The following is a 50,813-nucleotide window of genomic DNA, read 5'->3' on the forward strand; positions in this document are numbered from 1 at the left end:
AAATAAAGATATAGTATTAATATCAAATATAAATGATAAATCCCAGTTTTCTAAGTTCGAAAACTGGGATTCTATTTAATCAATTATTCTTTTTTTATATGAAGCATTTGCCAACAATCCTATCAATAAGCCAATTGCTGAAATAACAACATTAAAAATAAGCATCGTTGATATGCCCCATTTTTCAATCATCCATCCGCCAGCCAATGAGCCCGCAACCATAGCTGCCGGCGACATGCTCGCCATTAGAGACTGACCTGTTGTTTGTTCTTCTTTACTTACCATTCTTCCTGTGTAATATACTGATGCTGCAACTAAAATCGCAAAACTAAATATTTGGAATGTTTGTGCAAAATAGACCATTGAAACACTTGTTGATATTGCATACATCACCGCTTTTACCACATATCCTACAGAAGAAATAACCATTAAAGATGATACTTTAACTTTTTTCATTATATAAGTAAACGCAAATAACATTGGAATTTCAACGATTGCTTGTATTGCTAATGCAGTACCTAAATGGCCACTATTTCCTTCCAACGATTGAATCAATTGCAGTAAATATATTCCAATAAGATTGTGTGAAAAATACATAAAAAATACACTAATTAACATTAAAGAAAAAGTAGGGTATTTTTTAATAAAATTAAATAAATTAACTTTTGTTGTAGGAATGTTTGCTGAACTATCATCTTCCACATTTTCAAAATAAGGTAGCCATAAAACTGTAAAGAAATATAAAATTGCAGTAATCAAACCGGTATATGGTATAGTAATGATTCCAAATTTATTAGCAAAATTACCGATTATCAAGGCACCAACAGCAAAGGTACCAGAACCCATTCCTCTGGCAACTCCAAAATCAATCTTTTCTCCTATACTTTCATAATAGTAATGGGCACTATTTATAAAAGGAACGGCTAAACTACCAGTTATAAAAAATATACCTAGAAGCACCGCTTTAAGACCATTGTCATCAACCCATATCATCAAGATATTTACAATAATAATGATAATACTAAAATATGTAAGCATTCTTTTCCAAGTAAAGAATTTAACTCTATCACTAATATTACCCATTATAGGTTGCATAGCGGCAGTTATCGTTGAAAATACCGCTACACTAACACCTATCTGTGATTCACTAAAACCAATACCCTGTAAAAATAGAGATATAAAACCAGCCGCCGCACAAAATAGCAAGAAAAACGCACCTTGCATTATAATATATCTAACATTAATAGAAACTTTTCTCATCATAACCTCTTCATTTCAAAATCTAAGTCATAATAATATTACTAATTTTCTATTTAGATAACAAGTTTTTTGATTTTAGATATTCAACTGCAACCTCATTTGCTGATTTTCCTTCTACATCCACTTTATAATTCATTTCTAGCATTTCTTCTGTTGTAATCTTATTTGAAATTTGTTCTAAAATTTCTTTTAGTTCAGGGTATTTCTGTAAAGTTTCTTCTCTCAATAAAGGCGCACCTTGATATGGCGGGAATAGCCCTTTGTCATCTTCTAAGATAACTAAATCCCTCGAAATTATTTCAGTATCGGTAGAGTATATTTCCAAAATATTTATATCTCCCTTTTCTAAAGCTTGATATCTCAATTTTGGCTCCATAGTAGCAACATTCAGATTTAAGCCATACAATTTCTTAAGCCCTTTATTTCCATCTTCCCTATCATTAAACTCTAAAGTAAATCCAGCTTTCGCCTTATTTTCTACTTTCTTTAAATCAGATATCTTCTTCAATCCATTTTCTTTTGCATATTGTTTCTTAACCGCAATAGCATAAGTATTTTGATATATCATTGGCTCTAATAACACTAATTTATCCTGTTTATAAATATTGTCACGTGCAGCCTCATAAACTTCTCTCTCGTCATTTGAAAGTCCTTTAACTTTTTCTTTTAATAGAGAAGAGGTAATAGTTCCTGTAAATTCAGGATATACATCTATTGAACCCTTCTTTAATGCTTCAAATAAAAATGTTGTCTTACCAAAGCTTGGCTTCACTTCAACACTAATATCTGTCTTATCTTCAATCAATTCTTTATACATATTGATCAAGATTTCAGGCTCGGAGCCTAGTTTACCCGCAGCAACAATCTTTTTATTTGACATTGTGCCAAAATTAAACATTGACACAAGCAATATACTCAAACTTACAACAAAAGAAATCAGTATTGTCTTAACTTTTTTATTCTCTAATTTCTTTATTAAATAGTTAAATATGACCGCTAAAATTGCGGATGAAATAGCTCCAATCAATATTAAAGAAGAATTATTTCTATCGATACCTAAAAGTATGAAAGAGCCCAAACCTCCTGCACCTACCAACGCAGCAAGAGTCGCTGTACCGATTAGCATTACAGAAGATGTCCTAATCCCCCCTATAATTGAAGGCATTGCCAATGGAATCTCATATTTCTTCAACTTTTCCATTCTATTCATACCAAAAGCAGTAGCCGCCTCTTGTAAGACAGGATTTATCCCTATCAGTCCTGTAATTGTATTTTGTAGTATTGGGAAAATTCCATAAATTACCAAAGCAACTATGGCTGGCAATCTACCTATTCCTAAAAATGGAATAAATAATCCTAAAAGTGCTAAAGATGGCACGGTCTGCAATACTCCGGCAATTTGAAGTGAAATTTCTGATAATTTTCTATTTTTTGAAATAAGAATAGCAAATGGCACAGCAATAATAATAGCAATAAATAGAGCCAACATCGATATTTGATGATGCTCTACTAAAGCTTTTGTCCAATCGCTATATCTCTCAACAAAAGTTTTCGCTAAATTATTTAACATCATCTACCTCACTATCATCAACATCACTGAAGAATTTCTCCACAAATTCATTCTTCGGATTATTTTTAATTTCTTGTACACTATCAACCTGCACAACTTCTCCTTTACTCATAATACAAATCCTGTCCGCCAGTTTTGCCGCTTCCTTTATATCATGAGTAACGAAAACCGTAGTAATTTTCACTTCATTATGAATGCTCTTTATTAAATCCTGCAATTGACTCCTGATAATAGGGTCTAAAGCACTAAATGGCTCATCCATCAATAATAATTTTGGATTAGAAACTATAGCTCTCAATATGCCGACTCTTTGCTGTTCTCCACCTGATAACTCATGTGGAAAGCGGTTCAAATAGTCTTCAGGATTTAATCCTACTTTATGCATATATTCAGTAATAGTCTTTTTTCTTTTCTCTTTATTCCACTTTTTCATCTCTGGAATAATCTCTATATTCTCATATACTGTTAAATTTGGAAATAAAGCCCCTTCCTGCAACACATAACCAGTATCAAGTCGAAGCTGTCTCAAGTTGTAATTTTCAATATCCTTACCATCAACTTCAATCACACCCGTTGTTGGCTCATACAATCTATTAATCATCTTTAAGGTTGTAGTCTTACCACTTCCACTAGTACCAACAATTACAAAAAATTCACCATCATTTATTTGTAAATTAATATTCGACAGTACATTTTTCTCTCCAAATTTCTTACTTACATTTTTAAACTTTATCATAACTCTTCTTTCCTTACGTAATTTTCCCACTTCATCAACTTCAATATAAAATTTGAAAGCATTCTTTGCTAAGATTATAAATATATGTTTAATATTTATACCCTAGTTTCTAAATTTCATTTTTAATTTTTTTATTTACTTAGACCTAAGATTTATTAAATTTATTCACTCATATTTTATTTTTTTTTAGTTGTTTTCGATAAAAAGAAAACATAATCATAAATAGGATTTGTATGTCCTTTGATAGTTACAAGATTAATTTATTGTTTACTAAAAAATAAATCGCTATTGTTACACAACTATCAATGTTAATTATTTATTGATTTTACAACATTTTTATATCCTATTATTTTAACTTTAAATTTCAACTTTTCGAGTTAATAGCTTTTAGTATATATTAATTAATTACAATTTTTTATATATTTTCTACTACGAAAATTATATTATGTAATCGATTGCTAAAATATATCTTCTGTGTTATTATTTACTCAGATAAAAATGAAAGGAGTGAATGTTATGACATTTGCAGAAAAATTAGAGAGTAAATTATTACCAATTGCTTCAAAAATTTCAGGCAATAAATATTTGATGTCAATGAGAGATGGTATCCTTTTAGGTATGCCATTAATCATCGTTGGATCAGCAATGATGATTATAGCAAGTTTCCCGATTGAAGCTTTTACTAAATATTTAGAAGAAATCGGTGCTGCCGCATATCTTTGGAAAGGCGTAAATTCAAGTTTTGGTATAGTTGCACTAACCGCAGCATTTGGTATAGCGCAAAGCTTGTCAAATAGACTTTCTGTAGACGGTACACCTGCCGGTATTATCTCGCTAGCATCCTTTATCACCGTTACACCATTCATAAGCGGTGAAGATATAGGTAGCGGAATCCCTACACAATGGATTGGATCAAAAGGTCTATTTGTTGCGATAATTCTAGGATTATTAACAGGAAAAATTTATGCATGGTTTGTTAAGAAAAATATAGTAATTACATTACCAGAAAGCGTACCACCAGCAGTTTCACGAAGCTTCACAGCTTTGATACCTGCAGCGGCCATTCTTACTGGTAGTATCTTACTTTCAGCCTTAGTTGATAAAATCAATTTAGGAAATATACACGAAATTTTAGCAAATGTATTAGGTAAACCACTTGGTGTGTTTGGCGGTAATCTATTTGGTTCTATAGTTATGATTTCATTAAACTCAATATTTTGGTTTATGGGTGTACATGGTGGTACAATTGTTGGATCCGTTATGGGACCGATATGGTTAATGTTAACAGATCAAAATAGATTGGCGTTTGAAGCAGGAAAAGAATTACCAAATATCATAACCTCTCCATTCCTGGACCTATTTGTCTGGATTGGTGGTGGAGGTGCAACAATCGGTCTTGCTATAGCTATTCTATTCATCGCGAAAAATAGAAAATCAAGTCAACTAACAAGAGCTTTGGCACCAATTACTTCAACCCCATCATTTTTCAATATCAATGAACCATTGATGTTTGGGGTACCTATAGTAATGAACGTATCTCTACTAGTTCCATTTATCATAACTCCAGTTATGAATGCAATAATCTCATACTTTGCAATGGCAAGCGGAATTGTCGCTAAAACTACTGGAGCAAATGTACCGTGGACGATGCCGCCGATCATTTCAGGATTCCTTGCGACGAGGGACTGGAAAGCAAGTGTGCTTCAATTGATTCTCATCATTCTAGATACCGCTATATACTATGTGTTCTTTAGAGCGGTAGAAAAAGGATTTAGACAAATGGAAAGTTCAGCCGAGATTGAAAATAAATAGAAAAGAAAGGATTTAAACATGAAAAGATTAATAAGTGCGAATGCATCAGATATTTTAAATATGACACCTCAAGAAATTAAACAGAGCATAAAAGCAAGTGAAGGCAGAGTTGTCTTAACCGAAATAGTTGCTCAAGTGAACGCATATATCGGAGACATTACTAGCGCGGAAATTGCTTCTGCCTTTGGCTCTGACATGATTCTACTAAATGGTGTGGACGTGTTCAACCCTGTCATAAAAGGACTAAAAGAAGAAGAACAAGATGATTTTGTTAAACACTTAAAAAATTACACCGGAAAATTAATTGGTGTTAATTTGGAACCTGTCGACACGTCAACAGAAATGCTTGAAAGTAGAAACGAAATCGCCATTGGTAGACAAGCAAATATTGAAACATTCGAAAAAGCCAACGAATTAGGAATGGACTTCATTTGTCTAACAGGGAATCCTGGAGTCGGAGTTACAAATAAGACTATCGTTGAAAACATTAAAATAGCAAAAGAACATTTCAACGGACTAATAATCGCTGGCAAAATGCATGGTGCAGGCGTTAATGAACCAGTGCTTACAGAAGGAGTTGCAGAAGAAATCATCTCCGCTGGTGCCGACATCTTACTTATTCCATCAATTGGTACCGTACCTGGAGTCCCAGGAATCAGACCACATGATATTTATAAAATTGTGGACCACGCACATTCAAAAGGCGCCTTAGTAATGTCCGCTATCGGCACAAGCCAAGAATCCAGCGATTCAGACACAATAAAGAGAATGGCTATTGAAAACAAAATTGCCGGCGTTGATATCCAACATATCGGAGATGCCGGTTATCATGGAATGGCCATTCCAGAAAACATATACGAACTAAGCGTTGCAATCAGAGGTAAGAGACACACCATCTCCAGAATCGCACGTTCAATAAATAGATAGAAGGAGTTTCATATGAAAAATATAATATTAGCATGTGCAGCAGGCATGTCAACAAGCCTACTAGTAACAAAAATGAAAAAAGCTGCCGAAGCAAAAAACATTGATGTAAAAATCGAAGCCTACCCTGTTCAAGAAGCCAAGAAAATAATCACTTCTGAAAAAGTCGACTGCGTACTATTAGGGCCACAAGTCCGCTTCATGCTAAACCAATTCAAAGAAGAATTCCCTAACGAAAACATCTCCGTAATCGATATGAGAGACTACGGCCTTATGAATGGTGAAAATGTCCTAAATACTGCTTTGAAGGCTATGGGAGAATAGGAATAGTGAACCTACTTAGTAGGAGATTAAATCCTGAAAGTATTGATAAAAAAAGTAAAGAGGAAGAGCCGCCACTTGCGTGGCGGTTTTTTGATGGTAAGGGTGCATCCGTTATTTTTTTTACTAAATTGTATATAGCTTTTACTTAAGATATAATATAAAGAATCGATGCTTATAAAATGTTGACAGTTTATTATTCTAAATTTTTGATATAATGGAGATAAAGATGAAAAAATATGATATCAAACCTTTTACAAAATGGGTTGGCGGAAAAAGACAATTACTTAATGAAATAGTAAAATTAATGCCCCATTCTTATAATACTTATCACGAACCTTTTGTTGGTGGCGGTGCACTTTTTTTCTATTTACAACCTAAAAATGCAGTAATAAATGATATGAATTCTGATTTAATATTATCCTATAGGGCAATAAAGGATGATTTAAATAATCTTATTGAAGAATTAGAATACCATAAACAGCATAACTCAAAAGAATATTTTCTAGATTTAAGGAGTTATGATAGAAATGAAAGAATAAATTCTCTGTCAAACACACAAAAAGCTGCAAGAATAATGTATATGCTTAGAGTTTGCTTTAATGGAATGTATCGTGTAAATTCAAAAAATCAATTCAATGTACCTTATGGTCGATATAAAAATCCTAAAATTGTAGATAAAGTACTTCTAAAAAATATAAGTGATTATCTAAACTCATCAAATATATTAATTCTTAATGAAGATTTTGAAGTTTCAATAAAAGAATGTAAAGCCGGTGATTTCGTTTACTTTGACCCACCATATATTCCAATTAGTGAAACTAGTTCCTTTACATCATATACTAATGAAGGATTTTCTTATGAAGATCAAGTTAGACTAAGAAATATTTTTTCAGAACTTACAAGAAAAAATGTTTATTGTATGTTATCTAATTCTAATTCACCAAAAACTTTAGAACTGTATGAACAATTTAATATACATCAAGTAAAAGCAAAAAGAAGTATTAATTCTATCAGCTCTAAACGAGGTGAAATATCAGAAGTTATTATTACAAATTATTAACGATTTTTTCATTTTATTATTTATACTAGGAGGACTTAAAATTAACTACTATACAGAAAAAAATGTTCGCTTAATTTTAGGCGACAGTTTTGAAATAATGAAAAAATTACCCAAAGAAAGCTTCGATATGATTTTCGCAGATCCCCCTTATTTTTTAAGCAATGGCGGAATATCTAATAGCGGCGGAAAAGTTGTTTCTGTAAATAAAGGTGATTGGGACAAAATTGATAGTCTAGAAGATAAACATAAATTTAATAGAGAATGGATAAAACTTGCAAAAAATCTATTAAAACCAAATGGAACAATTTGGATATCCGGAACACTACATAATATATATTCTGTAGGTATGGCTCTAGAACAAGAAGGCTTCAAAATTCTCAACAATATTACTTGGAAAAAATTAAATCCACCCCCAAATCTTTCATGTAGATACTTTACTCATTCTACAGAAACTATTCTATGGGCTAGAAAAAATGACAAAAAAGCCCGACATTATTATAACTATGACTTAATGAAAAAATATAATGGTGGAAAACAAATGAAAGATGTTTGGGAGGGCTCATTAACACCTCAAATAGAAAAAATTTATGGTAAACATCCTACACAAAAACCAGAATATCTACTTCATAGAATCGTTGAATCTTCCACTAAACAAGGAGATTTAATACTCGATCCTTTTTTAGGTTCTGGAACAACCGGAGTCGTTTCTAAAAAATTAAATAGAAAATTTATTGGGATAGAAAACTGTGAAGATTACCTAGAAATTGCAAAAAAAAGAATAAACAGTTTAGGAGTAAAATATGAGTTATAGAAATAAACTAGAATATTTCATTAATACTTTATCCATGTCAAATAAGACACCTAATTATTTTATTAATTGGGAAAAAGTAGTAAAAAATACAAATGAATTTGAGTTAGAATTAAATACATTAAATTATTTAGTTGGAAAAGAAGATATTATAAATGAAACAAAAAAACTTTTTAAAAATCAGCCTAATCTAATAAAAGCAATTCCTTCATTAATCGCTGAACGAAATAAAGAAATTGTTATGAGTTACAAAAAAACTAAACTTTAAAAATATTGATGAAGATAATACTGATCTATATGTAGATTTCTGTGAAAATATAGGTTTATTAGATTTCATAAAAAATCACACAAATAAATCACTTGTAGACTATGTATATGGTGTTGAAGCAGGTTTAGATAGCAACGGAAGAAAGAACAGAAGTGGAACTAATATGGAAACCATTGTTGAAGATTATGTTTCAAGTATTGCACAAGAACATAATCTTGAATATCTTCCTCAAGCTAAAGCTTCACAAATCCTATCCAAATGGGGTAAAGATGTTCCAACTGATAAAGCAAATAGAAGTTTTGATTTAGCAATTTATAACAAAAGCAATGATAAACTATTTTTACTTGAAACAAATTACTATAACGGTGGAGGTAGTAAATTGAAATCTGTTTGCGGTGAATTTATGAATTTAAATAGATTAATAGGTGAAGATAAAAATATAAGTTTCATTTGGGTAACAGACGGACAAGGATGGAAAACGGCTTTAAATCCTATCACTGAAGCTATGGCAGAAATAAATAATATATTAAATCTTCACATGATTTTTAGCGATGGATTATTAAAAGAAATTCTAAGTAATTAGAATTAAATATAACTTAGTTATAAATAGTATTGTAAATTAATTATTTCTATGGTCCATATATACCCGCAGGGGGTATTTCTTAGACCATGTAGTAAAATTTATGGTCCCCATATACCCCCGGAGGGTATAAATGGGACATGGATTTTGCCTATACATTCAAAATATTAAATAAAAAAGATCCCAATTATACAATAATGGTATTAGAATACTATATATCTAGAGAAGACACTTAAAAACATGGTCTTAAATATACCGGGGCAGGGTATTTTGGCACCATAAAATTAATTATAATATTACAAATAATTTATAAAATATGCAATCATTACTTCTAAACACCTTTAATAGCCAAAAATACCCTATTTCCCAAATATTTCTATTTATACCTGACATACATTCCTAAATATTCCCCCACACAAAAATCTATATCAAAAAACACCTACCGAATCCTTTCCTCAGCAGGCGTTTTTTAATATTATGGTTACTCAATATCGGTTAGAGGGATCACCCCCAACATATTGATCTACCTATTCTTTTTTATTTTCTTCTTCTACTTTAATAAATTCATAGCCGGTTATTTCTTTCAACTTATCGAATGTTAAGTACCTTAGGTTTGGAGTGGTGAAATAATACACTTCTCCATCTACTAGATAGTAGTTTGTAGGTCTTCCATTATCTGGATGTTTTGGGTTTTTGGAAAAGATTTTGTCATTAAATTTATCGTTGAATTGATATTTTTTATTGTCTTTTCCAATAAATGAATAGGAGTTTCTGGTTCCTTCGAGGCCTTCAAATTCTGTTCTTTTTAATACTTCAAATAGTACTCTGTAATGTAGAATGTCAGGTTTTGCGGTTATTAAATCATCCCATTCATAGGTTTTGCCATTGGCTTTTACTGCAAATTTGCTATGATTTTTATCTACGTGTGTTTCATTTTTTATTAAATCTAATGGGTAGTCATCATTAGGCAATAGTAAAATTCTTGATTGAATGGCATATTGTTGAAATGCGGACTTTTCTATTTCGTTGATTTTCTTTTTTATATTGTTTTTTATGTTCATTTGATTATCAAATGTTTTTTTGGAAAATGTTCTTGATATAGGAGATGGGTTTTTCTGATCCGCACCATTATCGACGGTTTTTAAATCGAAGATGGCATTTACATTTAGGTCCATCTTTTCCTCTTTATCAAATAGATAGAGTAGAAAATCATTTAGGCTTTGTATTTTTTCTTCAAGTGTTTTTTTATCTGTGTAATAAAAGTCTAAGTTTATTTTACCTAGGTTGAATTTTTCTCCAAGGCGGATGTCAAAAATGTTTGCTTTATCTCCGAAGTTATTTTTGATGACTTTTAATTTTTCTCCGAGATAGTCTGTTTCATAATTTTGAATTATTCCAAACCCTGCATTTTCTCTGACAACACTATAAATGTTAAAAGTGAAGTTATTTTCTAGGTCTTTGGCTTTTATATTTGCAGCGTAATCACCAAATTTTGAAGCATCTTTGTTTTCTGATTCTTCTAATATTTCATATATTACATTAGGAAATTGTTTTTGAAAATCATTTTTTATGTCTGATATATTTTTTGTTATACCGCACGAGGTTAATAAAAGCGAAGAAAAAATAATTAATAGTATTTTTATTTTATCTTTCATTTCTCATCTTATCTTGATATTTTTTGTTAATGTAGCCTTCTGATGCCATTCTAGGTCTTGAATGCGCTCTTTCGTCCGCTTCAAACATTAGCATTTTTTGATGACCTAACATTCCGGCAACAAGTGAAGTTGGGAAATTTGCAATAGCTAGATTGTAGCTTGCAACGTTATTGTTGAATACCCTTCTTGCTGCATTGATATTTGTTTCGATTGCTGTAGTTCTTTGCGCTGTGTATAGGGCTTGTTCCATTGATTTTAATTCTGGATAATTTTCAATGTGGAACCCTCTTAAAAATGAACTACTTTCATTGTATGCAGAAATCATTTCATTTGGAGCGCTGGAGCTTTTAGCTTGACCGACCATTGACCTTAGACGAGAAACTTCCTTAAACATTGATGATTCTTCATCTATTGCTGTTAATACTTGAGAATATAAGGATTCCATTTCATCTAATCTTTGTTGAACATAAGTGTCAATGTTTGACCATGCTCTCTCAACATTTATTCTTTTGCTGTTTAGTGTGTTTGACATGATTATAAAAATCACGATAAGGGCAACAGCTCCAATAATTACATATTTCATTGTTTCATTCATTTTGGGCCTCCTAGAATTTCAAGCTTCTTTGTTCTAATAGATCATCTAATGAAAGATGTAATTTATCAGCTTGTTCTTGAAGTGTTAAACTATCAAATTCTTCTACTGTCATACTCGCTTGAGCTGCTTGTTTTTTTCTAGCTTCTAATTCCCTTGCAGATCTTTCTTTTACTTCCTTAGCTGAATTGAATATATTATTATTTTGATATTTTTTTGCATCTTCTTCAATTTTCTTTTGATATTGTTCTACAGTTAAACCATATTTTTCTGCGACTTGCTCCATTGAAAGGCCTTTTAATTCTCTTGAGCTAATTCCTAGTTCTTGAGCTTGTTTTTCGTTGGACATTTTTTGTACTTGTGCTAGGTAGTCAGCACTTGAGGAAACCGCATTAGTAACTCTGCCTAAAACTGATGAAAATATATCTGATTTTTTTCCGCTAACTGCATCACCTACACCATTTCTTACATTTCTACCAACTTCATTCATATGTTTATTTGCTTGATCAAAAACTTCTTCTTTGATTTGATCCATTTTTCTAAGTAATTTATCGAACATGCTTCCCTCCTAATATTTGCCTTTATATAATTCTTGCATTTCATCGATATCTAAATTGTTATATTCTTCAATAACATAATCTAAAGTTCTTCTTGATTCTTCTAATTTTTTGTTATCTACTTGAGAATGATCCATGAAGAAATAATATGTCATAGCTTCCATTATTTTATTTAAATAAATTTTATATAAATATGGAATGGCAAATCGTGGTGATGATTTTCCTTCTTTTAGCTCTGCTTTCGGATTTGTCCCCCAAATAGAGTTATAAAATCTGTCATTTAATTTTCCGTACTGAGCACTATTATATTTAGCTGCTCTCTTAGGTTGAAATATAAAGAAATATCCATCTTGAATGGTTAAGTGTAGTTCCCCATATTTTACAACTAACGCTTTAAGCACTGATTCAAAATATGGTGTAATAATCTTTGTCCACAGGAATTTTTCATCCTCATTTGTATTGATTAAGTCTTTCAGTCCACCAACACTTACTTCATACCAATCAGCCAATTCTGTATCAGTTAGTGATAAATTTCTTTTGTCGTTAAAACTTACGCCTAAAGATTCTAGTAAATCAAATTTATCAGTTTCGAAATAGAAGAATGCTTGATTATTTTTAACTAATGAATTATTTGGCAGAACATATAAATTACCTTGTTCATAGGTTGTTTTATCAATTTCTTTTTCTTTACCGTCTTCAACTTTTTTAAATGTTCTTGTAATTCTAATTTTTAAAGATTGACCAAATTTTCCTAAATCCTCAGTTTTTTCTTTCCATATACCTATTAAATTTGGTAAACCTCTTACAAATCCCACAGGAATATAGTCAACATCACATCTTTGATTTAAGTAGTCATTACCAAATATGAATCTGTTCAGTCCATCATTAAAAAGTCTTTGAGCTTCATATATAACGTGATCTTCTTTAGATAGAACATATAAAAAGTAAATCCCTGGTATAATAAAAACTAAACCTAAAAATGTTTTAAATACTATCCAAACTAAAATAGCAGCAATAACTCCACCCAGCAAAGATAAATAAGCCCTATTCTTAAACGGCTTAACTTGCTCAATTGCAGCCCTTAGATTAGAAAGTAATTCGCTTCCCTTTTCAGAATCTAAAAATAATAGATAGTCTGAAGGTGTGTTTCCTCTTTCCATGTTTTCTCCTTATTTTGCATAATGCTATTTTATTATATTTATACAAGAATATTATATCTTTTTATAAATATTTTGACAAGAAAACCTATTTTATATTTAGTTGTTACTTTACATATATTTTACTATATTATAAGCGATAATTAGCTATTTACAGGCGTTGTGTAAAATCTGTTTATACATATTAATAAAAACTTTACACAGTTTTTACATAATTTTTACATAGATTTTTCATAATTTATGAAATATGTTACATATAATAAATTTTCATCACATTTTCTATAGATAAAACTAAACTTTTTTGCCACAGTGGTACATTCACACAAAAAAATATCCTCCAGAGATTTAACCCCAACAGATATTTGTAAATTATAAAATCTCGTCATGTGTTTTTAGATAAGATCTTTTCACATATGAAATTAATACTAAATATCATAGGATTATTATAATCAGTATGCCGAAATAAAGTAGTGGAAGAGGCTCAAATTCAAATATTCTTCCTATACTTGTATCCGGAATCAATAGCACGAAAAATATTCCTAATAAGTTCAAAGTAAGTAGTTCCTTTGAAGGCCAGCTTTCTTTGAATGGAACTTTTGATGTCCTTAACATATGAATTACCAATGTTTGTGACAACATGGATTCAATAAACCATCCTGTATGGAATGCTGCAATATACAGCTCTTGCATTGCTGGATCTGTCAAATTATGAAATAATACACCATTTGTTAGCATCGGACAAATTATGAAATATAGAGCTAAATATGTCACTATATCAAAAATCGAGCTTATCGGTCCAAATTTCATCATAAAGCCTGGAATTGTTTCCGATTCCCATCTTCTTGGCTCTTTTATAAAACTTTCGTCAACATTATCCCATGGGAATGAAATACAAGATATATCATAAATCATATTTAACATCAGTAAATGCATAGGATGTATCGGTAGGAATGGTAAAAATATTGTTTTTCCTAACAACTTCTTCTAGCTCTTTATCACTTAATCCTTCTATGTCCTCGCCGGTAAATATTTTATCACTTTTAATATTTAGGCTCTTACACATATTTTCAGTAACTTCTTTATTGTCACCCGTTAATACTTTAACCTCTACACCATGATCCATCAATGATTCAATCGCTTTAGCAGAGGATTGTTTTGGTGGATCTAAAAATGCCAAAAATCCGATTAAAGTCATATCACTCTCTTCTTTTACTTCAAATTCAGTAATATTTTCAGTAAATTTCTTCCTAGCAACCGCAATAACTCGCATACCTTGTGAGTTCAAATCTTTAACTTGTTGATATACTTTATATAATAATTCTTCATCAAATTCTAAGACTTCGTTATTTATTTCAACGTCTTTACATATCGAAATAACTTCTTCCACTGCCCCCTTAGTAATTATTACAATTTGATCACTTTTACCTTTTACAACCACACTCATTCTTCTACGGTTAAAATCAAAAGGTATTTCGTCAATCTTTTCATATTTTGTAATGGCTTGTTCTAAGTTAGGGTCAACATTTTGCAATTCCATAGTTTTATTGATAATTTCTTTATCCATCAAATTTTTCAGACCTGTTTGATAGTAACTATTCAAAAAACCATATCTAAGACCCTTGTATTATCTTCGCCATTGATATCCAAATGATATTGCAATACAATTTTATCTTCTGTTAATGTACCTGTCTTATCTGTACATAACACATTCATCGCACCTAAACTTTGAATGGAATTCAAATTTTTAATAATAACTTTTTTCTTCGCCATTTCCATAGAAACGACAGATAAACAGGAAGTTATAATCATTGGAAGCATTTCTGGAGTCAATCCTACCGCTATAGAAATAGCAAATATCAACGAATCGAACCAATGTCCTTTAGTAAATCCAGTAATCACAAATACTATAGGAACCATAATTAACATAAATCTTATCAATATCATTGACACAGAATTTATACCTGTTTCAAAACTTGTATTTTCCTTTTCTGTATTTAATGAATTCGCAATTGATCCGAAAATGGTATCCATTCCTGTGGCAACTACAATCGCAACGGCAGTCCCACTTATAATATTTGTCCCCATAAACGCTAAATTAGTTAAATCTAATGGAGCATTGCTCTCTACCGTATTATCCTTAAACTTTTCAACTGTCATTGATTCACCAGTTAATGCAGACTGGGAAACAAACAAGTCTTTTGACTCCAATATCCTCAAATCAGCAGGAATCATATCACCAGCTGAAAGCAAAACAATATCTCCAACCACAATTTCATCTATTGGTATTTCAGTCACTTGTCCATTATCTTTTCTAATAGTACAAGTGGTCTCAATCATTTCCAATAACTTTTCAGAAACTTGTCCAGATTTGGTCTCTTGAATCAACCTCAATCCTCCAGACATCAAAACCATAATTATAATAATAATTGAAGTGATAGGATTTTTATCACCTTCCTCTGCAAAAATCACTCCTGTAAATAAAGAAATAATTGATAAACTTATCAAAATTAAAGTAAAAGGATCTCCAAAAGCACTAGCAATACGTTCAAATATAGACTTTCGCTTATTTGTCTGTATCTTATTTTCTCCAAAGTTTTCCCTGGATTCTTCTCTATATTCTTCTGTTATGCCCGAAATACTTGAATTATACTTTTCAAATAATTCTTGTGGGGAAAGTGAAATTTTGAATTTTGGTAATGAGAACAGCACATCTTGAAGATATTGGTAAAATGTGTTGAATGTGGGTTAGACGAGACAACACATTTAACTTTTATTATTTATATATTAAATTAAAACCGTAATAAACAGCATAAATAATAGATTCCATAAAATTTACTGAATGTAAACTTTTACCCTCAGCCTATTTTGCGAGTTTCCTATTTTACACTGAAGGTTTTTCACTAAAAAACAGCATAGATTATAAATTTTTCGAATCACACTGAATTTAAATTTTATTTTTCAGAATATTTCAGTACATATTATAGCTTCTTGGTTTTATACTGAGGTTTTTCCTAAAATGTTCAGTATAATTTTGATTTTTCAAATTTTTACTGAGGAATTTTTTTCAGACTCAGTATAATTTCATAAACTTGATTTTTATACTGAGGATTTAGCCGTCAACTTTCAAATCAATCAGTATAAATTCATAAATTTAACTTTTATACTGAAGATTTAATCACCAACTTTTATTTCAATCAGTATAAATTAATAAATTCTAAGTTTATACTGCCTATACCAATTTTTATATCAAACTCTTTACATAGAAGTAGTCTTTATCATGTTTTATACCTCGTAACTCTTCTTGAAGTCTATATCCATATTTCTCATAAAGCCCTTTGTGTCGGCTAACTAAGTAGACCTGATTATATCCTTGATCCTTTGCTTGTTTTTCTAAATATGTGACCATTTTCTCTGATAGTCTTTGCCCTCTGGATTTTGGATCCTCATATATGAAAGCAATCCATGGCTTTAGCTCTGGTTTAGGTAAATAGTCTTGTTCTACTAATGCACCAAAAGCTAGTGGTTCATCTTTTTCTATATAAAAGAAGAGCTGCGCTTGGTCTCCATATTTTTCATAAAAGTCATTTTCTTTTATTAACTTTGCTAAATAGGGACCAGCAGGCCATTTTGCCTCTTCTAAGAAATTTAATAACTTTTGTTTGTTTTTACTATTTTTAAAGGATATAAACGTCATAATTCCTCTTTCATAAACTTAAATTATTTGAAATATCTTTTTAATGCTTTATTTAACTCTTCAGCCATGGCAGTTTTTCTTGGATACTTTTCAATTAATTTATTTACTATTTCTCTAGCTCTAATTTCCCCACCTGAAATTTCAGCTAAATTTCCCAATTCTCTAGCGTTATCATTATACATACGTCTAGTATTCGCTCTTTCCATATATTGGAGAATTGATTCCTCATATCTTTCAAGATATAAATCGGGATATTTTTCTTTTAAGAAATTCCAAACATAATTAACATTTTTTACAAGATAAGTTGGTTGTTCTAATAAATCTTCAATTCTGTTTTCTTCATATAATATTTTTATATATTTTTCATCTTTAGGTAAACTTTCAATAAAACGATTCTTTAGAGTATCCCATTTTTCTGATTTGTGGTCTTTTACAAAAATATAATCTTCATACACGACTATATTAGTCTTCTCTTGTTCTTCTATAATTTTATTATATAAGGCTTCATCATTACCTGTTTTCTTATAAATTTCTTTTATCTCTTTAGTTATCTTCCTTCTTTTGAAAGTATCTTCAATTAAATTTTCACCTTCATATAGAAGTTCTAAAGCAGCATCTACTTCATCTTTTTCATATAAATATCGTGCGTAAATGATTCTTATTTCTTCGAATTTTTTCCATTTATCTAATAAATCAATCAACTCTTTTTCTAAATTATTTTCTTTATAGATTATATATAATTCTTTAATTGCAATTTTTAAACTATATTCAAACCCATTTTTAGCTTCTTCATCAATACGTTTTTTAAAGAACTCAATTTTTTTAGGAACAAATTTATCCTCATTAAAATATCTTAAAACATCAATAAAAAAATCTTCTGTCATTCCTACATTTTGTTCTATTTTAGAGAGCTTTTCTAGTCTATTAAAATATTTAGACTTTTCTTCTAATGTAGAATTATCTAAAATATCTTTTAATGTTTCTTCACATAAGGAACTAATCATTGAATGTTCCCCATTAGAACCGTCCATTTCAACCTTTTCGAGCATATACATTGTTTGATAAACCATTTCAAATGCCAAATCATTTTTATTATGTTTTAACAAATCTTCTATTTCTGAATCAAAATAATCATTAAGTTCATCTACAAGATCACCACCCGCATACCAATCTATAAATCCTTTGCGCATATTTCCATAATATATATCTTTTACGGTTTCTTTATAAGTTTTAGCATCACCATAATCGTAGTCATCACTAATATATCTATCAAGCTTATCCCTAAAATTCCCATTATCTATTTCTTTCATTAAAAAATCGATAATCTTTTCCTTTGGAGCTTGCTCAAGATTGTGCTTTATCCTTAATTTCGACTTTTCTATTTCATCTTGTATTTTTTCATACTCTCTTCTCACACCACACCTCGCATTATTTCTTCATTTCCCAAGATTTACCCATATCTTTTGATTCAAAATAAATACCTTTTTCTACATCCCTATTTTCTTTTACCAAAATTTTTAATGTATCGTTTTTATATACCGGCATTGATAGATATGTGTACTTTTCAGCAGGAATGTCTAGATTTGGTATTTCCGCAATTTTTTCTAAAGGTAAAACGATTTCTTCAAATTTTTTTCCACCGTCTTTTGTAATATATATTTTGGAAACATCTCCGCTCGCACCGCCCATGCCGATAAATCCAATTTTATCGTTTATAAATTCAATACCTTCAGCTACTCCCGATTTGTCATTAAATGGATTATCATTTAACTCTTCCCAATTTTTCCCTTCATCGTCGGAATGGTAAAGCTTATAGAAATATGAGCCTAATGCTGCATCAGATATCTCTAATTTATACCATTTATTTGAGTCTTTGTTGAAATGGTAAACGGAGCCATTATTGTTGTCTGTATACCATATTTCTTTATTTTCTTTTATATATTCCAGCACTTCATCAGTACGATTTTGTTTAACTTCTTCCGCTTCAATATATTCAGGATTTGTTATGTAATAATCCTCACTATTTACCAAAACAGAATAAGCCTTTATTAGACCACCATTTGAAAGTTTCTCAAGCACCTGTTCATCAGATTTTTTTTCATCAGCATTATTTGATATTAAAGTCAAATCATATGCAGAACTAAACTCTTTTTTACCCATATAAGTTAATGTGATACTTTCTTGATTTGCTTTAATTTTCAAATCATTTTGAAAATTTTTATCATTTATGATTTCATAAAGTGGAGAAATAAGCTTATCAGAATCATATGTTGAATTGGTTTCGCCATTTATATTTACAATTATTTTCTTGTCATTTTTATTAGCATTATAACTTACTAAATAAGATTGAACTTTATCATTTTTATCTCTTCCATATATCAATGCGTAAATTTGTGTTATTTCACCATCTGACTTAAACTCTAATTCAAGTTTATCCGACATATACAATTCTTCTGGTAAATTAAGTTTCTTTGAAATGTCGTAAAACGTGCCTTTTATCCCATATTTGTAAATATTATTATGCACATATGAAATACTTTTAGTATTTAACCAACTATCTATTCTCCATGATAAAACACCATTATATGGAATGGCGGAATGGATAATACTTGTTGAATAAACCAATGTAATAGATAAGAATAGTATTGTTTTAATAATTTTTAATATTTTAGGCTCTTTTTGAAAATCCTTAGCTTTCATTTTTCTTTTTACAATAATTAATATTACCAAAACTATGACTAAGAAAATTAACAAAACTCCCAATTTTATCTTATTTGATGCAAACCCACCAATTCTTGAAATCTTAGCTAGTAAATAAAAGATATAGCCATAAAGCCCAAAAAATACAAATTCAATTATTAGTTTCAATATTAATAATGCATTCATTTCCCACCTACTTTTCTATGATATCCACCAAAATCCATCTCCATTTTGAAATAAGTTTCCGATTTCTTCAGAAATTAAATTTCCTTCTAAATCTCTTATTATAAATTTATTGTAGTATCTATAATCATCGGATGGACTTCCAGTTTCTTCATCAAATCCTTCTTCAATCCAGGCACCTATATATAAATTATTTTTATCGATAAAGTAAACAGATTCGTTATCAGGAAGCTCTAAACTTAATCGTTTTGGATAATAAGATTCAAATTGATTACCATCTTGTGAAATTAAATTTATACCATTTCCACAAATTGAAATATTATATAAATTTAATTCTTTCAAACTAAAGCTCTTCAATATATATGGCTCTTCTTGAGGTAAATATTCAATAATCTCCAGTAAATTTTCTTCTAATTTTACTCTTAAGAAATAGTAAAAATCATTCGAAAAGTAAACATTTCCTCCATAAGCAATATTTTTCTCAAGTGGGAATGGCTCATAAACTTTTCCAGTAAACATGTCATAGAATCTTATAATATTCCCCTTATATTCTCCTGTGGTGTCGTATCCTTTTTGTATATCAAATAAATCTTCTAATCCTGTCAACGAAAATCCGAATTTAGTTTGTCCATTTATAGTGTCTACATATTCTCCATATATGTTCTCAAATCTATTTGGAGTTTTTGTGTTTAAATAAGAAATATTTGGAGCTCCACTGGATAAAACATCAATCACATCTTCTGAAACCACGATGAAATGAGAAATTCTGTAATCTTTGTACATTTCATTGTCATTCCTAAATTGTCTTAGAAAATCGGAATCATCAAATCTATAAACAATTCCAATATTGTCATTATTTTTCATATCTTCTGTTGTGACCCAGACATCTTCTCTATATGACTCATTTGTCACTTTATATGAATATATATTATCCCAATCAAGCACCAGTTTTTCATTATCATATGGAGATGTTTTACTTAATATTATTATAAATTTACCATTTTTATATCCAACAAAATCTGTAAATCGATATTCTATAGATTTTTCATCATTTAGCCATGCTTTCCACTCTCTTCTTGACATGATTACTCCAATTAAATTTCTATACCTTTTTCTTTTAAATTTTCTATACACTCTTTTAAATACGTATCATTGTGTTCTTTATAAATTTTCCCACTAATATTTATGATTGAAAGATTGGTATATGGTTTGCACTTTTTCCCTCTATAATCTTTATCAAGCCATTCTTCCGAAACTTTATAACCTCTTTTTGTCATCTCTTCCATAACAAGCTTATGATATAAAAAAAGATAAAAAGGAGAATATTCAAATACATAATTAACTGTTGAATGCTTCTTAGCCCATCCATTACCACGTAACGCACAACATTCTCGATGTTGACCCAAGAGTTGTTGTCGTGGCAAAACTGGAATTAGATCTTGATGCCATAGTCTCATTGAATTTCTCCCTTTTTTAACATTATTCAAATCTTCCTTCAATTTTACTAATATGATTTTCTAAAATTTCATCTATTGATAAATCATACTTATTTACAAGTACTGTTAAATTATCAATTATATCGCCAATCTCTTCTTTTATGTCTTTCATATTTTCAGCTTTAGACTTTTCTATTTCATCAGGTCTATCACGACCAATTTCATATTTTCTAATTGCTTGCGCTAGTTCACCTACTTCTTCGCATAAATAATTCATTCTGATAAATACATTGTATTTGTCCCATGATCTTTTATTGTAAAACTCTTTATTCCATTGTTGAAATTCTTTTAAATTCATATAACTCCCTTAAAATTTTATTTCTTAATCAAGCCCCATTTTTCATCTATATAGCCTAGTGTTGTTTTGTTTTTATACCTGCCATTTATATCTCCTTAATTTAAAATATTCTTTATTATCTTCTAAAAATTAGCAAAATAAAGAATATCCCAGTTAAAATTAATATTAAAATAGATAAATATTGTTTCCTTTTATAGGCTAAATTTATTTCCATAATCCAGGTTGCTATTGCCAAACCCGCTGCTATAAATACTAAAGCTATAGCTATAGTGGTAAATATTGAATATAGTATGTTCGGGTAAGACAAATTAGAAATAATTATTATTAATATAAGAATTATGCCATTAGCTCCAAGTATGCTCGAAATTTTTCTAATTTTTTGTATTTTCATATCTTGATTGTTATCATCATTATTCAATTTATATCTCCTTAATTTATACCCGTTCTATCATCTACAATATGTAAAATGTCAGATAGGTTTCCCTTTAGATATTTATATAAAAATTGTGGATATACCGTAATATCGTGTAATTTTTCAAATTCAATCCACTGAACTTCTTCTTTTGCGCCATCTGTGGTTTGACCAATATATTTAATATCTAAGAAACCTTTTGGCTTCATTCTATAATAAAAACAAATTTCGTGGCACAATACACCTTCAAAACCAGGGTCGCTGCCCCAATAAATATTTTCATGAATAATTGCTAGTTTATCAATCTCATATATTTCTCCAGTTTCCTCAAAAACCTCTCTAACAACCGCTTTTTCAGAAGTCTCACCTAGATGGACCTCCCCTCCAACAGAATAATAATAATCCGTTACATTATTTTTCGCTAAAAGAATCTTATTATCTTCTACAATTATTGCTGCAGCCCTATATCTAAACCTATTCTTCTCCCTTAAAAAGCCACAGTCGTCATTAAATCTCTCAGATTCCTTAAAAAATTGATTCGATTCACTTAACAATTCCTTAATAACATCCGATTTATAGCATTGATATTTTTCCGGGTAATGTCTGTACAATCTGCTTGCTTCCTCTTTTATTTCTAAATATCTTTTAAAAGCATCTTCATTCGCACGCAAATAATCCCTAAATTTAAGCTCTTCTCTTGCCTTTTCACTACCTTTTGAATAAATGTGAATATGTGATAAATGATTAACCCCACTATTATCTAATTTCTGATAATACCTTCGTCCAGATATGCCATACTCCCCTTTTGGAATATATCCTAAATTTTCCATTTTATCGTTAAATTCATCAATTTTTACAATATCTTCAACTAACACTAGCACATCAACCGTATCTTTAGCCTTCATTCCTTCAATTGACGTTGATCCAAAATGATGAACACTCGCTACTTCATCACCCATAACCATATACATCTCTTTTTCAATAATATCGTATCTTTTTTTCCAATCGGGGTTATATTTGTGTAAAGTAATTTCTCTGTTCATATAGGCTCCTTGAATAATTTATTTATTTCATTATATTATAAATCAAATAAATTATTAACCTAAACTAAAATATTCTTTTTCTATTCCATTCTCGATTAATATTTTACTAATGGAATCATAAAATTTTAAAACTGCATTTGCTTTAGATGAATCTTCTGTATCTTCAAATATATAAAAAGATAAATTAGTCCCCCTAATTTTATGTAATTTGTTGTCAAATAATATTTCAAATGTATTATTATATCCATCCATAACTAACGGGCGTTCAGTTTCTGTGATATTTTTTAAATTTTCATTTTGTGTAATAACTTTTTTTATCTCTAAAATTACCTCATATGGCAAAGTACGTACTTTTTTATCATAAGTTGTTATACTTTTAGAATTGCTTATACAGATAATATTGTCTTTTTCTTTGTCATATATTTCAATACCATCTTTAGTTAGCCCTAAAGATGGAGATTTGGTATATTAAAATATTGGTTTATTTCCCATGGTTTGCTCCTTGTTAAAAACTACCTTTCATTACCTTCTTTATCAAATTTCTTATTCATCTTTATTTCCATAAATATTATAGAAATAATTACGAAAATTCTATAAAAACCTTCTATATCATCATATGGAACTATTTTGTTCTCTTAATATCCCATTTATGTTTTATTATAACTCCACGTTTTTTTACATCTTTATCAAGTACGGAATATTTTAAACCATATTTACGGTGAAGAATATCCATAAATTCTTTAGGATATCTTCCTATCCCTCCCGTCTTTATTTCAATATCATCATAATAAATATATAATTTCCAATGTTCTGCATCTTCTGTAAGGTTTTCAAAACCTTTATTATTCCATTCATTTACTTTAATATTCATTAAATCATCTATAAATTCGGTTTCATCATTAATTTCTAGAAAATTCGGTGTTCTATCCACTAAAAAATTTATCCTTGTATATTCTAATCCCTTCTCAAGGATAGATTCATAACCCAATTTATCTATAAAATAAAAAGATGTTAATAATCTAAACTTAAATCCTTTTAATTCTTTTTTCATAAAACACCTCTTATCATTATTGACTAATGGTTACATATTATCCCGTATCTCTTCCCAAATTTCATAAAAAGATTTTCCGTCAAATATTTTATCCCTAAAACCTTTAAAAATACTAAGATATGTTCTTTGATCATTTATAAATCCGATAGTAACTTCTCTATCTACTATAACTATTGAATCTTTTCCATTATAAGTGAATTCAAGTCCATTCCTCAAGATTCTCCAATCTTTTGTTGTAAAACTGGCATTACCTTTAATAATTTCCTTAAAATCATCTACCAAATATTGTGTAAAAAATTCATCATCTGAAATTACAATATGTTTCTTATCTGGAAATTCTTCAGAAAACATAGCTAAATTATATGTAAGCTCATTATTTGCTACCTTGCTTGCTTCAACAATAACTTTTTCTCTTGAATACTTTAATATTATTTTTTCCCATTCCAAAGATTGTTCGCCAAATATATTAAAATATTTGAATCCACCCGTTAATAATTTTTTTACAGTTTCTTCAATGATACTTTTATTCTTTATATGATGAGCTATAATGTAGCAATAATCTCCTTCTATCTCTTTTATTTTCATAAAATGAGTATCAAGAATCATAATATTTTCAGTAATCCATTCATACAAATAATACACTTTTAAACCTCATGTAAAAAAATCTTTATTTTAATTTTTGTCCATTTCCCTTTGAATTCAATTTGTACGATTCTTCCGAATAATATTTTTCCAGCATCCATTAATCTTGAAAAGATTAGATTATCTTGTTTTGGGACATAACCTATTTTTTCATCTGTTTCTGTTTGTATTTTTATGGCTTTTGAATCAAATTCATTATTCGGTTCTCTAAAGAATAATAATTTTTTTCCTCTATACAAAGTGTTTTTTATCTCTTCCATATTTTCTATATGTGTAGTCCCGGCAACATAAGTGTCGAATAAAAATATTTCCCTTTCAAAAGGTCTTGGAATATCAATATTTGAACCACCTCTATGTAATACATCAATAAGCTTATTTTTATTAACTTTAGTTAAATCATTCATATCAATTCTCCAAAAGTTCTTTTATTCTTTCTTGTAAAGCATCGACAGCTTCTTGATAATCTGAAATGTTTTCCATTATTTCAGCAATTAGATTTTCTTTCTTTTCTTCATTATCTAAATATTGTTTCAAAATATATGGGTAGGAATTTTTTATCTCATCAATTTCTTGATTAATTTTTTCCAGTAAACTATCTAATCTGTTTTTTTCACTTTTTAATTCCTTTAAGGAATTTGATGTCTCTAGCTCTATATCTTTACCTTCTATAATTTCATAAATTATTCTAATATTTTCTAAATTTCCATTTTTGTATGATTCCACCGCATTAATAAATAGCATCTTATCAGTTTCGCTAATATTAGGATTTAAGTCTGGATGGAGCATTTTAACAATTTTTTTATATTTCTTTTTTATTTCTTCTACACTTTCTGAAGGCAAAGTTTCTAAATTACTCCTTTTAATAGCCTTGTTAATATCTCTTATTTTATCTTCCAATTTTTTCTGATATTCAATAAACTCATTGTCTAATTCTTGTTCTACATCTTCAATATCTATTTTCTCTTGTCTATTTATATATGTTTGAATTATATCTCTCTTTCTTCTAAGCCTCAAATATTCAGTATATAGCTCATATAACTTAAGTTCTAAATTACCAATTGAAAGCATGTATTCCATCTTAATATTTTCACATATATTAAATTTTAATACATCTCTCTCTAAAAACTTATCATTCAAATCATCTTTTAATTTTTTTATTTCTTCCTGTAATTTCTTTATATCTGGAAATTCAATAATATTAGACATAATCTTATCCTTGTTAATTATTTATTACTTTAATTGTATACTATAAGGAAAACGAAAACAACTTGTAAATCTCAAAGGACAATTCAATTTTTCGCAACAAAAAAAGCCCCAAAATCATTAGAGCTTTTTAATGTTGTATATATAGTTTTAAAATAAAAGAACAATACTAAATGCAATGACAAACATTCCAACGCATAAACCATAAATTGAGTTGTGATGCCCGCCATATTTTTCTGCAGTTGGCAATAATTTGTCTACAGATATAAACACCATGATACCTGCTACAATAGAAAAAATTACTCCAAACATGGCTGCAGAGGTAAAAGATCTTAAAAATAGATATGCAATTATACCTCCCAGCGGCTCAAATAAGCCTGATAAAAATGCATAATATATAGCTTTCTTTTTACTTCCTGTTGAATAATAAATTGGAATGGAAACTGTCATTCCTTCTGGAATGTTATGTATGGCTATCGCTATCGCAATTGTTATACCAAGTTTTGGATCATGCATAGCTGCAACAAAGGTCGCTAAACCTTCGGGAAAATTATGTAATGCTATCGCTAGGGCAGATTTAATACCCGTTTCGTATAATTCTTGATCTCCAAGATGTGCCAATTCTCTTTTCTCTTTTTCTGTATATGAATAATACTCGTGAGGATTATCTTTTTCTGGTACAACTTTATCTATAATAGCATTTACGAAAAAACCAATAAAAAATCCCAAACAAGCTAAAATAAAACCATTCTTTTCACCATATACATTTTGAAGGGAAGATAATGCACTTGGAAACATGTCAACAAATGAAAGGAAAATCATTATACCTGCCGAAAAACCTAGTGATAATGATAAAAATTTAGTATTATCCAATTTTGACCTTAGTACAATTAATCCACCTATTCCGGTTGCTAAACCTGCAATTACAGTCAATAAGACTGCCGTTATTATATTTTCCATTTTCACCTCTTCTTATGATATTTTATTAACCAGAGTAGCAAATATTAAATTACCATACCCGACTAATTTAGTCAAGATTAAAATAAAATTTTTTGAGATGAGATGTTATTTTAAAAATCGGGCACTTTTTTCAAGTTGTACTTGAAAAAAGTGCCCATATCTTATCTAATTTCCTTAAATAAGGAAAAATCAAAAATATTTGTCTATTTCTTTATAATTTACATATTCTACACCATTAAATTTAGAATATGATTTTCCTGTGTATATAATTTTAGGATTCATTACTGAATCTTCTGATTCAACAAAATAAAGTAAATTTTTTGAGAATGATTTATTTGGTGTCATTGAAGTTTTAATCTCATAAGGATATAAATTTATTCCTTGTTTAAGTAACAAATCTATTTCTATTCCTTTTACTGTTCTCATATAATAAAGATTATTATCTCTATTTTGATTTAATCTTTTCTTTAATACTTCACTTACTATCAAATTTTCGAAAAGATTTCCTCGTAATGGATCACGATTCATTTGTGTTTCATTTTCTATACCAAGTAAATAAGTTGCCAATCCGACTTCTGTAAAATAGATTTTTGGTGATTTTATATATTGTTTTGTTATATTAGAAAAATATGGTTTTAATTTATACACTATAAAAGACGCTTCTAATACAGATAACCATTCTGATAATGTTGTAGAAGAAACACCCACCTCTCCAGACATAGCGGATAAATTAACAACTTGACCAACTCTTCCAGCTAATAATGTAAGAAATCTTATAAAACTATCTAATTTTTTTATTTCTAACATTTCTCTAAGATCTTTCTCAACATATGTATTTAAATAATCGCGATAATAAACATAAGCTTCTCTAGATCCTTTCCTGTATAATTCAGGCATTCCTCCTTTAATTAAAAGGTTGTCTAAACTTAAATTTTCTAATAAATCCTCTTTTAATAATTCATTCATACTCAAAGGAAGTAAAGAGAGAATGCTAGTTCTTCCAGCAAGTGATTGAGATATGCCCTTTTGAAGACTTGGTTGATGACTTCCAGTTAAAATAAATCGTCCATTTTTTAGCCTATCTTCATCTACTTTAACTTGAATTACAGAAAGTATTTCAGGAACCCTTTGTACTTCATCAATTATTAAAGGTTCTGGATATGTTTCAAAAAAACCAATATAGTCTTCTTTCGCTAATTCTCTTGCGACAGGATCTTCTAAATTTACATAGGTATATTCTGGAAATAATTCTTTAACTAAAGTAGTTTTTCCAGATTGCCTTGGCCCCAAAATAGTAATAACTGGCACTTGTTCTTTTAATTTTATTAGGCTGTCAGATATTTCTCTATTTATCATAAAACCCTCCTTTAGAATATTATTTTATATTAATTATAAAAAATACGGGCACTTTTTTCAAGTTGTACTTGAAAAAAGTGCCCGTATTTTATCTAATTTCCTTGTTTAAGGAAATTATGTGTTGTTATTTTCTACGCAAACCAACCGCCATTATATTTTTTTGTGCATTTCCAATAATTAATATTCCAACTATAAAAGCGATCATCATTGCTATCAACACAAACATTACTTTTTCTAGATACATAAATAATGAAGAAAATATAAGCCCAATCCCCATCACTAATAAACCTAAAGAAAACTGCTTAGAATATAATTTTAAATTTTCTGATTTGATGTTTTTTGTGTGATAACTATGAATATAACTTATATTCCCATTATATATTTTATATGAAAAATACAATAAAGTTATAGCTACTATATCTACAATTAATATTCCTATAACCATACAACTCCCTCCACTTTATACTATTTATTTTCTTCATTTCTTTAATTTTATTAAATCGCTAATTTCTAATTTTATCTTATGACAAATATTTTTCAAAAATCATTTTATAAGCTTCGATAAAATCTAGATATTGAGATAATGGCATTCTTTCATTTATCTTATGATTTAACACAGGAACTCCTGGTCCAAATACTGCTAATTCAATATTTTTATTAGCTCTAATAAATTGTGCAGCATCTGTAGTGCCAGATACAGCAATTGGTTGAATGGCTTCTGTATCACCTAAAAGTTCTGATACAAAACTTAAATCTGTGTCTAATAAATCTTCCATAGATTTAATTAAGTTTTTTGGTTTAATATCTTCATAATCATTTACAACTTCCTGAATTACTTTTATTAGCTCTGAGTCAGGTTTTGTCTCAACTGGAGATTGATTTGCCGTAACTATTAATTCAAAATTATTTTTACTTTCTTTGTTAAATTGATTAATTATATTTTGTATATCATTTATTACATCTTCGCTGCTATATTCTGGAATAGTTCTTGCGTTCGCTTCATATTCTGCATAATCTGGAATAGAGTTTACCTGAGTCCCACCCTTAACCAAAGTTATATTATGAATTGTTTTACCAAGTACTTTATTTACGTGTTTTTCAATGTTCTCATTAATTTTAACTGTTATCTCATTTATCAACTTCAGTAAATTTTCTATAGCATTATTTCCTGTTTCAGGTGCTGAAGAATGTGCAGCTAATTCTTTTGAAGTCACTTTATAGTTTAATGAACCTTTGTGAGCATAGACAATGCCTATATTTACCGGCTCTCCAATCAACATAGCATCAATATTATCAGCATGCCCTTCATCAGTTAGTTGCTTAGAACCCAGCTCTCCTATCTCTTCACCAACAGTAGCTAGAAGTCTAATTTTACCCTTAAATTTTTTACTATTATGTAGATCAATCATTGCTAAAACAAGAGCTGCCAATCCAGACTTCATATCAGAAGCGCCCCTGCCCCAAATAACATCATTTTTTATTATTCCAGCATAAGGTGGTTTATCCCATTCTTCCTCATTTCCGGCATTTACAACATCCATATGTCCTGAAATTGCTAAAGTTTTTCCTTCACCATTACTTATCTCAGCGACTAAACTACATCTGCCTTCATCAAACTCAACCAGTTCAGATTCTATACCATTTTCATTTAATAGATAGCAACTTCTTTTTCATTATTATTTTCTGTCTTAATTTTAAGAATGTCTTGTAAAACTTTTATACTTTTTTTCTTGTCCATGATATCCCCCTCTTTTCAAGCAACTTTATCACTAGTATCTTTACCCTTAATCAAGTCTATGATAGCTATTTTCATGAAGAATATTATATCTTTCTTTATTTCCTTTCATAATCCTTCCATTAAACGGTATTTCGTAGCCATAGACTTTACCTAAATGATTTACTTTTAAAATTACCTTGTTCCACTTCTCATCCTCAGTAAATTCTTCAATTTCATTCCAAGGTATCAATACGAATGGTGACTTGTCGCTAAATGACATTTCTTTTTCATGTATACCCTTTTCGTCAAAATAAAGAATAAAATTCCTACTTGAATCCATATTTCGATAAATAGTACTTATTGTCGCTTTTAGAAGAGACTTTGCAAAAGAATTATGTTTCATTGCAATAAGATAATTATCTGTTTCTCCAAATTCATCTTTCACAAAACTATAAAGTTCATCGCTACTAGTCAAAAATATTCCCATATTTTCCTCCTATTCTTCAAAAATAAACACTTCTTTTATATCTTTCTCTAATACTTTACATATTTTATATGCTGTTTCAATCGTTGGACTGATCATTTTATTTTCATACGCCATTATTGAACGTCTCTTTAATCCAACAGCCTTAGCAAGTTTATGCTGAGAAAGTCCCTTTTCTTTTCTAAACTCTTCTATTCGATTATCAATCTTTATCTCGCCCAATACGACCCCCTAAACAAATATGGTTACATTTATAGTACATAGTATGTTACATTTATAGTACCATATAAATAATTTTAAAACAAAAAAGACCTATGAATTTTCTCATAAGTCTTAATAATAAACGTCTAATTTTTCAGAATTTAAATGATTTCAGAAAACTTTCTTCCCATTTATCTCTTTTCCCTGAGAGATAAATTTTACCAAACTCATCAATAAGTCCATGAAATTCCTGAGCTTCTTGTAATGTAAAATTTTCTTTTATAAGATTTATTTCTCTATGAAGAGATTTATAATTGGTATAAATTTTCCCTGTCAATCGACTAAAAAGTCTTCTAGCATATGTATCGCTTATAAATACTATTCGATCAAAAACATAAAGTAATAAAACATCGGCAGTTTCTTCACCAATACCATGAAAACTTAGTAATGTATCTCGAAGAGTTTCTGTTTCTGTAAAAATCTTATTTACAATGTCAGGATTATATTGATACTTCTCATACCATACGAAAAAATTATGAATCCCACGAGCTTTATTCTTAAAAAATCCTGAAGGTCTTATTAATGTTTCTAAGTTTTCCAAATCAAGTTTTCGAATCTTTTCAGGTATAAAATTTGTAGACTCTTGTAAATTGTAAAGAGACTTCGTTACATTATTCCAATTGGTATTTTGTGTAAGAAATGCTCCAAGTATAATTTCATCTTTACTCTCTGCAGGCCACCATCCCTGAGGTCCCATGTTGTCGTAAATGAAGTTATATAGTCGTTTTAATTTCATTTAGAATCCTTTTGTTATGTTTTTAATTTAATAGTTAAAATACCTTCTATAATTCAAGTGTGCTCGGCTAGTTAAAAACAGAACCCACACGGTGACTGCTGATAAAATTCCTAATAGTGAATAACCTAAAATATTTCCACCATTATGTACCAACATATAAATGGAGAAAACCAACATACAAAGAAGTAGAATGAGTCCATTTAGATATGTATTTCTCAAATGCTTATATTCATTTGCAATATCGAATGGATCTGTTAATAAAGGTTGATTTTGTCCTACATTTTCTGCAATCAAAATTTCTCTATTAAAATTTGTAAATCCTGTTGCAATTTTAGCACTTGATTCAGCAAAAGGTCTTAATCTAACCTTACCAAATGAAACATTTCCTTGGTTTAATGGTGCAAAGAATGTATTACTACCGTTCTCTTCTAACATTCTGACATAATCTTTTATTTCATTCCAAGGTTTAGTACCAACGAACTGAGTTGTATAACTATATTTTTTATTTGTTTTTTCAAATTTATATATAAATCTTTTTACCGAAACAAGTCTATATCCCTCATTAGATATCTTATTTAACCATGGCTCCAATTGACTTACTGGATCAATAAAGAATTTAATTTTTATCATTACTTTCCCCCCCTATTTCGTCTATAAGATTCTGCAGTCTTTTCAGTCTTATTTTTTCATTATTAACTTGTTCCTTACCCTCTTCAGTAATTATGTAATTAATTTTGCCATCTTCTCTTGAACTTTCTGCAATCCATCCTTTTTTAGAAAGATTTTTTATTGCGCCATAAAGTGTTCCCATACCTAATACAACCCTACCTTTAGTCTTTTCTTCAATAAAAAGTTTAATTCCATAACCATGCAATTCTTCATAGACAGATAGCAAGACTAATAAAGATGTCTCTGTAAGTGCTCCACCTGATACATTATCCCTCATAAAATCACCTCTTCTTATATATCACTAAACGTAGTATTGCTTTAAATAAAGTATATCACTAAACGTAGTATAAGTAAAGTAATTTAATGGAAATATTCTCTTAATAAAATGAACGATTTTCTCTATAAGATATAAAATATTGTGTGAAAGCTAGAAAGTTAAACTTTAGGAGGTTAATCGTGTTAGTAGAATTGAAAGCAAAATCTCAAGTTACTATCCCAAAAGACATAATTTATTCCCTAAATTTATCAAAAGGCGATTAATTATAACAGAACATATATTTGTTTTTTATTTTTACTAAAAAATAGACAGAATTATATTACTCCTAAATTTCAAAACTAGTTCTAGGCAGCTGAATCACAGTATCAACTCCATGTTTTTCACAATAATTTACAAGTTCAAACATAACGAGATCCGTTCTTTCTGCAATTTTTGGCATTCCTTTGGTAGGCTCATCTAAAGGTCTAAAAAAATTATCCCAATGTATTGGAATGACAAGTTTCGCAGCAGTAACACCTATGGTTTCATCGAAAAACTCTTTTCTTTTTTCTTTATTCTTTATTCATTTTCATTACACCTGCTAAAGCCAAATACAAAACATCCGTCTCATATCCATCTAACCTACTTTTAATATAATTACAGCTTGGATGAATTAAATATCTCTTCCCTTTATTTTCGATGTAAAAATCATAAGAGCCACCCTCTTTAAAATTTTTCAGATTTTGATAATCCTTTAATGGCTCTGTTATCTCTTCACCTAAATCGTCATTAAACGCATTTGGTTTCGAATGAATAGATGGGATTATCGTGATTTTGAAATCTCCAATTTTGTATGAACGATACTCCTCAAAGACTTCAATTTGACTACTTTCAACATTCTGACCAAGAGCAATATTTTTCGTGGTTATACTTCCATATATCTTCGCCCCCATTTTTTTAGCAATATATGGGACATCCATAACATGATCATAGTGGGAATGTGAAACGAAAATAGCATCAACTTTATTTATCCCATGCTTTTTCAACATTTTATCAATCAGTTTATCATCACTTGAAACCTTTTTAAATAGATACTGCATTATGGTAGGTCTTGTAAAATGCGCATCAAAGAGAATATGATTGTCCCCATCATCAAATAATAAGGTGGTTGTTCCAAAACTTGTAATTTTCATAGGCAATCTCCTAACAAAACTTTAATGTGTATTTTGTGCTAATCTCTTTCCAATCACATAACCTTGAGTATAATTGTGTCCAAGATTTAATCCAGACAATGTTAATGGATAATCGTAAGAACCATAGAAATTACCGGCAAGATTTCCTATTGCATAAACCCCTTCAATAGGTCTCATGTCATCATCTAATGGTCTAAGATTTCCGTCAACTTCAATTCCGCTGCAAATCATTGTAAGTCTTAAATGACGATGTGTCCCGTAATATGGAGGATTTTCAATTGGATAAAGATATTTTGCATCTTTGCCGAACTCTGTATCTTCTTGATTTTTCGCCATTTCATTATAACGAGCTATTGTTTTCTTAAACTCTTCTTTGTCTTTTATTTCAAGTTTTTCTGCCAGCTCTTCTAAAGTATCCGCTTTAAATGTTTTTATTAAATCAATAAGTACACCCTCTCTATCAGCATCTTCTTCTGGCATATACTTTTTAAGCTCATCTAATTTAGCTAAATTAAATCCCCATTCTTCAGCATTTTCTAAATAATTAGCATCAAATATTTCTGCATAGTGTCCAGAATTCTTTTCATCTAAAAGGAAACAATTCATGTATTCCATGCCATTTTCTTCATTACAAAATCTCTTACCATTCAATTTTACTCTTAATAGTGGTGCTTGCATGTTAGAACTTGGACCAGCATCCATATCGTGAACCATTTTTGTATGACCGATTAGTTCCATATGTCCGCCTGCATCTATAATCATCTTATGGCCATCACCACTTCTACCAAACTTTTTAGTTTCTAAATTCAATACAGCAGGAATGTAATGAGATTTCATTTGTTCATCATTTTGATAATCTCCAGTACCTATAACAACCCCATTTTTTGCTCTAAACTCAATAACACCTTTATCAGATTTTCCATAAACACCGACAACTCTATTGCCCTCTTTTATTAATTTAATCGCAGGAGTATTATAGTAAAAATCTACACCTTTAGCTTCCGCCAGTTTTGATAAATCCTTCATCGCTTCGCCTGCATCATAAGGCTTAGGTCCATAAAAAGCTGTGACAAAATCTAAGTCCAAATCATTATCTTTCATAAACTTCTTATGAGGTCCATTTCCTAAAGAAGATATACCAGCACCAGCTTCTTTACTCTTTTCAATTAACCATTCTAGCGCCTCTCCAGAATTTTCAACATACATTTCATAAAGTTCTTTATTAGGCCTTAAATCACTTTCTTTTAAGAAAATTGATATAAGCTTTGCCAAGTCTTTCTTATTTGATTTTTCAAAATCAATCCCCACTCCAATATGGCCACAAGCACTCGCTTCTTTTTCCTTCTGGATAACACATACTTTCGCGCCCAGTTCTGCAGCCTTTAAAGCACAAGGCACCCCAGGAGTACCTGCACCTACAACAACAATATCATATTACCTTGTTTCTACAGGTTCTCCCTCTATTTCTTCAACTTTAAAGATTTCTCTTTCTTTTTCAAAAATATCTTTCATGTCTCCCCCTTGAAATCAAAAAATAACATTCCTAAAACTTTTATGTATAAATGATTAAGTATACTTAATATCTACATACCCAATATTTTCAAGGAGATAAATATAACAACCTTTATAGTTATAATTAAGTTTTATTTAAAATCACTTTACATTCATTATCAATTTACATTAATTCTAAAAAAAGGTACTTCAGATAAATTTGCGTCTTCAAAGGAATTGTAAAAATCATTAGCATTTTTATTTGTTGCCCTTATTAACCTAATTTCATCAATATTATTCTCAATACAATCTTTTATCATCTCTTCAAAAAGTTTCTTTGCGATGTGTTGTTTTCTATATTTAGGTAAAACATAAAGCCAATCGACATAACATATCCTAAATCCATCTTGAAGACAAGCATAAAAATGGTATTCAATTCTTCCTATAACTACATCGTCTACAATTGCAAGTAATGAAGTAGTCTGTTTATTTAGCTCATCATCTAATCTTGCATAAAGTTCTTTCTCATTAATCTCAGTTGAACACATTAATTCGGGCTCAAGTTTTACTGCTATTTTTAAGTAATCTAGATATGATTTAAAATTGTCTTTATTTAGTTTTTCAAATTTGTAGTTCATAGATATTACTGCTCCTGTTGTAAATAAATAGTGTATGTTAAGACTAGATTTACATAACAGGAAATTTATGTCAATACCTTAACTATTCTTTACTTGGGTATTTTTGAATTTTAAATTTGCAAAGTAATAAAAATTGTTAATTTACTTGGGTATTTCGAAATTTTAAATTTGCAAAGTAATAAAATCTGCAGATTTACTTGGGTATTTTAAAATATTTAATTTACAAAGTAAAATTTTTATTATAATCTGAAAAAATTACTTGGGTATATCAAAAAAACGACTTTAACCAAGTAAATTTGTCAAAATAACTACTTTGTAAAATAGAAAAACTGAAAATACCAAGTAAAATTGTAATTATTAGGAAAATATATTGATACAAGAACGAACGTTTCCACCCCTAACCTTTGTCAATAACATAACATTTGTAAGAAAAAATTTACTATGTTAAGATTTATATAGAAAAAGATATTTCGGGGGAGCTTATTTAGCTGAGATAGAGAAATCTAGACCCTTAGAACCTGATTTGGTTAAAACCAACGTAGGGAAGAAAGTCGGTAACAATAAGGTAAAATCAAGTATGTTTGTCTATTTAGAGTGTGACATTAAGGGATATATTAGAGATTTTACTTGTGTTATTGTGAAATATTTCAGTTGATTGTTTGTGATATTTCATTTTATTACACATTATAGTTTGATTACTTAGACTACTTCACTATGAGGTAGTCTTTTTTTTATATAAAATTTTAGGGGGACAAAATGAACAAAGAATTAGATCAAGTAAATTTATCTTGCGGAATTGATAGTAATATCACTGGTTGTCGTTTTTCTTTATATCCAATGACTGACAATTTTGTTGATATCATATTATCATCATTAGAAAAGACAGACATTTCAAATGTTTGGACAGAAACTGATGCATTGTCAACTGTTTACAGAGGAAAGAGTGAATATGTTGTTGATGCTGTAGAAGCGCTATTTATTAATGCATATAAAGAAGATATTCACATGACAATTGAAGGGCTGCTTTCAAAGGGATGTCCTGGGGATTCAAAAGGCGATGTGAAAATGGGAATAGAAGGGAAATCACCTAATCAAGAATTGATAAAAGACATTCATTTCCCAGCATTATGTAAGTTTTCTCTTTATCCAATGGGAAATGATAATTATATGGATGAGATTTATGACATTGTAGATATAGCTAAAGATAAAGGATTAAATCCTAAATCAATACATTATGCCACAAGACTTGAAGGTGATGTACAAGATATTTTTAATTATTTTGGTGAAATTACAAAATATTTAGAAGTGAGAATTTCACACTATATTATTCATTTTACTATTTCTGTGAATAGCCCAACTGTGGAGGATTAATATGAAAAATAATACTTTAAGTTTACAAGATGTTATAATGGTTTCTATTTTATCAGTTGTATTAGGAGTTGTTTATTTAGGTGCAGTATATTTTTCAACCACATTAGTAGGATTTTTCACACCAATGGGAATAGGTTTCATGGGTTATGAGATTGTCTTTGGTATTTGGTTGATGGCTGCAACATTAGCTGCATATATCATTCAAAAACCAGGTGTTGCAATTGTTACAGAAGTACTAGCTGCAGTTATAGAGGTACTTTTGGGAAATTTCTTTGGGCCAATGGTTATAGTTTCTGGAATTGTGCAAGGCTTAGGTGCAGAAGTTGTATTTGCAGGATATGGCTATAGAAAATGGGATCATAAAACTGTGTATTTAGCAGCAATTGGCACATGCATAACTTCATTTATCTGGTCATTCATTAGATCAGGTTATGGAAGTTTATCTTTACCAATAATACTTCTATTTTTTGTGGTAAGAATAATTTCGACCTTAATCTTTGCGGGATACATTCCAATAAAATTGGTCGACAAATTATCTGAAATGAAATTACTTAAATCATATTCAGTAGGAAAATAATGAAAAATAATTATTTTTTAGAAGCAAAAAACTTATCATTTAAATATGAAAAAGATGGAGAAAATACACTTAAAAATATTGATTTAACATTTAATCAATCATCGAGTGTACTTTTAATGGGGCCTTCTGGATGCGGTAAATCCAGTTTGGCCCACTGTTTATCAGGATTATATCCTGAATTTGCAGGCTATATGGATGGTGAAATATTATTAGATGGAAAAGACATTAAAGAATATAACGCAACTTTAAGGTCTCAAAAAATTTCTATCTTATTCCAAAATCCTGATAATCAATTTTGCATGGATACCCCATCTAATGAAATACTTTTTGCATTAGAAAACATAAACTACCAAGGAAATTATCATCAACGAGTTGAAGATTTGCTTTCAATGGTTGGATTACAAGATGTTAAAAATCAATCCATTCACACACTTTCAGGTGGAATGAAACAAAAAATTGCCTTAGCTACATCTTTAGCAACAGAAGCAAAATTTATGATTTTAGATGAACCTCTTGCTAATTTAGACCCAAAGTCAAGAATAATGGTCATCAATGTCTTAAAAAATTTACGTAAAAAAGACATAGGATTTTTAATAGTTGACCATAATCCAAATTTTTGGATTTCCATGACTGATAGCTTAATTTTAATGAATGAGAATGGGAAAATTGTAAAAAATAATATAAATGTCAAGGACATCAATAAGCAGAAAGAAACCTTTAATCACTTAGGAATTTTCTATGATAACAAGTTTTACAGTAAATACATTCCTAATAATATAAATCCCAAAGCTAAGGAGTTGTTGCATATTAGCAATGTCTCTATTGAATTTGATAAGAAAATAATTTTAAATGATGTTAATTTATCTATAAAACAAGGGGAATGTCACGTGCTTTTAGGTGAGAATGGTGCCGGTAAAACCAGCCTATTACTTGCGATAGTTAAATTGATAAAGTATAAAGGTAAAATTAATCACTTTGAAAAAGTCGGTTTAATATTTCAAAATCCTAGATTTCAATTTTTAACTACAAAAGTTATTGATGAAATAAAGTTAAGCTTAGAAAATAATAAACTAAATAAATATGATACTAAAAATTACGCTGAAGAAATTTTAGAAAAATTCGATTTACTAGACTATAAAAATGCATCACCATATGAATTAAGTCAAGGTCAACAAAGACGCTTTGCCATACTTTCAATGCTCTCATGCAATCGAGGTTTGTTATTACTTGATGAACCAACCTATGCACAAGATGAAAAATCAACAAGAAATATTTTAAATTTATTGAATCAAAAATCACGAGAGGGTTTAGCGACAATCATTTCTACTCACGATTTAGATTTAGCTCAATCCCTAGCAAATTTTGTTTATGTAGTATCAAATGGCGAAGTTAAACAAATTAGCAAAGAAGAATTTCTAAAAATTAAAGAAAATCAAAAAAGTTTAATGGAATCTGTAGTAAATGAGAAATAGATTTTTTATATAAATTTATCAATGAATAAAACTTCTAATTTATTCTATAATAAACATAGAGAAAGGAATTAAAAAATGGTAAAGAAATTAAATCCAGCATATAAGATGATTACAATGATAATAGCCTCTTTATTATTATCCATTAAATATGTAAAAAACATGAATTTTCTAATCTTTTTTATTTGCATTTTCCTTACTTTAATTAATTCTAAATCAAAGATTAAGAAAATTCTATTTGCAATGATTCCTCTATTAATTGCAACTACTGCTATATTTGCAACCGGTGTACTATTCCCAGGAGATGAAGTGTCTGGTGATATCCTATTTTTCTTTTTTAACAAGCCAATCCATTCTTCGTCTATTGAGAATGGGCTAAGACTCTCAAGTAGAATTTTAGCCTATGGAGGGATAGGCTTCCTTTTTGCTTACACTACAAATTCTCTCGAATTAATAATGAGCCTAATGCAACAATTTAGCCTATCTCCTAAGTTTGCATACAGTATTTTAGCAGCTTACAACTTCTTTCCCATCATCAAAAGTGAATACAATATAGTCAGAGGATCTGCTAAAATCAGAGGAATACATGCAAATCCACTTTCAACAAAGTACTTACTCCCAATGGTAGTACATTCAATAGAACGCTCAGAAAGCCTCGCTATGGCCATGGTTTCCAGAGGTTTTGACGAGCATGCTGAGAGAGGAATAGCATTTAATACGAGTTTTTCCTATCTTGATGTAGTGTTTCTTATTGGTGTTAACTTAACAATTATTGTTGGGTTGATTTTGGGATAGATGTAGAGGAATGATGAAATATTGATTTCGATATTTTCACTTTTTTCAAAATCAATTTTCATCAATTTCCTTTTGAAAATTTTGTTTCTTTTCCTCTCTTTCAATAAATGTAAATGAAACTATTACATAAATAATTAATAGCCAAAATATTACTTTTAATAAATTAGCCATAAAAACAGAATAATCTCTAATAAATCTTGAAAAACCAATTATAGCAACGATTAATGGCATCAGAGGCTTTTCATAAGCATGATATCCTATCAACTTTTTATTTTCTTGATCATCTTTAGACCAAATGAACTATTTGCCTGAAAAATATTTTTGTTTAAAATATAATTTACGTAAAATATATATAAAAATATACAGTATTATTAAATTTAGCAAAACCCAAATAATGTCTTTATAGTTCATTTCTACTCCCATTAATCATAATCTATCCATTTTGCATATTCTAAATTTTAAAATTTTTCCATTCTGTGCAGAATTCCACATTATTAAACGTTGATTCTGCATTTAATAACTTTTTTAGAATATTGTTAGATCTTCATACAAATGTTTATCAATTATTTCTTCTATTGATAAACCCCTTATCCTCACAGAATTAAGCAAGTCTTCGTATGTTTGATATATACAATATACTTGTTCTTGCACATCAGTAAAAACATAACCTTCTTGTATAAAAGTTAAAGAGTACATTTTATTTAAATAATAGAATTCAAACTCACGATTCATAGAAATGTCTTCTAAAAAAGTTGTTAAATTATATTCTTGCATTAAATTCCTCTTTCATATCTAAAGATTTTATTGTATCTATGCTATTTTGCAATATATTATGAATATTATTCAAATTCGTCATAATTTGAATATTGTTCTGGTGAATCCCCTACTGTTTTTATTATTTCAGGATAATTAATTGTTTCTTCTTCCTCTTCTTTCAATACTTTACATTGGAATGTCCATTCATCACCAAAGTCAAATATAAACCTAAACTCATATCCAACTTCAACAACATCTAAAGTATAATCTGATGTATGTCTGTATTTATCTTTTTCATCAATCAATTTTGGATAATAAAAATCTTCTTTACTCCAGCTAATATTATCCATAAAAAATGCGTGAGCATGATCATTCATAAAATCAAATGAGTAGATAATTGTATCAGCAAATTGTTCAAGGGTCGTGTCAACAGGTAATTTTATATGTCTATAGCAATCTGAATTTAATTTTACAGAAATAATATAATATTTGTTTATTCTATTATTTTTTTCTTTTATTTTATCGCCTACATTTACATTTTTATTTTTTAGCGCCTTTAGTTCTATTTCCATTTCTTCAGAAGGTTCAATATACGCTTTACCCATTCTTCTAAGATTACCATTTGCCCAATTAGATTTTAGAAATTGAGGAGTTATATCTATCCAATCATTTCCAAATTCAAGTTCGTAATATAAACGATTTAAATTTCCAGTAATTTTTCTATCATTTTTTTCAGAAAAAATAATATCACCCATTTGTTTAAAATAAGCTTCTATTTCTTGATGTTTATAATTTTCAAATCTAAAAAATTTAACTAGGTTTTCTTCTACTAAGGACCTAAATTTCTCAGGATTTCTAGGTAAATTATTCCTAAATATCATAGAAAGCATTGTTTTATCATTCATAAGAACAATAGTATTTTACCATTTACTTTTTTTATATGAGCATGCCAGCAAAATAATTCTTCTTCTTTGATCTCACTTGAATCTACAATTTCTTCTTTACCTATATTTAATGACTTCTTAAAAGCGCTTGAACAGTAAATTACCACATTTCCCCTCCTGTGTATTTTTCTTACATTTATTTTTAAATATTATATCATGTAAAATTTATCTATCCTTTATTCTTTTTATAAACTCATCAAAGTCAGAATATATCCTCTGAGTTCTATTAATTCTTTAAAATAATCTTTACCAAATGGTTTCCCATTTTTTAACATTTCATCGTTTAGAACAAACCCTTTTATAATATATTCTCTTAAGGTTGTAGTTGCCCATATTCTAAATTTTGTGGCTTTTTTTGAATTGACTCTGTAGCCAACAGCTATGATGGCGTCGAGGTTGTAGAAATTTAGATTTCGAGTAACACTTCTATTCCCTTCTTTTTGAACTATTGGGAAATTCCCAATAGTTGAGTTTTTATCTAATTCATCAATTTTATAAATGTTCTTTAAATGTTCATTAATAGTTGAAACATCAACATCAAACAATTCCGCCATTGATTTTTGTGTTAGCCAAAATGTTTCTTCACTATACATTACATCTACTGAAACATTTCTGTCGTCTTCTTGATATAAAATTATTTTATCTTTTTCCATATTTTTTCTCTTTTAACTTTACCAATTAAACTATTTTGATTTCCTAATTCTTTTAACTTCCTTATCTATATCTTTTACACTTTTTAAATATGCCTTTTCAACAGGACTTAGTGTATTAGTTTGATACTTCCTATACTCCTCTGTAGCTTTCTCAATAGCTTGCTTGTTACTAATACTTCCTGGCCCATCTAGTAATTCTCTATCACCAGATGATAATATTCTATCAAGTTGCTTTAAATGGTCAGCCATATACATAGGTCTATGTTCTAAAGCGTTGATCTCCGCTAAATCAAAATATCCTGAAACTAAATTATTTAATATCTCTTAGAATGGGCATTTCACCAGAAAATGTGGTCAAGCCCATAAAAGGATTTTCATGGTTAGCTCTTTGGAATATTACCTCAGCAGCAGTATGTCCATGAGCTGCATAGTGAAGTTTATTTTGAATAATTTTGAAAAACTTAATAGATTCTTTACTTTTTGGATTATAATCTACGCTGGTAGCGTAAAGATCTAGAACTTGTCTATAAAGAACTTTCTCCGATGAACGAATATCTCTAATTCGATCTAAAAGTTCTTTCCAATATGTTCCTCCACCATGACCTTTTAATCTTTCATCATCTAAAGTAAAACCTTTAATAATGTATTCTTTTAGTCTTTCTGTAGCCCAGATTCTAAACTTTGTCCCCTGTAATGATTTAACTCTGTAGCCAACTGAAATAATAACATCAAGGTTATAATATTCAATAGTTCTTTCAACAGATCTATTTCCTTCAATTTGAACTGTTGCATTTTTTGCAACAGTTGAAGTTTTTTCAAGTTCTCCCTCTTCATAGACATTTTTTATATGCCTTGAAATTGTAGATTTATCCCTATCAAATATCCTAGACATCTGTTCTAAAGATAGCCAAACAGTCTCATCTTCAAGCCTTACATCGAGTTTGGTATCTCCATCTTTTGTTTGATAAATAATAATTTCTGAATTCATTTTTTCTCCTTTAAATTTATTGGAGCTGTCAAGAATATTATAACATAAAATGAACATTTGTTCTTCTGGTTTTTTCTTCAGTGAATTCTGTAATAATATATAGTGGTTTATTATTCTTAAGAATAACAGCAGCACCATACTTATCAACTAGCTTTGCAACCTTTGAAAAATTTTGATTTGCATCTGATATAGAAATCAATGTATTCGTGTCAATTTTCATAATATCACCTCTCTGATATATTATAGAATATATTACTAGCTAAAATACAAACTATAGTTTTCGCCTCAAATTAAAATTGATTTATAATGCTCTTCTCAAATACACCATATCAACTAATTGTACTCCATTATCATATATTGGGTTCACATAATTGTCAGTGAAAAAATTGGTATGATATTAGATCTGACAAACCCACATTTTTCATAAAATGGTATCGTTGATAAACTATCTCCTGTCCCTACTTGCAAAATTTTGTATTTTCCTTTGTATTTCTTCGCAATAAATTCAATCAAAAATTTCGCATACCCTTTCCCTTGATATTCTGTAACAGTTGCAATGTTTTTAATTTCAAGTATGCCATTCCCCTCATTAGTTACTACACACTCACATTTAATACCATTATCATCAATCACATACATTTTGCCTCTATCAAGATAACGATCTATCATATCTTCCTGTTTATCTGCTAATAATAGTAACTCAATATAATCTTTTTTGTTTTCAATAACTTCAATTACTTGCATCGATTACTCCATAACTTCTAAATTATCTTATATTCAACCCGTTCATACCGTTAACACTAACCTCACAGAATATTAACAATCTTGCTACAAGTCAATATTTTGAAACAATTATTGAACACTAATTTCAAAATTTTCAACCTTTAATTGTTGACTCTTACTTATGTTCACTATATTTATGTCGGGAACATATTAATTAGAAACGTAAATTAAAAAACCTATCAATTTTTTACCTTTTAAAATTTATTTATCTCAGTTTTCAATTTTTCTTTAAGCGCATTTAACTCAGTTGTTGATGGACGATTAGAATCACTATACATCAATTCCATTGGATAACACCAAACTGGGCCTTTTCCCTTATTTCCATAATTTTCTATATCGCCAGCTATCATTGGAAACAAACGCCAATGTAAATGTGAATCTCCATTACCAAGTAACTCATAGTTAATTTTTTCAGCATCGAATGCTTTGTATACAGCCTCCCCTACCAATGACATTTCTTCTAAAAATTTCAATTTAAAACTATTTTCTAATTCAAAAAGTTCAGACTTATGTTGCTTACACAAAAAAATTGTATATCCCTTAAAATATTGATGGTCACCTAATACAACATAACCAGTTTCTAATTCTTTTACAAAATATTGATTTTCTCCATTTTTTATCATTTATATTCTTTCGCATATTAAGCACATATTATTTACCTCTACAAATTCAAATTTATCAATCTGTTTTTCTGCTATATTCTATTATATAAAATTATTTAAAGTTAATAAATCACAAATAAGGACAGAGCCCATGTCCTGTCCTTATTTGTCATATTTATACTTTTATCTCACCTCAACCTTGGATTAAAGCAAATTGTGAAATTATTCTCTTATACCTTAATTTCCTCAATACAATAAGTCCAATAATAAATACTATCAATTCCAAAACAGACCATGCACTAAATAACCAACATCCATATACAAAGCACATATTGGATAATACTACTAAAATCATCGCCGACAATATACATGCCAATTTGCTATAACGAGCTGAGATTTATTTATACACGGTATTCTTTTATTTTATCTGCATACTCGCTTAAAAGTCCTTTTGAATAAACTTTCTGAACTTTTGATTCTCACACTATACTTTCAGTTTAATATTCATTGCTTTCTTTTTTATAGACAAAATTATTCAAGTTATCATAGTAACATCAATATTAGGTTGCATTAAATTGCATGATTTATTTGCCCTTTCCTACTACTGGTTTATAAAAAAACTATAGTAGTTATATAGTTCTATATTACTTTCTAAAATCCTACCCTTGTTATCGATCGTAGTATCTTCTAATCCAATTCTATAATTTATATTTTTTTCAATAGCTATTTTAATAATATCCCAATCATATTTATTTTCACCGTGTAAAATTATTTCTATATCAGGATATAATTGTTGAAAGTAGTTCACTAAATTATTAGCTTCTTTTATGGCCTTGGCACTCGTTTTAGGGTTATTATTATCGTCTATAATTTCTAGTAATACTCTATAGCAGTTGATATATAATTTATTATTTGTAAAGATCTCTGCATCTTTTAGTGAAAAAATTCCATACTCAATCTTTATATCTTTCTCTTTAAGTATATTAATTAAATCAATACTACCTTTTTCAGAAAGATTTACAGAAATAAAATCAGGTTTGAAATTATACCAGTTTGAAATCAGATCTTCTCTTAATTTTGAATTAATTCCATTTTGTAATGGAGAACCAATTCCAATATTTATCATAGGAAATTTATCCTTTAAAAATCTAAATTGAGGATAGATTATATTTTCATCTAAAGATTCATTACCATAAGAATCCCTAAAGTGAATATGAAAATTTAAAATTCCTTTATTAATAAAAAACTGTATCTCCTTTACATATTGTTTTAATGTAATTGGTACTTTTACTTCTTGAGTCGGAAATAATCCACCATTTAAACATATTTTCTTAAGCATTTTATATCCCCTTTCAATTGCATAAAACAAAGCTAATTTCAAATTTTTGTGTAATTATTTTCTATTCTCGTACCATCAATATTAGAGCCTCAGCCGTCGAATCTTGCCAATCGAAGCTCCCTACTCGGTCGCTTCTCTTGGAGATTCTTGGAATGAGACCTACCTCTAGTCGACACTATGAATAAAAAGTCCATTTTTGCGTTTTTGCAAACATATCATAGGCTTTTTTAGTGTTTTCTTCGTATTTGCAAACATATCATAGGGGTTTTTATACTAGTGCGTATTCAGAAACATATCGAATTTTTCAATATTTCTATGTAATACATTTTTATAAAATTTCTAACTATATTTTGGCATACAAAAATCCCTCCATCCGTATTCCGGATTTTGGGTTCAGGTCATATAGGGAGGTTTTTTACATTATTTTTTTATATTCATTCCTACAATCATTCCAATTAACATTCCTATACCTATGCCCATTGGAATGTTCTCTCCGCCAAAAGCCGATCCTATGGCTGTACCAATGCACATTCCTATAACCATGCCCTCTACCATGGCGCTATCATCTTCTTTTTTACTTTCATCTTTGTTTTTAGATTTCTTTATTATATAAACTACTAATATACATACTAAAATAAGTGGCAGTAATATTCTAAGTATTTCCATTTTCCCTCCTTGGTTAAAACTTAATTTTAATTTCCCAATACTTCTGGTAATACGTCCCATAATTTTTCAACTAAATCAATTGTGTCATTAAAAATTACTTCACCATTTTGTGTTATTTTAATATTAGCAGCTATAACACCTGAATTTCCTTGTTCTAAATCTATTTCACCAATTCCTTTCCACTTAACTTCAATATTTTCTTTAGTAATATTTCCTTTAAATGGTATTACTTGCTGATTAGGTTTATCAAATTTAGATTTAGAGTAAGCATTGATTACAATTTTATTATTAAAACTATAAATATCTACATAATGAAAATTAGATTTATATGTAGCTACTAAATTATCAGATTTAGTTTTAATAATATTTATTTTTTTTCTTTAGACATAATAGATATAATTGTGTATATTAACAATAAGCACAAGAAAATAAAAATTATTCTAAATATTCTAATTCTTCTTTCCATGTATTACTCCTTATTTTTTTTTATAACAATTATATCATTAAATTTAATATATATATAACGCCACTGACTATTCCTAATACACTAAGCCATTCAGGTATAGCTGGAGTCGATGTAGGTACAAATATACATATTGCAACTACTCCTAAAACAGCAACTCCTATCATTACATCTTCTTTAGAAATAGCTAATTCCCTTGCTTTTGAATCGCGAAAAGTTATCAAGTTTTTTACTGTAACTACCATCTTCTATTAACTCAGGACATCCTGGATATGAACATGGTTTCTTTGGTTTTCTTGGCATGATTACTCCATAAAAAATCCCTGAAGAATTCTCTCCAGGGCTTATACATTTTCTATTCTAACTATACCTGATTTCTGTAGTGATATATATGACATTTAGTGTTATAAGACAATACATTTATGACAACTTTTTTCCCCATCCATACCGTTGACACGACATACAAAATATCTAAAGTGTTGCTACGACCTTTTCTAAATATTCATAATGTTGCTACAAGCAAGTATTCAGGAGAAATTATTTAACACTAATTCCAAGATTTTTAACCTATAGTTATTATAAGTCCAAAAATCATAAACCCATTGATTTCAAGCCTTTCAGTACTACTTTACTCGCCTTCCCTTGTCATCAATACTACCGCCTCCACGTGCATCGAGTCGTCACTATGGATAAAAAGTCCATTTTTGTGTTTTCGCAAACATATCATTGACTTTTTTTAGCATTTCCCTTGTATTGGCAAACATATCATAGGTTTTTTTATACTAGTACGTATTCAGAAACATATTGAATTTTCCGATTTTTCTATATAATACACACTCTGAAAATATTCCTCTTATTCCTTAAACTTTTTATATTCTCCATAGAAAGCACCTACTCAATACAAGTAGATGCTTACATATTATTATTAATTTTTATTGTTTATATACTGTTCATTTGCCTTTAGCAACTTCTTATAGTATTCATCATAGCTTTTGCTAAATTTTCTAATAAGTGGAATTGCTATTTCATAATATTGATTTTCCTTCATAAAGCTTTTCAACTTATCTTGGATTTGTTTCATCATGCTATTTTGATACTCTTCACTGTTTTTATAGCTTTCATATTGAGAAATCAAATCTTCATTATCTTTCATCCACTTTTCTGGATTTTCAATAGCATCGAGTTTAGCTTGATTTACATTCTTTAAGGTTTTCATATCATATGGTGAGCTAATCTTCTCAATATATTTTTTCTCTTCTTCAGTTAATTCAAACGAAGGAAGCCTATCAAGATAATCTATATATTTATAAAACGAATTCTTACCATCATTTTCTAATGGCTCATTCAAAAATGGTTGATAAGCAGCAAATATCATTTGTCCAAAATATCCTGGAAAAGCATTTTCTAGTTTTTCATAGATAGTTTCTTCCGCATCCAGTGATGAAACCTTCTCATTAATTAGTTCATTACTTTCGCCTTTAACAATCATTTCTAGTATTGCTTTCCTTTTTTTATCAAGCTCTAATTGATATTGCTTTTTTCTTAAGACCGAAGACAAAGTATCTCCACCTGAAAATATGCACTGGTTAATATCTGATATACTCATCCCTAATTTTCTAAATATAGATACCTTTTTCAGAATTTCTAAATCCTTCTTACTATAGTTTCTATAACCATTCTCAGATTTCTGAGGATGGATAAGTTCCTTATCCTCATAATATTCTATTGCTTTCCTCGTTAATCCAGTTTCTTTTTGAATTTCACTTCTTAACATGGTTATCCACCTCCTTTGATTAAAGGATAACACTGTCCCCAACGGGCAGGTCAAGCCCTATATATTATATAAAATTTTACTTATACTTTTTCTAGGTCTATATATATTTCATTTATTGAAAATCTTCACTAATTACCTCTTTAATATTCCTCGTCTACAAAAAAATCTCCTTTTTCATCATATATAGGAGTTGTCGATACTCCATCCGGTCCTACTGTAATTAAATAATTAACACCTGTTTTAACGTCTACAACAGTGTATAGTGTGATCAATCCCACATGGTCGTTTGACTTTAGTATAAATCTTTTTTCTTCTTCTCTTTTATTTCCAAACATTATTTCTTTTCTCCTTAAAATCTAATTTGTAATATCTTTCTCTACTACTTGGTGCTACGACCTTTTCATAATATTAATAATATATATAAGTATTTGAAATATTTTTCACCTACTATATATAATTTTTCATACTTATATTATACACAAAAAACCAGAAACAAATATTTCTAAATGTCTCTGGTATAAAGTCCAACTTTTTGGGGGCACCTTATAAACATCGTTTATTTTTTTCTCAAAATTTCCTCCTAAAATTTAAAACGCATATGTAATTTTAACAAAGAAAGTATTTTTTGTAAAATTGTGAGATGTTTGGAATCTTTTTGAAAAAATTGTTAATAACTTACTATTAGTTTTATAATTTATCCTTATTGTATTAAGATTCATAGCTTTTCTATAAAGAGCTATAAATTTCAATTTACCCATTTAATCCTGTTCTATCCTCAACAAAATGAACAAATCCGTTTGTCTCTTCATTTAAATATTTTTTTATAAAACTTGGATAAGCTTTTACGTTATTTAGATTTTCAATATCCAGCCAATATACTTTTTCTTCTACCCCGGAAGCGCTCATTCCTGTTTGATTGAATTCCAAAAGTCCTTTTGGTTTCATTATATAATAAAAGCAAATTTCATGACAGATAACATCTTCAAAACCAGGATCTATACCCCAATATATATTCTCATGGATAACTGCTAATCTATCAATCTCATAAACTTCTCCAGTTTCCTCAAACACCTCTCTGATTACGGCTTTTTCTGATGTTTCACCAACATGGACAGCCCCGCCAACAGAATAATAGTAGTCGGTGATGTTATTTTTTGCCAATAAAACTTTCTTATCTTCTACTATGATTGCTGCCGCTCTATATCTAAACCATGTTTTTTCTTTTAGAAAACCTGCATCTATATTAAATCTTTCTGATTTTTTGAAATACTCATCGGCCTGATTCAAAAGCTCTTTGATTGTCTTTGACTTGTATTCTTGATATTTTTTTGGAGAATGGCTATATAACTTACTTGCTTCTTCTTTTATGTTTAGGTATTTATTAAATGCCACTTCATCACTTCTTAAATAATCTCTGAATTTCAACTCTTCACTTACTTTTTTATTTTCTTTTGAATATACATGAATATGCGCCAAATGATCAACGCCATTACTATCGTATTGTTGGAAATATCTTCTTCCACTTATGCCATTCTCACCCTTTGCGATATATCCTTTGCTCTTCATTTTCTTATTGTATGCATCAATATTAGAAATATCTTTTACTATCACTAATACATCCACTGTATCTTTTGATTTCATACCTTTTATTGAAGTCGACCCAAAATGTTGGACATTAATAACTTCATTTCCAAAAATCTTGCAAATATCTCTTTCAATTTGATTATATCTATCTACCCACTCAGGATTGTATTCGTGTAATATAATTTGTCTGCCCATATTTTCTCCTATACTTCAATATTTAGTTTTAAAATTATATCATAATTATTTATCCTAATTTTATATTA

Annotated in this window: 58 protein-coding genes, 3 pseudogenes and 1 riboswitch; of the genes and pseudogenes, 11 read left to right on the forward strand and 50 right to left on the reverse strand. The window is 29.2% G+C overall.

Annotated features, from left to right (window positions below; all coding sequences use genetic code 11):
* Positions 1–75 precede the first annotated feature (75 nt).
* The 3 genes from HMPREF9709_RS08690 to HMPREF9709_RS08700 are packed head-to-tail and all read right to left on the reverse strand — an operon-like array spanning position 76 to position 3,566.
* Positions 76–1,260 (reverse strand): MFS transporter, encoded by a 1,185-nt coding sequence (locus HMPREF9709_RS08690; protein WP_005399242.1) that lies wholly within the window; start codon positions 1,258–1,260, stop codon positions 76–78.
* Between the two features lie 49 nt (positions 1,261–1,309).
* Positions 1,310–2,830: an ABC transporter permease/substrate-binding protein gene (locus HMPREF9709_RS08695; RefSeq protein WP_005399243.1), complete on the reverse strand. Its 1,521-nt coding sequence runs from the start codon at positions 2,828–2,830 to the stop codon at positions 1,310–1,312.
* On the reverse strand, positions 2,820–3,566 hold the full coding sequence (locus HMPREF9709_RS08700; RefSeq protein ID WP_005399244.1) for an ATP-binding cassette domain-containing protein: 747 nt from the start codon (positions 3,564–3,566) through the stop codon (positions 2,820–2,822). Before HMPREF9709_RS08700 ends, HMPREF9709_RS08695 begins: the two co-directional genes overlap by 11 nt.
* A 516-nt stretch (positions 3,567–4,082) precedes the next feature.
* Between HMPREF9709_RS08700 and HMPREF9709_RS08705 the strand changes: the two genes are divergently transcribed.
* The 6 genes and pseudogenes from HMPREF9709_RS08705 (at position 4,083) to HMPREF9709_RS08730 (ending at position 9,345) form a co-directional block, all read left to right on the forward strand.
* Entirely contained in the window at positions 4,083–5,378 is a 1,296-nt protein-coding gene (locus HMPREF9709_RS08705; RefSeq protein WP_005399245.1) for a PTS sugar transporter subunit IIC, read from the forward strand.
* 18 nt (positions 5,379–5,396) lie between these two features.
* The gene (locus HMPREF9709_RS08710) at positions 5,397–6,305 is read left to right on the forward strand and encodes a DUF7916 family protein (RefSeq protein WP_005399246.1); all 909 of its coding nucleotides are present in this window, start codon (positions 5,397–5,399) and stop codon (positions 6,303–6,305) included.
* A 12-nt stretch (positions 6,306–6,317) separates the two neighbouring features.
* Entirely contained in the window at positions 6,318–6,626 is a 309-nt protein-coding gene (locus HMPREF9709_RS10005) for a PTS sugar transporter subunit IIB (RefSeq protein WP_005399247.1), read from the forward strand.
* Positions 6,627–6,852: 226 nt separating this feature from the next.
* On the forward strand, positions 6,853–7,686 hold the full coding sequence (locus tag HMPREF9709_RS08720; RefSeq protein ID WP_005399248.1) for a DNA adenine methylase: 834 nt from the start codon (positions 6,853–6,855) through the stop codon (positions 7,684–7,686).
* A gap of 97 nt (positions 7,687–7,783) precedes the next feature.
* The gene (locus tag HMPREF9709_RS08725; RefSeq protein ID WP_157573288.1) at positions 7,784–8,497 is read left to right on the forward strand and encodes a DNA-methyltransferase; all 714 of its coding nucleotides are present in this window, start codon (positions 7,784–7,786) and stop codon (positions 8,495–8,497) included.
* A 34-nt stretch (positions 8,498–8,531) separates the two neighbouring features.
* Positions 8,532–9,345 (forward strand): annotated as a pseudogene (locus tag HMPREF9709_RS08730) (type II restriction endonuclease).
* 524 nt (positions 9,346–9,869) lie between these two features.
* Here HMPREF9709_RS08730 and HMPREF9709_RS08735 read toward each other — a convergent pair.
* From HMPREF9709_RS08735 to HMPREF9709_RS08870, 29 genes are all read right to left on the reverse strand, one after another.
* Positions 9,870–10,997 carry a hypothetical protein gene (locus HMPREF9709_RS08735; RefSeq protein WP_005399252.1) on the reverse strand — a complete coding sequence of 376 codons (1,128 nt, stop codon included), beginning with the start codon at positions 10,995–10,997 and terminating at the stop codon, positions 9,870–9,872.
* Positions 10,987–11,592, reverse strand: a complete 606-nt coding sequence (locus HMPREF9709_RS09725) for a LemA family protein (RefSeq protein ID WP_005399253.1) — start codon at positions 11,590–11,592, stop codon at positions 10,987–10,989. The genes HMPREF9709_RS08735 and HMPREF9709_RS09725 overlap by 11 nt, the downstream gene beginning before the upstream one ends.
* A gap of 10 nt (positions 11,593–11,602) precedes the next feature.
* Positions 11,603–12,148 (reverse strand): hypothetical protein, encoded by a 546-nt coding sequence (locus tag HMPREF9709_RS08745; protein WP_005399254.1) that lies wholly within the window; start codon positions 12,146–12,148, stop codon positions 11,603–11,605.
* 9 nt (positions 12,149–12,157) lie between these two features.
* Entirely contained in the window at positions 12,158–13,306 is a 1,149-nt protein-coding gene (locus tag HMPREF9709_RS08750; RefSeq protein WP_005399255.1) for a hypothetical protein, read from the reverse strand.
* Between the two features lie 429 nt (positions 13,307–13,735).
* The gene (locus HMPREF9709_RS10175; protein ID WP_005399256.1) at positions 13,736–14,224 is read right to left on the reverse strand and encodes a cation transporting ATPase C-terminal domain-containing protein; all 489 of its coding nucleotides are present in this window, start codon (positions 14,222–14,224) and stop codon (positions 13,736–13,738) included.
* The gene (locus HMPREF9709_RS10180; RefSeq protein WP_211204523.1) at positions 14,205–14,867 is read right to left on the reverse strand and encodes an HAD family hydrolase; all 663 of its coding nucleotides are present in this window, start codon (positions 14,865–14,867) and stop codon (positions 14,205–14,207) included. Before HMPREF9709_RS10180 ends, HMPREF9709_RS10175 begins: the two co-directional genes overlap by 20 nt.
* 32 nt (positions 14,868–14,899) lie before the next feature.
* Positions 14,900–16,012: an HAD-IC family P-type ATPase gene (locus tag HMPREF9709_RS10185; RefSeq protein WP_005399258.1), complete on the reverse strand. Its 1,113-nt coding sequence runs from the start codon at positions 16,010–16,012 to the stop codon at positions 14,900–14,902.
* Positions 16,013–16,544: 532 nt separating this feature from the next.
* On the reverse strand, positions 16,545–16,997 hold the full coding sequence (locus HMPREF9709_RS08760) for a GNAT family N-acetyltransferase (RefSeq protein WP_005399259.1): 453 nt from the start codon (positions 16,995–16,997) through the stop codon (positions 16,545–16,547).
* Between the two features lie 23 nt (positions 16,998–17,020).
* Positions 17,021–18,412 carry a hypothetical protein gene (locus tag HMPREF9709_RS08765; RefSeq protein WP_005399260.1) on the reverse strand — a complete coding sequence of 464 codons (1,392 nt, stop codon included), beginning with the start codon at positions 18,410–18,412 and terminating at the stop codon, positions 17,021–17,023.
* A 13-nt stretch (positions 18,413–18,425) separates the two neighbouring features.
* Positions 18,426–19,883, reverse strand: a complete 1,458-nt coding sequence (locus HMPREF9709_RS08770) for a WD40/YVTN/BNR-like repeat-containing protein (RefSeq protein ID WP_005399261.1) — start codon at positions 19,881–19,883, stop codon at positions 18,426–18,428.
* Positions 19,884–19,898: 15 nt separating this feature from the next.
* Entirely contained in the window at positions 19,899–20,963 is a 1,065-nt protein-coding gene (locus HMPREF9709_RS09730) for a hypothetical protein (protein WP_005399262.1), read from the reverse strand.
* Between the two features lie 11 nt (positions 20,964–20,974).
* Entirely contained in the window at positions 20,975–21,367 is a 393-nt protein-coding gene (locus HMPREF9709_RS08780; protein WP_245527517.1) for a TIGR02328 family protein, read from the reverse strand.
* On the reverse strand, positions 21,360–21,674 hold the full coding sequence (locus HMPREF9709_RS08785) for a MazG nucleotide pyrophosphohydrolase domain-containing protein (RefSeq protein ID WP_005399264.1): 315 nt from the start codon (positions 21,672–21,674) through the stop codon (positions 21,360–21,362). The genes HMPREF9709_RS08780 and HMPREF9709_RS08785 overlap by 8 nt, the downstream gene beginning before the upstream one ends.
* A gap of 115 nt (positions 21,675–21,789) precedes the next feature.
* Positions 21,790–22,092, reverse strand: a complete 303-nt coding sequence (locus HMPREF9709_RS08790; RefSeq protein WP_005399265.1) for a hypothetical protein — start codon at positions 22,090–22,092, stop codon at positions 21,790–21,792.
* Positions 22,093–22,103: 11 nt separating this feature from the next.
* The gene (locus HMPREF9709_RS09860) at positions 22,104–23,129 is read right to left on the reverse strand and encodes a GrpB family protein (RefSeq protein ID WP_005399266.1); all 1,026 of its coding nucleotides are present in this window, start codon (positions 23,127–23,129) and stop codon (positions 22,104–22,106) included.
* Between the two features lie 54 nt (positions 23,130–23,183).
* The gene (locus tag HMPREF9709_RS08805) at positions 23,184–23,471 is read right to left on the reverse strand and encodes a hypothetical protein (protein ID WP_005399267.1); all 288 of its coding nucleotides are present in this window, start codon (positions 23,469–23,471) and stop codon (positions 23,184–23,186) included.
* Positions 23,472–23,751: 280 nt separating this feature from the next.
* Positions 23,752–24,180, reverse strand: a complete 429-nt coding sequence (locus HMPREF9709_RS08810) for a hypothetical protein (RefSeq protein ID WP_005399268.1) — start codon at positions 24,178–24,180, stop codon at positions 23,752–23,754.
* 30 nt (positions 24,181–24,210) lie between these two features.
* Positions 24,211–24,822, reverse strand: coding sequence for a hypothetical protein (locus HMPREF9709_RS08815; protein WP_005399269.1), 612 nt, complete (start codon positions 24,820–24,822; stop codon positions 24,211–24,213).
* Between the two features lie 2 nt (positions 24,823–24,824).
* Positions 24,825–25,226 carry an HIRAN domain-containing protein gene (locus HMPREF9709_RS08820; protein WP_005399270.1) on the reverse strand — a complete coding sequence of 134 codons (402 nt, stop codon included), beginning with the start codon at positions 25,224–25,226 and terminating at the stop codon, positions 24,825–24,827.
* Position 25,227: 1 nt separating this feature from the next.
* Positions 25,228–26,028, reverse strand: coding sequence for a coiled-coil domain-containing protein (locus HMPREF9709_RS08825; protein WP_005399271.1), 801 nt, complete (start codon positions 26,026–26,028; stop codon positions 25,228–25,230).
* Positions 26,029–26,175: 147 nt separating this feature from the next.
* Positions 26,176–26,985, reverse strand: a complete 810-nt coding sequence (zupT, locus tag HMPREF9709_RS08830) for a zinc transporter ZupT (protein ID WP_005399272.1) — start codon at positions 26,983–26,985, stop codon at positions 26,176–26,178.
* Between the two features lie 189 nt (positions 26,986–27,174).
* Positions 27,175–28,341: an ATP-binding protein gene (locus HMPREF9709_RS08835; RefSeq protein ID WP_005399273.1), complete on the reverse strand. Its 1,167-nt coding sequence runs from the start codon at positions 28,339–28,341 to the stop codon at positions 27,175–27,177.
* 124 nt (positions 28,342–28,465) lie between these two features.
* Complete coding sequence (locus HMPREF9709_RS08840; protein WP_005399274.1) at positions 28,466–28,786, reverse strand: hypothetical protein; 321 nt, start codon at positions 28,784–28,786, stop codon at positions 28,466–28,468.
* A 76-nt stretch (positions 28,787–28,862) separates the two neighbouring features.
* The gene (locus HMPREF9709_RS08845) at positions 28,863–29,978 is read right to left on the reverse strand and encodes an ArgE/DapE family deacylase (protein WP_211204526.1); all 1,116 of its coding nucleotides are present in this window, start codon (positions 29,976–29,978) and stop codon (positions 28,863–28,865) included.
* A gap of 147 nt (positions 29,979–30,125) precedes the next feature.
* Positions 30,126–30,545: a hypothetical protein gene (locus HMPREF9709_RS08850; RefSeq protein ID WP_005399277.1), complete on the reverse strand. Its 420-nt coding sequence runs from the start codon at positions 30,543–30,545 to the stop codon at positions 30,126–30,128.
* A gap of 9 nt (positions 30,546–30,554) precedes the next feature.
* Positions 30,555–30,764, reverse strand: a complete 210-nt coding sequence (locus tag HMPREF9709_RS08855; RefSeq protein WP_005399278.1) for a helix-turn-helix transcriptional regulator — start codon at positions 30,762–30,764, stop codon at positions 30,555–30,557.
* Between the two features lie 133 nt (positions 30,765–30,897).
* Positions 30,898–31,539 (reverse strand): endonuclease III domain-containing protein, encoded by a 642-nt coding sequence (locus tag HMPREF9709_RS08860; RefSeq protein ID WP_005399279.1) that lies wholly within the window; start codon positions 31,537–31,539, stop codon positions 30,898–30,900.
* 27 nt (positions 31,540–31,566) lie between these two features.
* The gene (locus HMPREF9709_RS08865) at positions 31,567–32,169 is read right to left on the reverse strand and encodes a DUF2812 domain-containing protein (RefSeq protein ID WP_005399280.1); all 603 of its coding nucleotides are present in this window, start codon (positions 32,167–32,169) and stop codon (positions 31,567–31,569) included.
* Positions 32,156–32,485, reverse strand: coding sequence for a PadR family transcriptional regulator (locus HMPREF9709_RS08870; protein WP_005399281.1), 330 nt, complete (start codon positions 32,483–32,485; stop codon positions 32,156–32,158). Before HMPREF9709_RS08870 ends, HMPREF9709_RS08865 begins: the two co-directional genes overlap by 14 nt.
* Positions 32,486–32,664: 179 nt before the next feature.
* Between HMPREF9709_RS08870 and HMPREF9709_RS10370 the strand changes: the two are divergent.
* Positions 32,665–32,745: pseudogene (locus HMPREF9709_RS10370) on the forward strand (AbrB/MazE/SpoVT family DNA-binding domain-containing protein); the annotation flags it as partial.
* A gap of 291 nt (positions 32,746–33,036) precedes the next feature.
* Here HMPREF9709_RS10370 and HMPREF9709_RS08875 read toward each other — a convergent pair.
* The 3 genes from HMPREF9709_RS08875 to HMPREF9709_RS08885 all read right to left on the reverse strand — a co-directional run bounded on the left by HMPREF9709_RS08875 (position 33,037) and on the right by HMPREF9709_RS08885 (position 35,786).
* Entirely contained in the window at positions 33,037–33,657 is a 621-nt protein-coding gene (locus HMPREF9709_RS08875; protein ID WP_005399282.1) for an MBL fold metallo-hydrolase, read from the reverse strand.
* Between the two features lie 21 nt (positions 33,658–33,678).
* A complete protein-coding gene (locus HMPREF9709_RS08880; protein ID WP_083831410.1) occupies positions 33,679–35,085 on the reverse strand; it encodes an FAD-dependent oxidoreductase in 1,407 nt (468 codons plus the stop codon).
* Positions 35,086–35,327: 242 nt separating this feature from the next.
* Positions 35,328–35,786 carry a GNAT family N-acetyltransferase gene (locus tag HMPREF9709_RS08885; protein WP_005399284.1) on the reverse strand — a complete coding sequence of 153 codons (459 nt, stop codon included), beginning with the start codon at positions 35,784–35,786 and terminating at the stop codon, positions 35,328–35,330.
* 462 nt (positions 35,787–36,248) lie between these two features.
* Positions 36,249–36,349: riboswitch (TPP riboswitch) on the forward strand.
* Positions 36,350–36,542: 193 nt separating this feature from the next.
* Between HMPREF9709_RS08885 and HMPREF9709_RS08890 the strand changes: the two genes are divergently transcribed.
* The 4 genes from HMPREF9709_RS08890 (at position 36,543) to HMPREF9709_RS08905 (ending at position 39,998) form a co-directional block, all read left to right on the forward strand.
* On the forward strand, positions 36,543–37,157 hold the full coding sequence (locus HMPREF9709_RS08890; protein ID WP_005399285.1) for a YkoF family thiamine/hydroxymethylpyrimidine-binding protein: 615 nt from the start codon (positions 36,543–36,545) through the stop codon (positions 37,155–37,157).
* Position 37,158: 1 nt separating this feature from the next.
* Complete coding sequence (locus tag HMPREF9709_RS08895) at positions 37,159–37,734, forward strand: ECF transporter S component (RefSeq protein WP_005399286.1); 576 nt, start codon at positions 37,159–37,161, stop codon at positions 37,732–37,734.
* Positions 37,734–39,206, forward strand: a complete 1,473-nt coding sequence (locus tag HMPREF9709_RS08900; protein WP_005399287.1) for an ABC transporter ATP-binding protein — start codon at positions 37,734–37,736, stop codon at positions 39,204–39,206. The genes HMPREF9709_RS08895 and HMPREF9709_RS08900 overlap by 1 nt, the downstream gene beginning before the upstream one ends.
* A 75-nt stretch (positions 39,207–39,281) precedes the next feature.
* Positions 39,282–39,998, forward strand: coding sequence for an energy-coupling factor transporter transmembrane component T family protein (locus HMPREF9709_RS08905; RefSeq protein ID WP_005399288.1), 717 nt, complete (start codon positions 39,282–39,284; stop codon positions 39,996–39,998).
* Positions 39,999–40,049: 51 nt separating this feature from the next.
* Here HMPREF9709_RS08905 and HMPREF9709_RS08910 read toward each other — a convergent pair whose 3' ends face one another.
* The 15 genes and pseudogenes from HMPREF9709_RS08910 to HMPREF9709_RS09870 all read right to left on the reverse strand — a co-directional run bounded on the left by HMPREF9709_RS08910 (position 40,050) and on the right by HMPREF9709_RS09870 (position 50,745).
* Positions 40,050–40,229, reverse strand: coding sequence for a hypothetical protein (locus tag HMPREF9709_RS08910; protein WP_040464281.1), 180 nt, complete (start codon positions 40,227–40,229; stop codon positions 40,050–40,052).
* Positions 40,230–40,523: 294 nt separating this feature from the next.
* Positions 40,524–40,772 (reverse strand): hypothetical protein, encoded by a 249-nt coding sequence (locus HMPREF9709_RS08915; protein WP_005399290.1) that lies wholly within the window; start codon positions 40,770–40,772, stop codon positions 40,524–40,526.
* 65 nt (positions 40,773–40,837) lie between these two features.
* On the reverse strand, positions 40,838–41,659 hold the full coding sequence (locus HMPREF9709_RS10190) for a DUF6933 domain-containing protein (protein ID WP_005399291.1): 822 nt from the start codon (positions 41,657–41,659) through the stop codon (positions 40,838–40,840).
* Positions 41,656–41,805 (reverse strand): hypothetical protein, encoded by a 150-nt coding sequence (locus HMPREF9709_RS10015; RefSeq protein ID WP_005399292.1) that lies wholly within the window; start codon positions 41,803–41,805, stop codon positions 41,656–41,658. The genes HMPREF9709_RS10190 and HMPREF9709_RS10015 overlap by 4 nt, the downstream gene beginning before the upstream one ends.
* A 78-nt stretch (positions 41,806–41,883) precedes the next feature.
* Positions 41,884–42,351 (reverse strand): virulence RhuM family protein, encoded by a 468-nt coding sequence (locus HMPREF9709_RS08925; protein ID WP_005399293.1) that lies wholly within the window; start codon positions 42,349–42,351, stop codon positions 41,884–41,886.
* Positions 42,352–42,381: 30 nt separating this feature from the next.
* A pseudogene (locus tag HMPREF9709_RS10265) lies at positions 42,382–43,396 on the reverse strand (virulence RhuM family protein).
* On the reverse strand, positions 43,377–43,559 hold the full coding sequence (locus tag HMPREF9709_RS08935) for a hypothetical protein (RefSeq protein ID WP_005399296.1): 183 nt from the start codon (positions 43,557–43,559) through the stop codon (positions 43,377–43,379). The pseudogene HMPREF9709_RS10265 and the gene HMPREF9709_RS08935 overlap by 20 nt, the downstream one beginning before the upstream one ends.
* A gap of 143 nt (positions 43,560–43,702) precedes the next feature.
* Entirely contained in the window at positions 43,703–44,083 is a 381-nt protein-coding gene (locus HMPREF9709_RS08940; RefSeq protein ID WP_005399297.1) for a GNAT family N-acetyltransferase, read from the reverse strand.
* Positions 44,084–44,316: 233 nt separating this feature from the next.
* A complete protein-coding gene (locus HMPREF9709_RS08945; protein WP_005399298.1) occupies positions 44,317–44,745 on the reverse strand; it encodes an HIT family protein in 429 nt (142 codons plus the stop codon).
* 580 nt (positions 44,746–45,325) lie between these two features.
* Positions 45,326–46,063 (reverse strand): 3-keto-5-aminohexanoate cleavage protein, encoded by a 738-nt coding sequence (locus HMPREF9709_RS08950; protein WP_005399299.1) that lies wholly within the window; start codon positions 46,061–46,063, stop codon positions 45,326–45,328.
* 420 nt (positions 46,064–46,483) lie between these two features.
* A complete protein-coding gene (locus HMPREF9709_RS08955; protein WP_005399300.1) occupies positions 46,484–46,729 on the reverse strand; it encodes a glycine zipper domain-containing protein in 246 nt (81 codons plus the stop codon).
* A 495-nt stretch (positions 46,730–47,224) separates the two neighbouring features.
* Positions 47,225–47,437 (reverse strand): hypothetical protein, encoded by a 213-nt coding sequence (locus HMPREF9709_RS08960; protein WP_005399301.1) that lies wholly within the window; start codon positions 47,435–47,437, stop codon positions 47,225–47,227.
* 680 nt (positions 47,438–48,117) lie between these two features.
* Positions 48,118–48,966, reverse strand: a complete 849-nt coding sequence (locus HMPREF9709_RS08965) for a MerR family transcriptional regulator (protein WP_005399302.1) — start codon at positions 48,964–48,966, stop codon at positions 48,118–48,120.
* 140 nt (positions 48,967–49,106) lie between these two features.
* Positions 49,107–49,301: a DUF6440 family protein gene (locus HMPREF9709_RS08970; RefSeq protein ID WP_005399303.1), complete on the reverse strand. Its 195-nt coding sequence runs from the start codon at positions 49,299–49,301 to the stop codon at positions 49,107–49,109.
* A 415-nt stretch (positions 49,302–49,716) separates the two neighbouring features.
* A complete protein-coding gene (locus HMPREF9709_RS09870; protein WP_005399305.1) occupies positions 49,717–50,745 on the reverse strand; it encodes a GrpB family protein in 1,029 nt (342 codons plus the stop codon).
* Positions 50,746–50,813: the final 68 nt, after the last annotated feature.

The organism is Helcococcus kunzii ATCC 51366 (assembly GCF_000245755.1).
In the GTDB taxonomy this organism is placed as follows: Bacteria; Bacillota; Clostridia; order Tissierellales; family Peptoniphilaceae; genus Helcococcus; species Helcococcus kunzii.

What these genes read in the sequence shown, in the direction of transcription:
- HMPREF9709_RS08690 (WP_005399242.1), bottom strand. Translation starts at nt 1,260, where the DNA reads ATGAGAAAAGTTTCTATTAATGTTAGATATATTATAATGCAAGGTGCG.
- HMPREF9709_RS08695 (WP_005399243.1), bottom strand. Translation starts at nt 2,830, where the DNA reads ATGTTAAATAATTTAGCGAAAACTTTTGTTGAGAGATATAGCGATTGG.
- HMPREF9709_RS08700 (WP_005399244.1), bottom strand. Translation starts at nt 3,566, where the DNA reads ATGATAAAGTTTAAAAATGTAAGTAAGAAATTTGGAGAGAAAAATGTA.
- HMPREF9709_RS08705 (WP_005399245.1), top strand. Translation starts at nt 4,083, where the DNA reads ATGACATTTGCAGAAAAATTAGAGAGTAAATTATTACCAATTGCTTCA.
- HMPREF9709_RS08710 (WP_005399246.1), top strand. Translation starts at nt 5,397, where the DNA reads ATGAAAAGATTAATAAGTGCGAATGCATCAGATATTTTAAATATGACA.
- HMPREF9709_RS10005 (WP_005399247.1), top strand. Translation starts at nt 6,318, where the DNA reads ATGAAAAATATAATATTAGCATGTGCAGCAGGCATGTCAACAAGCCTA.
- HMPREF9709_RS08720 (WP_005399248.1), top strand. Translation starts at nt 6,853, where the DNA reads ATGAAAAAATATGATATCAAACCTTTTACAAAATGGGTTGGCGGAAAA.
- HMPREF9709_RS08725 (WP_157573288.1), top strand. Translation starts at nt 7,784, where the DNA reads ATGAAAAAATTACCCAAAGAAAGCTTCGATATGATTTTCGCAGATCCC.
- HMPREF9709_RS08735 (WP_005399252.1), bottom strand. Translation starts at nt 10,997, where the DNA reads ATGAAAGATAAAATAAAAATACTATTAATTATTTTTTCTTCGCTTTTA.
- HMPREF9709_RS09725 (WP_005399253.1), bottom strand. Translation starts at nt 11,592, where the DNA reads ATGAATGAAACAATGAAATATGTAATTATTGGAGCTGTTGCCCTTATC.
- HMPREF9709_RS08745 (WP_005399254.1), bottom strand. Translation starts at nt 12,148, where the DNA reads ATGTTCGATAAATTACTTAGAAAAATGGATCAAATCAAAGAAGAAGTT.
- HMPREF9709_RS08750 (WP_005399255.1), bottom strand. Translation starts at nt 13,306, where the DNA reads ATGGAAAGAGGAAACACACCTTCAGACTATCTATTATTTTTAGATTCT.
- HMPREF9709_RS10175 (WP_005399256.1), bottom strand. Translation starts at nt 14,224, where the DNA reads ATGTTAAATATGATTTATGATATATCTTGTATTTCATTCCCATGGGAT.
- HMPREF9709_RS10180 (WP_211204523.1), bottom strand. Translation starts at nt 14,867, where the DNA reads ATGGATAAAGAAATTATCAATAAAACTATGGAATTGCAAAATGTTGAC.
- HMPREF9709_RS08760 (WP_005399259.1), bottom strand. Translation starts at nt 16,997, where the DNA reads ATGACGTTTATATCCTTTAAAAATAGTAAAAACAAACAAAAGTTATTA.
- HMPREF9709_RS08770 (WP_005399261.1), bottom strand. Translation starts at nt 19,883, where the DNA reads ATGAATGCATTATTAATATTGAAACTAATAATTGAATTTGTATTTTTT.
- HMPREF9709_RS09730 (WP_005399262.1), bottom strand. Translation starts at nt 20,963, where the DNA reads ATGTCAAGAAGAGAGTGGAAAGCATGGCTAAATGATGAAAAATCTATA.
- HMPREF9709_RS08785 (WP_005399264.1), bottom strand. Translation starts at nt 21,674, where the DNA reads ATGAATTTAAAAGAATTTCAACAATGGAATAAAGAGTTTTACAATAAA.
- HMPREF9709_RS09860 (WP_005399266.1), bottom strand. Translation starts at nt 23,129, where the DNA reads ATGAACAGAGAAATTACTTTACACAAATATAACCCCGATTGGAAAAAA.
- HMPREF9709_RS08810 (WP_005399268.1), bottom strand. Translation starts at nt 24,180, where the DNA reads ATGAAAAAAGAATTAAAAGGATTTAAGTTTAGATTATTAACATCTTTT.
- HMPREF9709_RS08820 (WP_005399270.1), bottom strand. Translation starts at nt 25,226, where the DNA reads ATGAATGATTTAACTAAAGTTAATAAAAATAAGCTTATTGATGTATTA.
- HMPREF9709_RS08825 (WP_005399271.1), bottom strand. Translation starts at nt 26,028, where the DNA reads ATGTCTAATATTATTGAATTTCCAGATATAAAGAAATTACAGGAAGAA.
- zupT (WP_005399272.1), bottom strand. Translation starts at nt 26,985, where the DNA reads ATGGAAAATATAATAACGGCAGTCTTATTGACTGTAATTGCAGGTTTA.
- HMPREF9709_RS08835 (WP_005399273.1), bottom strand. Translation starts at nt 28,341, where the DNA reads ATGATAAATAGAGAAATATCTGACAGCCTAATAAAATTAAAAGAACAA.
- HMPREF9709_RS08840 (WP_005399274.1), bottom strand. Translation starts at nt 28,786, where the DNA reads ATGGTTATAGGAATATTAATTGTAGATATAGTAGCTATAACTTTATTG.
- HMPREF9709_RS08850 (WP_005399277.1), bottom strand. Translation starts at nt 30,545, where the DNA reads ATGGGAATATTTTTGACTAGTAGCGATGAACTTTATAGTTTTGTGAAA.
- HMPREF9709_RS08860 (WP_005399279.1), bottom strand. Translation starts at nt 31,539, where the DNA reads ATGAAATTAAAACGACTATATAACTTCATTTACGACAACATGGGACCT.
- HMPREF9709_RS08865 (WP_005399280.1), bottom strand. Translation starts at nt 32,169, where the DNA reads ATGATAAAAATTAAATTCTTTATTGATCCAGTAAGTCAATTGGAGCCA.
- HMPREF9709_RS08870 (WP_005399281.1), bottom strand. Translation starts at nt 32,485, where the DNA reads ATGAGGGATAATGTATCAGGTGGAGCACTTACAGAGACATCTTTATTA.
- HMPREF9709_RS08875 (WP_005399282.1), bottom strand. Translation starts at nt 33,657, where the DNA reads ATGAAAATTACAAGTTTTGGAACAACCACCTTATTATTTGATGATGGG.
- HMPREF9709_RS08885 (WP_005399284.1), bottom strand. Translation starts at nt 35,786, where the DNA reads ATGAACTACAAATTTGAAAAACTAAATAAAGACAATTTTAAATCATAT.
- HMPREF9709_RS08890 (WP_005399285.1), top strand. Translation starts at nt 36,543, where the DNA reads ATGAACAAAGAATTAGATCAAGTAAATTTATCTTGCGGAATTGATAGT.
- HMPREF9709_RS08895 (WP_005399286.1), top strand. Translation starts at nt 37,159, where the DNA reads ATGAAAAATAATACTTTAAGTTTACAAGATGTTATAATGGTTTCTATT.
- HMPREF9709_RS08900 (WP_005399287.1), top strand. Translation starts at nt 37,734, where the DNA reads ATGAAAAATAATTATTTTTTAGAAGCAAAAAACTTATCATTTAAATAT.
- HMPREF9709_RS08905 (WP_005399288.1), top strand. Translation starts at nt 39,282, where the DNA reads ATGGTAAAGAAATTAAATCCAGCATATAAGATGATTACAATGATAATA.
- HMPREF9709_RS08910 (WP_040464281.1), bottom strand. Translation starts at nt 40,229, where the DNA reads ATGCCATTAATCGTTGCTATAATTGGTTTTTCAAGATTTATTAGAGAT.
- HMPREF9709_RS08915 (WP_005399290.1), bottom strand. Translation starts at nt 40,772, where the DNA reads ATGCAAGAATATAATTTAACAACTTTTTTAGAAGACATTTCTATGAAT.
- HMPREF9709_RS10190 (WP_005399291.1), bottom strand. Translation starts at nt 41,659, where the DNA reads ATGAATGATAAAACAATGCTTTCTATGATATTTAGGAATAATTTACCT.
- HMPREF9709_RS08925 (WP_005399293.1), bottom strand. Translation starts at nt 42,351, where the DNA reads ATGGAAAAAGATAAAATAATTTTATATCAAGAAGACGACAGAAATGTT.
- HMPREF9709_RS08935 (WP_005399296.1), bottom strand. Translation starts at nt 43,559, where the DNA reads ATGAAAATTGACACGAATACATTGATTTCTATATCAGATGCAAATCAA.
- HMPREF9709_RS08940 (WP_005399297.1), bottom strand. Translation starts at nt 44,083, where the DNA reads ATGCAAGTAATTGAAGTTATTGAAAACAAAAAAGATTATATTGAGTTA.
- HMPREF9709_RS08945 (WP_005399298.1), bottom strand. Translation starts at nt 44,745, where the DNA reads ATGATAAAAAATGGAGAAAATCAATATTTTGTAAAAGAATTAGAAACT.
- HMPREF9709_RS08950 (WP_005399299.1), bottom strand. Translation starts at nt 46,063, where the DNA reads ATGCTTAAGAAAATATGTTTAAATGGTGGATTATTTCCGACTCAAGAA.
- HMPREF9709_RS08955 (WP_005399300.1), bottom strand. Translation starts at nt 46,729, where the DNA reads ATGGAAATACTTAGAATATTACTGCCACTTATTTTAGTATGTATATTA.
- HMPREF9709_RS08960 (WP_005399301.1), bottom strand. Translation starts at nt 47,437, where the DNA reads ATGGTAGTTACAGTAAAAAACTTGATAACTTTTCGCGATTCAAAAGCA.
- HMPREF9709_RS08965 (WP_005399302.1), bottom strand. Translation starts at nt 48,966, where the DNA reads ATGTTAAGAAGTGAAATTCAAAAAGAAACTGGATTAACGAGGAAAGCA.
- HMPREF9709_RS08970 (WP_005399303.1), bottom strand. Translation starts at nt 49,301, where the DNA reads ATGTTTGGAAATAAAAGAGAAGAAGAAAAAAGATTTATACTAAAGTCA.
- HMPREF9709_RS09870 (WP_005399305.1), bottom strand. Translation starts at nt 50,745, where the DNA reads ATGGGCAGACAAATTATATTACACGAATACAATCCTGAGTGGGTAGAT.